Raw genomic sequence first — 56,088 nt, forward strand, 5'->3', positions numbered from 1 at the left:
AAGACCTTGCCAGACAAGCGCAGACAGCTACTGTTTTTGATCCCCACCGCTGAAGACAAAAAAAGGCCGCTTGCGCGGCCCTGGTTCAATCAGCCTCGATCATGCCTTCGCGGGGCGATAGGCCAGACAGATCTTGTTGCCGTCAGGGTCGCGCAGATAGGCCAGATACATGGAATCGCCACGCCAGCCCGGCGCGTCCTCGATAGATACACCGCCCGCTGCCAGGCCCGCCGCATGGGCCGCGTTCACCTGATCGGTGGACTGGGCCAGAAAGCCCGTGGTCGCGCCATTGCCCGAGCTGGCCGTTTCGCCGTTGATGGGCGTGGAGATGGCAAACACGCCCGTGGGGCTGCGGTAGAAGAAGCGGTTCTTGTTGGCAACGCCGGGCGCAATGCCCAGCTGGCCCAGCAGCGCGTCGTAAAAGCGCTTGCTGGACTCCAGATCATTTACACCCAGCATGATGTGGCTAAACATGGTTGTCTCCTGGAAAGGCCCTGTTTCGGGCGAAGATGGGAAATCGGCAAGCCATCGTAACGGGAGCTTGCCGCCCTCTTCTGTCACCCATTTTCAGCCCACCATGCTGCCAGACCATTTCACCCCGGTTCCCCTGGACAAGTCCTACCGCCTGCTCAATCACGGCCCCACGGTCATCGTCTCGGCCCAGCACGCGGGCGAGCGCAATGCCATGAGCGCGGCCTGGGCCTGCGCGCTCGATTTCGCGCCGCCCAAGATCAGCGTGGTGCTCGACAAGGCCACGCGCACGCGTGCGCTGGTCGAGGGCAGCGGCCTCTTTGCCGTGCAACTGCCCACCGTGCCCCAGGCCGCGCTGACGGTGGGCATAGGCACGGACAGCGCCGTCACGGAACCGCGCAAGCTCGTCAAACATGGCGTGCAGCTTTTCGACGCACCGGGCTTCGATGTACCGCTGGTGGCTGGCTGCGCCGCCTGGCTGGTCTGCAAGCTGATTCACGAGCCGCACAACCAGCAGAGCTATGACCTGTTCATCGCCGAAGTCGTGGGCGCCTGGGCCGACGAGCGCGTGTTCCGCAACGGACACTGGGAGTTCGGCTCCGCCCCCGCCGAGCTGCGCACCCTGCACTATGTGGCCGGGGGGCAGTTCTTTGCGATCGGCGAATCGGTGCTGGTGAAGTAGAAGCTTTCATGGCAGAAGCGCTTATGCATCAAGCGCTGGCAGCTATCAAAATCATGGGCACTTTGCCGTGACGGCCACTGACACCCTCAGGCGCCCTGACCCGCAGCGCCAGCGCACCCGGGTATTTGTAACCGCCTTGATTTAGACTGCATCACTGACTGACATATCAATCAACCCATGACTGCAGGTGCCGTACCGCCGCACAGGGCAGCGATCTCTGCTATCAATCACCGCGAAGTGACAGGCCATGGCGCAAGAGTTTTTCGATCCCGTGCTGTTCATCAAGGAGGATGCGCCGACTGTGGTCGATCTGTCGCAGACACCGTTCTTCTGCAATCTCCACGGCTACCCGCACTACTGCGCAGAGCCGCCCGCAGGCTTGACGGTGCTGGAGCCGGCCATCAGCAATCCCGAGGTCGCCATCGGCAACGCATACCGCGTCCTTTCGGCAACCACCACGCATCCGCAGCCCGAATACGGCAGCCAGACCCAGCTGGTGTTCCAGGCCGAACGGATCGAGTACCAGGCCCTGGCCGCAACCCCTGAAACAGCAGCGGCTTTCGGCATGACGCTGATCGAGTCGGGACAGGGCATACGCATCACCAGCCCGCAGCCGCATCTTTCGCTGGTCGACTATGAATACGGCATGTTTGCCGGGCACCGCTCGCCCTATGAGGGTACGGGCTATCGCCTGCTGGGCAAGGTCTGCACCGATCTCGAGCATCACGATTTCCCGCATGTCTTCACCTCCATCGATCCGCATCTGCCGCTGGTGATTTCGGTGGGAAAGTACTGGCCACAGCAGCAGAAAATCTGTCTCGCCGACCTCTGGCTGCCGCGCGGCAAGGCCTTGTATGTGCCGCCCCGGCCGAGCCTGCCCGGCCAGACCTGCCTGGATCTGCACGGCAACCGCAACTCGGCCCTGGCCTGCTGGCGCGGGATAGCGCGCTCCAGCGTCAGAACCCAGACCCTGCTGCAGACCGAAGGCGGCTATTTCTACTGGTTCTGGAACGAGCTGCCCACCACCCATCCCCTTCTGGACATGACAGGAGCGCTCCATGCTTGAAGTCCGACCCCGCCTGCGCACACTCGAACCCGACACCGGCAACCGCCTCTACCAGACGCTGCTGGAGTCCACCCTGGCGATCCCCTTCAAGATCGACTGGGCCAGCCAGAAATACAGCTATATCGGGCCGCAGATCGCCGATCTGCTGGGCTGGAGCCCCGAGAGCTGGGAGACCGTGAACGACTGGGCCGAACGCATTCACCCCGACGAGCGCGAGCAAACCGTCTCGCGCTGCGTGGAGCTGTGCCTGGCCGGCGTGGACCACGAGGCCGAGTACCGCGCGCTGACCAGCGACAACCGCTTTGTCTGGGTCAGGGAAGTCGTGCATGTGCTCTGCGACGAGCAAGGCCAGACCACGGCCCTGATCGGCTTCACCTTCGACATCACCGAGCAGAAGAAATCCGAGCAGCTGCGCGCCGAGCTGGAAGCCCAGAAGCTCTCCAACGCACGCCTGCAGGAGCGCCTGCGCCTGACCCACGATCTGCACGACGGCCTGGGCGCCGAGCTGGTCCACATGATTGCCTCGGTCGAGCAGGGCAGCGAAGCCCTGACCCGGCCCCAGGTGCTGTCCATGCTCAAGCTCATCCGCAACGACCTGCGCCAGAGCATAGACAACAATGCCTCGGCCCAGGTGCGCGTGCCCGCCACTCCGCAGGAATGGCTGGCACCCTTGCGCCGCCGCTTCAACGATCTTTTCGAGGCCCTGGGCATACGCTGCGACTGGCAGTTTCCGCAAAGCTGGAGCCAGCCGCCCAACGCGCTGCAATATCTGGCGCTGACCCGGCTCATCGAAGAGGCGCTGACCAACGTCATCAAGCACAGCCAGGCGCGCCATGTGCGACTGTCCCTGCGGCAACCCCAGGCGCAGGAGCTGCTGCTGGAGATCGAGGACGACGGCGTCGGCTTTGATGTGCAGGCCGTGGAGGCATCGGGTCTGGGCGTGGGCATGCGCTCCATGGCAGTGCGCATTGCACGGGTCGGTGGACTGCTGGAGATTGAGTCCTCGCCGGGGCGGACGGCTTTGACGGCGAGGGTGGTGTTGGGGGCTGAGGACTGAGCTTTTGGGGCTGTGGGGCCTGTGTAATAAGCGCTGGCAGCTATCGGGTTTAGTGCTTTGCCAAATTTGAGTTCAGAGGGCGGGTCTCGGCCCGCCTTGCCGACTTACTTTCTTGCTTGTGCAAGAAAGTAAGCAAAGAACACAGCCCGACTGTCTGCGTCCCTGCGCTTCGCTACGGGCAAACCTGCGTCACGCCATTCAGGCTGCGGTGCGGCAAAACTCGCTTTGCGCTACGCGCGCCGCTCAAACAGGTTGCCGCAAATTTGTTCACGATGCAACGCTGTCCTGCGGCAGCGTTGCCCGCAGCCCGAACCGCGTGCCGCAGGCGCAGACACACGGGTGGGAGCGGGTACGGACGGCCTGCCCGAGTTGTGACGAAACTGGCTTCAAGCCCGATTGCTGATTGCGGTAGCAGCTATTAATTTCACAAAGAAGCTATCTGGCTGTCCGCATTCGGTATCGCCCCTTTTGCCCACGCCTGCGACGGCAAGTTCTTGGGGCTGGCTGCTGCACCACAGAGTGCAGCAGCTTCGTGCTCTAACTTGCGGCCGTTTGTTTGAACGTAGCGGCTTGCCGCGAAGTGAGTTGGGCCGCACAGCCCCAAGAGCTTGACGGCGCAGGTTGCCCCGTAGCGTAGCGAAGGGGACGCGGGCGGCAGGGGCTGTGTTCTTTGCTTACTTTCTTGCACAAGCAAGAAAGTAAGGCGGCTGGCGGGCCGAGACCCGCCCTCTGTCCATCAATCGGGCATGTCGTTAAAAGAAAAAATTCAAGCCAAATCAGCCTTTCCCCAAGGCAGACCAGGCGCTAACAGCTATCAAAAAAGAAAGGCATGTGGCCCCGCAGGAACCACATGCCCCATCAGCCTCAAACCCAGGCGCACAAAGCGCCATCAGCCATCAATATTCGAGGCAGATCTTGCCGAAATGCCTGCCAGCGGCCTGATGCTCGAAGGCCGCCACCATCTGCTCCAGCGGATAACGGCTGTCGATCACGGGCTTCCAGCCGAAGTTCTCCAGCGCGCGCACCATGTCCTGCTGCTGCTCGCGGCTGCCGACAATCAGGCCCTTGAGGGTTTGCTGCTTGCGCATCATCTCCACCGTGGGCACGGCGCCCGCAAAACCGGTGAGCACGCCGATCAGCGCGATATGGCCGCCCACGGCGCAGGCGCGAATCGACTGGGGCAGAGTGCCAGGGCCGCCGACCTCGACCACGATGTCGGCACCGCGACCGCCGGTGGCGGCCAGCACGGCGTCGCCCCATTCGGGCTGCTCCTTGTAGTTGATCACCAGATCGGCCCCCAATGCCTTGAGCTGCTCGGCCTTGGCCGCGCTCGAGGTGGTGGCGATGACGGTGGCGCCCATGCTCCTGGCCATCTGCAGCGCAAAGATGGAGACGCCGCCCGTGCCCAGCACCAGCACGGTGTCGCCGGCCTTGAGATGGCCGTCCACTACCAGCGCGCGCCAGGCCGTGAGGCCGGCCGTGGTCAGCGTGGCGGCCTCGGCATGGCTCCAGCCCTTGGGGGCATGGGTAAAGCTGGTGGCGGGCAGGTTCACGAACTCGCGTGCAAAGCCGTCCACGCCGTCGCCGGGCACGAGCTGGAAGTCGGACGGCACATGGCGGCCCGACAGCCATTGCGGAAAGAAGGTCGAGACCACGGCATCGCCCGCGGCAAATTCCTTCACGCCTGCGCCCACTGCCGTGACCAGGCCTGCGCCGTCGGCCATGGGAATGCGGCCGTCGGCCGCCGCGCCGGGACGGCGCACCACGCCCAGGTCGTGGTAGTTGAGCGAGCTGGCGTGAATACGCACCTGGATCTCGCCCGCAGCAGGCGCCGCAGGTGCGGGCAGCTCGACAAGCTTCAGGTTTTCGAAACCGCCGGGCGCGGCCAGTTGCATGACTTTCATGGAGTGCTCCTCAAGAGGTGAAACAGATGCTGCGCATGGTGCCGTCAATGCGCAGCCACCACCAGTACCAACATATTTGTTGGGTAGTATTAAAAATGTAAGCAATGCATGAATGCCGACCGGCGCTACGATCTTGGCGTCCAGAACTGCAGCGAGGTGCCCATGAAACGATTGAACAGCAAGAGCGGCTGCGCCGTGGAGGTGACGCTGTCGGTCATGGGCGGCACCTGGAAGCCCATCATCCTGTTCCAGCTGCTGCATGGCAAAAAGCGCTTTGGCGAGCTGAGCCGTGCCATCCCCGGCATTACCCAGCGCATGCTGACACTGCAGCTGCGCGAGCTTGAAGAAGCCGGCATCGTCGAGCGCACGGTGTATGCCGAGGTGCCGCCGCGCGTGGACTATGCGCTGACCGAGCTGGGCCGCAGCCTGCAGCCGGTGCTGATCGCCATGCGCAACTGGGGCATCGCCTACAGCCAGAACTTTGCTCAGTCCGAGCCGGTGCATGACGCGGATCAAAACGGCGCAAGCTGCCTGCCTGAATTGAAGCAAAAACAGGCTTGAACGCTTTTCCATCAAGCGTCTAAAGCTATCAATTTCAATAAGTCGACAGCAGAAAGCCCACAGGCTGGAAAAGCCCGCGGGCTTGGGTCTGAAACCGCCGCGCTTACTTGCCGGCGGTCAGCGTGGTGTAGCTGTTGATCAGATTGCGATAGTCGGGGATATGGTTGGAGAACAGAGTCCCCAGCCCCTCGATGTCGTTGCGCCAGTCGCGGTGCAGCTCGCAGGCCGCGCCGAACCAGGTCATGAGCTGGGCGCCGGCCTGCTCCATGCGGCTCCAGGCGGCCTGCTGGGTCATGCTGTTGAAGGTGCCCGAGGCATCGGCGATGACGAATACCTCGAAGCCTTCCGCCAGCGCCGAGAGCACGGGGAAAGCCACGCAGACCTCGGTCACCACGCCGGCCACGATGAGCTGCTTCTTGCCCGTGGCCTTGACGGCCTTGACGAAGTCCTCGTTGTCCCAGGCATTGATCTGGCCGGGGCGTGCGATATAGGGGGCGGCGGGGAATTTTTCCTTGAGTTCTGGCACCAGCGGGCCGTTGGGGCCGGTCTCGAAGCTGGTGGTCAGAATCGTGGGCAGCTTGAAGTACTCTGCCATGTCGGCCAGGGCCAGCACATTGTTCTTGAACTTGTCGGGGTCGATATCGCGCACCAGGGACAGCAGGCCGGTCTGGTGATCCACCAGCAGCACGGCGGCATTGTCTTTGTCGAGGCGAACGTAAGGCTTTGGGCTCATGGGAATCTCCTTCAAGAGTGGAGGGGGTGAAAGCCGGCGGGCTTGCCCGCCGGTGGGAAAACGCGATACCAGGCAACCTGCTCAGGCGGCTGCGCCAGGGCGCTCGGCCGCCGGAATACGGCCGAACTGGCCGCTGCGGAAGTCCTCCAGCGCCTGCTGGATTTCCCCGTCGCTGTTCATGACGAAGGGGCCGTAGCCGACCACGGGCTCGTCAATCGGCTCGCCGGACAGCCATAGCAGCGTGACGTCGCTATTGGCTTCCAGATGCACGCTGTCCGCAGCGCGGTCCATGTGCACCAGTTGCCCGGCGCGCGCAATCTCCTGGCCGTTGACCAGCAGCGTGCCGTGCAACACCACCAGCGCCAGCGTGTGGCCGGCCCGGGCCTGCAGCTCGGTGGAGGCTCCGGCATTCAGCCTCACATCCCAGACATCGATGGGCGTGAAGGTTCTTGCCGGGCCACGATAGGCGGGCCCTTTGCTGCCCAGGTAGTCACCGGCAATGACACGCAGATGACCCGCGCCATCGGGCAGCGCGACCTGCGGAATGTCGGAGTTCAGCAGGGTCTGGTAGCCGGGAGCGGACATCTTGTCCCTGGCCGGCAGATTGACCCACAGCTGCACCATCTCCAGGGGGCCGCCGCTCTTGGCAAAGGCTTCGGAGTGGTATTCCTCGTGCAGGATGCCCGAGGCCGCCGTCATCCACTGCACGTCGCCGGGGCCGATGGTGCCGCCGGCACCCGTGGAGTCGCGGTGGGCCACTTCACCCTCGTAGACGATGGTCACGGTCTCGAAGCCGCGGTGCGGATGCGTGCCCACGCCGCGCCGCGCCGTGGTGGGCGTGAAGCTCTGGGGACCGGCGTGATCGAGCAGCAAGAATGGGCTCAGTGCCTTGCCGTGGTCGCCATAGCTGAACAGCGAACGCACGGGAAAGCCATTGCCCACCCAGTGGGGACGGGGGGCTTCGTAGACACCCAGAATTTTCTTGAGCATGACATTTCTCCTTGCGGCAGGCCTGCAGTCCCGGTGGTCACTGCAGGTGTTGAACATGGGATAAGTATGAATTTGGAACGATGACTTGAGTAGTCCACAATATTTAGCCTCAGAGTTCTATTTTTAAAACGATGAAGCTGCCCGATCTCAACGAGCTTTACTACTTCGCCCAGGTGGTGGAGCACGGCGGATTCGCGCCCGCAGGCCGCGCACTGGGACTGCCCAAGTCCAAGCTCAGCCGCCGCGTGGCCCTGCTCGAGGACCGCCTGGGCGCGCAGTTGCTGCTGCGTTCCACGCGCAGCTTTGCCGTGACCGAGGTGGGCAAGCGCTACTACCAGCACTGCCGCGCCATGCTGACCGAGGCCGAGGCCGCCGAAGAGTCGGTGGCGTTGGTGCATTCCGAGCCCTGCGGCAAGGTGCGCATGAGCTGCCCCGTGGCGCTGCTGGCCTCACGCGTGGGCCACATGCTGGGCGAATTCATGCGCCAGTACCCACGCGTGGAGCTGCAGGTGGACGAGACCAACCGGCGCGTTGACGTGATCGGCGAGGGGCTGGATCTGGCCCTGCGCGTGCGCCCGCCGCCGCTGCAGGACAGCGATCTGGTGCTGCGCACGCTGGCCGAGCGCCGGCAATGCCTGGTGGCCGCACCCGAGCTGCTGCAGCGCCTGGGCCCGCCCGGCGGGCCCATGGATCTGTCGGCCTGGCCCAGCCTGGATACGGGTGGCGTGCAGGAAACCCACCGCTGGGTGCTGCACGGCCCCGACGCCGTGCGCGCCGAGGTCAGGCACCAGCCAAGGCTGGTGACGCAGTCCATGCTGGCCCTGCGCGACGCGGCCGTGCTGGGTGCCGGCGTGGTGCAGCTGCCCAATATGTTTGTGCGCGAGGAACTGCGCAGCGGCACACTGGTGCAGGTGTTGCCGGGCTGGCAGCCGCGGCCTGAGATCATCCACGCCGTCTATGCCTCGCGCCGCGGGCAGCTGCCTGCCGTGCGCACGCTGCTTGACCATCTGGCCCAATCCTTCAGGACCTTGTCGGAAGACTGAGCATCAAAACCGCCTCCAGCATTTACTGGGAAAGCTCTTTCAGCTATCGAAACGACAACTGCAGCATCAGCCCAGAGCCGCCTGGATATCGTCCGCCAGCTTCTCGGGCTTGTCCTGGGGTGCATAGCGGCGTATTACCTGTCCGTCGCGGCCCACCAGGAATTTGGTGAAATTCCATTTGATGGACTTGGTGCCCAGCACGCCCGGCGCTTCGGAGGTCAGCCAGCGGTACAGCGGATGCGCACCGTCGCCATTGACCTCGATCTTGTGCATGAGCGGGAAGCTGACGCCGAAGTTCAGCTCGCAAAAGCTCGCGATCTCGTCATCCGAGCCTTTCTCCTGGGCACCGAACTGGTTGCAGGGAAAGCCCAGCACCACCAGGCCCCGGTCCGCATATTGCTCGTGCAGGGCCTGTAGCCCCTTGTACTGGGGCGTGAAGCCGCAGGCGCTGGCGGTATTCACGATCAGCAACACCTTGCCCTGGTACTGCGACAGAGGGACACTGCGCCCGTGGATGTCGGTGGCTTCAAAGTCATAAACGCTGTTTGCCATGCTGCTCTCCCGCCAATGCGAAGCCGCAAGCTTAAGGCAGTCGGCAACTTGTCTCACAGCTAGAAACAACCCTGCATAGCCGCGCCACGGAGACAATACCGGGGCTGCGACCATAGAAAAACCAATCCCCGCAAGCAGAGCGCCTGTTTTTTGGGCATTCTTCGCAGTCTTGCCTTCTTGCGGCCCTTGGCGGGCTGCCTTGCCACGTGCGTTTGTCCTTGAACGAATTGAAAGAAAAATGGGTAGCTCGGGCCACAGCTCTGTGGATGCGCGCTCGCGCCAGCACTGCCGGCCAGCGCATTGCGGCCCTGCCCTGGTGGCGTCGCTGGCCGACGCAGCGTGAATGGCTGTGGTTTGCCGCAGCCTTGCCGGTACTGTTTGTCGTCTATGCGCTGCTGCTGATTCCGTTCACGCCCAGCATCAGCGACATCCGCAAGGCCAAGCTAGAGCAGCCCGCGCAGATCCTGAGCGCCGACGGCAAGCTGCTCGGCGAGTTCAAGCGCAGCAACCGCCAGTGGGTGCCACTGGAGCAGATTTCGCCTGCCGTGGTCAAGGCCCTCGTGGCCACCGAGGACCACCGCTTCTACGAACACCACGGCATGGACTTCACGCGCACCGTGGGGTCGGTCATCCATACGCTGGGCGGCAACCCCCAGGGCGGCTCCACCATCACCCAGCAGCTGGCGCGCAATCTCTACCCCACGGAAATCGGCCGCGCCCGCAATGTGAACCGCAAGCTCAAGGAGGCGATCACGGCCTTCAAGATCGAAGCGCTCTACACCAAGGACGAGATTCTCGAGACCTATCTGAACACCGTGCCCTTTCTCTACAACGCCTATGGGATAGAGATGGCGGCGCGCACCTATTTCGACAAACCTGCGGCCAAGCTCACGGTGCTGGAAAGCGCCACGCTGGTGGGCATGCTCAAGGGCAATGCCTATTACAACCCGGTGATCAATCCCGACCGCGCGATTGCCCGGCGCAACACCGTGCTGAGCCAGATGGTCAAGCGCGGCGAGCTCAAGGACGATGAGTTCGAACGCCTCAAGAAGCGCCCCATGCGTCTGGACTTCGAGCGCCAGGAGGAGCCCACGGGCATGGCGCCGCATTTTTCCCAGCAGTTGCGCAAATGGCTGATCGCCTGGGCGGACAAGCACGACTACAACATCTATACCGACGGTCTGGTAGTGCGCACCACCCTGGATTCGCGCCTGCAAAACTGGGCGCAGCAGGCCGTGAACCGCCAGATGCAAACGCTGCAGGGCATTGCCAACAACAACTGGAGCCACCGGGACGGCTGGAGTGCCGACAATGCGCTGGTGCTGCAGCTGGTGCGCGAGACGGAGGCCTTCCGCAAGCTCGCCAGAAGCGGCAGGCCTTCCGATATCAGCGAAGAAGAGGCGCTCAAGAAGCTGCTGGCCGACAAGGCCTTCATGAGACAGCTGCGCGAGGACAAGACCCGCGTGCAGGCCGGCTTTCTGGCCATTGACCCGCGCACCTCGGCCGTGCTGGCCTGGGTGGGCAGCCGCGACTATGCCCAGGATGCTTTCGACCATGTGGCCCAGGCGCGTCGCCAGCCCGGCTCCACCTTCAAGCCCTTTGTCTATGGCGCAGCCCTGCAGCGCGGCGCCAGGCCTGACGACACGCGCAAGGACGAAGCCGTGGAAATCCAGTTGCCCGGCGGCGAGGTCTGGCGTCCCAGCGATGCCGTCGAGCCCACGGGCGTGCCCATGAAGCTCAGCGATGCGCTGGCCTATTCCAAGAACACCATCACGGCCGAGCTGGGTCAGGAAGTGGGCATGGACCGCGTCATCAAGCTGGCACGCGCTCTGGGCGTGCGCCAGAGCCCGCTGGAGCCCGTGCCTTCGCTGGCGCTGGGCTCCAGCCCCGTCACGCTGCTGGAAATGGTCAATGCCTACGGCAGCATTGCCAACTCCGGCCACTACATTCCGCCCCAGCTGGTCACCCGTATCGAGAATGCCGACGGCGAGCTGCTGGCCGAATTCACCCCGCCCAAGCCCGATCAGGTCTGGGACGAGGAAGAGAACTACGGTCTGCTGGAGATGATGCGCGCCGTGATCGACAAGGGCACGGGCCGCGCGATTCGCAAGCAATACGGCATTCGCGCCGATGTGGCCGGCAAGACTGGCACCACCCAGGGCAATGCGGACGGCTGGTTCATCCTCATGCACCCGCAGATCGTGGCCGGCGCCTGGGCCGGCTTCAACGATGCGCGCATCACGCTCAAGAGCGACCAGTGGGGCCAGGGTTCGCGCAGCGCGCTGCCCATGGTGGGCGACTTCATGTCGCGCGCCCTGCGCAGCCCGTTGCTCAATGCCAAGGCCAGATTCACCGAGCCCAACACCAGCCACTGGTGGAGCGATCTGGTGGGCCGTCTGCGCGACAAGCTGCAGCAATGGAGCGGGCCGGCAGACGAGGGCCATTCAGCGCCGACGACTCCCGCACATCCAGCACCCAACAGGAGCAATGGCAGCGAAGTCGACATCATCGAGAGCACGCCCGCAGCGCCGCCCTCGACCGCCGTCCAGCCGACGCCTGCCGACAGCAACGCCCAGCCGCCCGATCTGGACAGCAGCCCCGGGTTGGCGCCCGGCGAGATGATGCCGGCACCGGCCAGAACCCCCGCGCCTTCAAGCTGGAGCGATATAGGCACACCGCTGCCGCCAGCGGCGCCACTGAATGCACCGCAGGACAACCAGTAGCGCGGTTTTCAGCCACATGCCCCACTGGGCTGTCGAATAACTGGTCCAATTGCAGACTGATACCCGCCAGCAGGTCTCCCACCAGGAGGCCGCTGGCGGATTTGTTTTCGCCGGGCATGAAACCCACATGCCGAAAGCGCTGCGCCGACCCGAAGCCGACATGACCGCCAATACGCCAACCATCGTCACCTTTGCCATCTACCTGCTGGGCATGCTGCTCATAGGCTGGGCGGGATACAAAGCCACGTCCAACCTGTCCGACTACATTCTGGGCGGGCGCAGTCTGGGCTCGGTGGTCACGGCCCTGTCGGCCGGGGCATCGGACATGAGCGGCTGGCTGCTCATGGGCCTGCCCGGGGCGGTGTTTGCCACCGGCCTGTCGGCCTCGTGGATTGCCATCGGCCTGTGCATCGGTGCCTGGCTCAACTGGCGCTTTGTCGCGGCGCGCCTGCGCGTCTACACAGAGAAGGTGGGCAATGCGCTGACCCTTCCCGACTACTTCACCAATCGCTTCGAGGACGGCAGCAGCCTGCTGCGCATCGTCACTGCGCTGGTGATTCTGGTGTTCTTCACCGTCTACTGCGCCTCCGGCGTGGTCGCCGGCGCCCGCTTGTTCGAATCCATGTTCGGCATGGACTACCAGACCGCCCTGTGGGTGGGTGCCGTGGCCACCATGGCCTATGTGTTCATCGGCGGCTTTCTGGCTGTGAGCTGGACCGACACGATCCAGGCTTCGCTGATGATCACCGCACTGATCCTCGCGCCGCTGATGGTGATCTATGCCGACGGCGGCGTGGGTGCCAGCGCGGCCATCATAGAAACCGCTCGCAGCGGCGCCTTCGACATGTTCAAGGGCCAGGGGACGATTGCCATCATCTCCTTGCTGGCCTGGGGTCTGGGCTACTTCGGCCAGCCCCACATTCTGGTGCGCTTCATGGCAGCCGAGTCAATCAAGACCATTCCCAACGCACGCCGCATCGGCATGACCTGGATGGTGCTGTGCCTGGGCGGCGCCGTGGCCGTGGGCTTCTTCGGCATTGCGTTCTTTGCCAGCCGCCCCGATATCGCGGTGAACGTCAATGGCAACCACGAGCTGGTGTTCCTGGAAGTCGCCAAGCTGCTGTTCAACCCCTGGATCAGCGGCGTGCTGCTGGCCGCCGTGCTGGCCGCCGTGATGAGCACACTGTCCTGCCAGTTGCTGGTCTGCTCCAGCGCCCTCACCCAGGATATCTACAAGACCTTTCTGCACAGGAACGCCAGCCAGAAGCAGCTGGTCTGGTTTGGCCGCGCCATGGTGTTCGCGATTGCCGTGATTGCCATCCTCATCGCGCAGGACCCCAAGGCCAAGGTGCTGGGCATGGTCAGCAATGCCTGGGCCGGCTTCGGCGCAGCCTTCGGCCCGCTGGTGCTGATCTCGCTGCTCTGGGCCCGCATGACACGCAACGGCGCCCTGGCCGGCATGGTCGTGGGGGCGGTCACGGTGCTGGTCTGGCTGCATTGCCAGTGGTTCAAGCTCTATGAAATCGTTCCCGGGTTTGCGTTGTCTGCTATTGCTATCGTAGTAGTCAGCCTGCTGGACAAAGCGCCTTCGGCCACGATCGCAGCCAAGCACCGCGAGGTGGAAGCAGAAATCGCCGCCCACGGTGAATAAGCAGCTTGGGCTGCTGCGCCAAGGCCCTGCCCGGCCATGCCGGCAGGGCCTTTTTGTTGCCGAAACAGCCGGGACGAGGGAGCCGGAACAGCCCAGGCAGCGGCCCCGGCAACTGCACAAAAAATAGGCGCAACTTGCATTTTCAAGGCCTATCCGTCACACTTACGGGTCGAAATTTCAGGCATTACCTGAGATTCTGAAAGGTTTAGTGAATGCTCAAGGCCGCTGCAGCCAAGGTATATCAGACGGGTTTAGCGTTGATGCTGGGTGCCGCTTTTGCGCTGGCACCCCCTGCGGCTTTGGCGCGCAAAGCGCCCGAAGTCGGTGCCACCGTTCCCGGCTTTGAGACCGTGAGCCTGGCCGAACTGCCGCGCGAAGGCCGCACCACCTATGGTCGTATCCTTCAGGGCGGTCCGTTTTCCAGCGACAAGGACGGCACTGTATTCGGCAACCGTGAGCGCATACTTCCGCGCCAGGCCAGAGGCTATTACCGCGAATACACCGTGCGCACGCCAGGCGCGAAAAACCGGGGTGCGCGGCGCATAGTCTGTGGCGGCTTGCAGCCCCAGGTGCCCGATGCCTGCTTCTACACCGGCGACCACTACAACAGCTTTCAGCAAATCGTCCAATGAAGTTAAAAGACGCCCTCCAGGCCCGCCATAAAGCGGCTTTTGACCTCTTGAATTCCGCAGCGGCGGTTTGCGCAGACAGCCTACAGCGCTGTCAGTACCGACTCTGCCACCAGTTTTGATGTTTTTAGAAAGAATCACGGAGATGGACACGCCACTTCGTAAGCCCTCGGAAACACCGTTGCGCAATGTTCGCCCGAACATCGTGCAATCCATTCGCGCCTATCGCATTCCTGATCTTCAGGCGGCAGCAGAGGCGCTGGGCTCCCATTTCCTCTATGCCAATCTGGCCCATGCCCAGACCAAGGCCGATGTTTTCGAGCTGCTGTCCACCCAGTTCTACCTGCCGGCACACTTTGGCAAGAACTGGGATGCGCTGTATGACTGCATGACCGACCCGATCAACAAATCCGGCCCGCAACCCGGTTTTGTGGTGGTGCTCGACCAGATTCCGACCACTCCCAAGTTCGACAAGGAAGTGCGCGAGCAGTTGCTGGACGTGTTCCGCGATACTGCGGACTTCTGGGCAGAGCGCAAGATTCCCTTCCGCTGCTTTTACTCATTCCTGTAGGCCGGCTGCTGCGGCGCACACAACACAAAATGCCCGCCTTGAATGCGGGCATTTTTGCTTTCAGCAACCCCAGGCTCAGGCAGTGCCGCCCTGCGCGGCAGCCTTGAGCTGCATCCACTTGCCCATTGCAATCACCAGCACGGCGCCGCAGGCGGCCGCTGCGTAATGCGCCCAGGGATTGATCCGTACAAAACCTTCGAGCATATGGTCGCTGGTGATGGTTTCGCCGGCCACCCAGCCAATCAGTGCCGCGCCCAGAGTGACGATGACTGGAAAACGCTCCATCAGCTTGATCATCAGCGTGGAGCCAAAGATGACCAGCGGAATGCTGATGGCCAGGCCCAGGACCAGCAGCAGCATGTCGCCGCCCGCCGCCGCCGCCACGGCAATCACATTGTCCAGGCTCATGACCAGATCGGCGAGCAAGATGGTGCGAACAGCAGCCATCATGCCCTGCCTGGCCACGCTGCCGGAATCCTCCGCTTCATCTTCGCCCTTGAGCAGGCCCACACCGATCCACAACAGCAGCAGGCCGCCGATGACTTCCACAAACGGCAGCTGCATCAGCTTGGCCGCGACTACCGTCAGGGCAATCCGCAGCACCACGGCAGCGCCGGAGCCGAGCATGACCGCTTTTTTCTGCTGCTCGGGCGGCAGTCCGCGTGCGGCCAGGGCGATGACCACCGCGTTGTCGCCCGAGAGAATGATGTTGATCCAGACAATCTTGAACAAGCCGATCCAGAAATCGGCACCGAGCATGACATCCATGGGGAGAGTTTCCTGAGTTCTTTGTCCGTTGCCACTTGAACGGACGAACGCCCCGCGCTGCACAGCCGGGAGCTATCCATGCAGGAAAGTTTAGCCAACTGGCTCTGGCGGCCGCTGCCGGCGTATTGCTTCTGGCGTCATGGGAATTGCGGACCTGGCAAGCCACTGCAAGCGCTTCAAATTACCAGTTTTCAGTGATAGGCAAACCACTGGATCTCGGTGACAGTACGCCACAATATCAGCGGTACCCCACACAATATGGCAGAGACATTCTCCCTACCCACCGAGTCCATCCTCCCCAGCCCCTTGCTCGTGGTGGAGGATGAGCCGCTGATCCGCAACAGGCTGGAAAGCATTTTGCGCGGCCTCGGGTATGCGGATGATGCTCTCATTTTTTGCGCAACCCTGAAACAGGCACGAGCGCAGCTGGCGGAGCATCCGGTGGCCATGGCGCTGGTGGACCTGGGGCTTCCCGACGGCAGCGGCATCGACCTGATCAGCCAGCTGCGTGCCGCAGACCCCGGCATGGGCATTCTGGTCATCTCGGCCTGGAGCACCGAGGACGCCATTCTGTCGGCGCTGCGTGCCGGGGCCAACGGCTATGTGCTCAAGGAGCGCGACGACCTGGAAGTCACGCTGTCCATCCGCAGCGTGCTGCGCGGCGGCGCCCCCATCGACCCGTTCATTGCACGGCGCATCATTGCCGAGCTGCAGCCGGCCCAGCCCACGGAAGCGCACAAGGCGATGCCGCCCGAGGCCGTACTCAGCACCCGCGAACTCCAGATCCTCAAGTTGGTGGCCGATGGCATGACCAACAGGGAGATCGCAGAGTCGCTCTTTCTCTCGCGGTACACGGTGGAATGCCATGTGAAAAACATCTACCGCAAGCTGGCCGTGCCTTCCCGCACCAAGGCGGTCAGCGAGGCCCGTGCGCGCGGTTTGCTGATCTGAATGCCCGAGCGGACGGCTCTCATGCTCCGCCTGATATTTGCGCTCATCCTGGGATGGAGCTGCAGCATGGCCTGGGCACAGGAGGCCAAGCCTCAAGACCTGCGCTGCGAGCCCCGCATCGTGGCCCGCCAATCGGCCAAGGCTTTTCCCGAAGGGCCTGTGCCCGATGCAGCCCTGCTGCAGTGGGTGGATGTGCCGCCGCTGGACGATTGGAGTCAGCGCTGGCCCGGGTATGACGGCGCCGCCTGGTACCGCATCGACTGGGAAAGCCGCTGCGGGCACGACCAACCTGTGGCTCTGGCCATCATCAATATGGTGATGGCAGGCGAGGTGTTCGTGAATTCGGAGCTGATCTGGCGCGACCAGTCGCTGGTGGAGCCCCTGAGCCGCAGCTGGAACATGCCGCGCTACTGGCTGCTGCCCAAGGCACTGCTCAAGGAGCAAGGCAATAGCATCTGGGTGCGCATCCATGGAATCAGCAGCCAAACGCCGGGCCTGGGACGGCTGCGCCTGGGAGACCCCGCCGAGCTGGAGCAATGGACGGCACAGGCCACCTGGAGCCTGCGCACCATCTATGTGGTCTGCATCACGGTCAGCCTGGTGCTGTGCCTGCTGTTTGCATTTGCCTGGCTACACCATCGCTACCAGAAACTCTATGGCTGGTACGCACTCAATCTGCTGTGCTGGGCACTGATGCTGTGCTTCATCGTCATGACGGATCCCTGGCCCTTTGCCAGCACGCAGGCCTTCGCCCGAGGCAATTTGCTGATTTTCATCGCCTTTACCTACACGTTCTGCATTTTTGCGCTGCGTTTTGCCGATTTAAGCCTGAGAAAACTGGAGCGCACGCTGACCGGACTGTGCAGCCTGTGCGCCGTGTTCGCCCTGACCGTGCCCGAGGCACAGATGGCGCTGAGCCAGGCCATCTGGCTGCTGATGTTCTGTCTTTGCGCTCTGGTCTGCCTGCTGTTTCCGCTGCGTGCGCTGCAGACGCGCACGCCGGCCCACATCATTTTCAGTCTCTGCTTCGTGCTCTACCTGGCCATCGGCGTGCACGACCTGCTGCTGCTGACCAAGGCCCTGGATCACAATCTGACGCTGATTCCCTACACCACCTTGATGAGCATGCTGGTGATCGCCTGGTTGCTGGGGCGACAGATCGTCAAGAACATGCGCCACATCGAGCGCTTCAATCACGAGCTCAGCCTCACGGTCACCCAGGCCTGCGATGACCTGAGCCAGACTCTGGAGAGAGAGCACCACCTGGCTCTGAGCCACTCGCGCCTGCAGGAGCGGCTGCGCATTTCCCAGGATCTGCACGATGGGCTGGGAGGCTCTCTGGTGCGCTCCATTGCGCTGGTCGAGCAAAGCAGCTCTCCTTTGCCCAATGCCCAGGTGCTGTCCATGCTCAAGCTCATGCGTGACGACCTGCGCCAGATGATTGATACCGGCACCAGCGCCGCCATCCAGGTTCCCGAGACACCCGTGCAATGGCTTGCACCGCTGCGCCACCGCTTTGCAAGGCTGTTCGAGGAGCTGGACATACAGGTCAAATGGAGCCTGCCCACCTACTGGGCTCACGCGCCCAGCCCCATCCAGTGTCTGACGCTGACCCGTGTGCTGGAAGAGGCTTTGACCAATGTCGTCAAGCACAGCCGCGCCAGCCAGGTAGAAGTTCGGCTGGAGATTCCTGATTCCAGGGAGTTGCAGTTGCAGATCGAGGACAACGGCACAGGCTTTGACCTCGACAGCACCCAGATCAACAGCATGGGCGTGGGCATGCGCAGCATGCTGGCGCGCTTGGAGCGCCTGCAGGGCACTCTGGTCATACAGTCCCGCCCCGGTCGCACCGAGCTGCGCGCCAGCCTGCCGCTGCTCGGCAAGGTGCAACGCCACACCGAGGTACAGAGCGCCATGCAGACGGCGCAGAGCGTGCTGTAACTGCGCTAAGCTTTCTGCATGCCCCTGCTTATCGACGGAACACCGCATGAAGACGGCATCTTCACCCTTCAACTGACGTCAGGTGCACCGCACAGACTCAAAACCAGCCCCGGTCAAGGCAGTCTGAGCCTGGGTCCCGAGAAGCTGCTGAAAACCGCCGACCTGCGGCTGCCGGTCGACGCCTGCGTGCTCTGGCACTGCTTTGACCCGTTTGCCACGCCTGCCGGCTCGCCCTGGCCGCGCAGCTTCTACTACACGGGCAATGACCACGGTTTTTTCACATGGGCGCAGTTGCGCCCTATCGAAAACTTCAGCTGGTACCCGCAGCTGCAGCAAGACGTGCATATCGACGCGAGTCAGTCACAGATTCGCGAGCTGAGCATTCATCTGCAGGCCGGCCATCAAGGCCATATCCACCTGAAGCTGCCGCAGCAGGGCATGCACCTTCATCTGCAGGGCAATCTGGAGCAAATCACCGTCACAGCAGGCCTGCCTGAAAGCCTGAGTTTGAGCCCGGCCACCAGCAAGAACCCGGCCGACAAAGCCTTCCAGCTGCCCGACATGGGCAGCCTGAAACAGGTCGGTACGCTGGAGCTGCGCAACGGTGCGGGTAAGCAAGCTGTTTCGCTGCAGAATCTGCTGCAATTTTCGAAGCTGGATTCGCTTTCCCTGTGGGGGAATCACAGCGACCTGGCCCAGCTTTCTTCATGCACGCAGCTCAGGACGCTATCACTGCGTTTTATGCGCCATCTGTCGGAGCTTCCAGCGCTGCAAGTCTGGCCGCAACTGGACTCCTTCATCGCCTACAACGTTGAAGAAGCTGCCGGAAAACGCCTGCGCCAGCAGCTCAAGGAGCGCACCAAGTCACGACCCTGGGCCGACTACACATCCGTCAGCCAGCTACGCAAGCCCGAATGGTGGACCAAGGAATATGGGCGGCCATTTGCAGGCTGGGCCGCAGCCCGCGCCAGGATCGCGCATGCAGCTTACGACCTGGCCGAACAGGAGATCGGCGCGGCCAGCAGCCTTGCCCATGTACAAGCTGCACTGACGACCTTTACCGCCCGCTTCAACACGGTCAAAGGCATTGAGACCAGCGAACGTGAAGACCTGGGACTGGCCGTGCAGCAGCTGGCACAACTGCCTGCGGCGCTGGCCCTGAAGCTGACGCATGAGCAGGCCGGGCAATGGTTTGACCAGAACCGCGATTACTAGCGTTACCGAGCGGCTGCGGGATCGACCTGCGCAATGATGCCGCCTCCCAGGCAGACATCGCCGTCATAGAGCACGGCGGACTGACCAGGGGTGACAGCCCATTGCGCTTCGGGAAAGTCCAGGCGGAAGCCCGCCTCGGAAGCCTGGGAAATCAGCGCCGGGGAATCCGGCTGGCGGTAGCGGGTCTTGGAGCCGTAGGCCTTGCCCTGTGCCGGGGCATGGCCGGCCACCCAGCTGACCTGATCGGCCAGCAGCGCATGCGACAGCAGCAGCGGATGGTCATGACCCTGCACCACGCGCAGAATGTTCTTGTCCATTTCCTTGCGCGCCACAAACCAGGGCGCATGGTCGCCCGCACCACGGGCTGCACCCTTTTCCTTGACGCCGCCAATGCCCAGACCCGAACGCTGCCCCAGCGTGTAGAAGGACAGGCCCACATGCTTGCCCAGCTTGCGGTTGCGGTCGTCCAGGATCGGTCCCGGCTCCTTGCTGATGTAGCGGTTCAGGAAGTCGCGGAACGGGCGCTCGCCGATGAAGCAGATGCCCGTCGAGTCCTTCTTCCTGGCATTGGGCAGGCCGATCTCCTCGGCAATGCGGCGCACCTCGGTCTTGTGCAGCTCGCCCACGGGAAACATGGCCTTGGACAACTGGGCCTGGTTCAGCCGATGCAGAAAATAGCTCTGATCCTTGCTGTTATCCAGGCCCTTGAGCAGCTCGAACAGCTGGGTGGACGGATTCTGGCGCACACGTGCGTAGTGGCCGGTGGCTATCTTCTCGGCGCCCAGACGCATGGCGTGGTCGAGGAAGGCCTTGAACTTGATCTCCGCATTGCACAACACGTCCGGATTGGGCGTGCGACCGGCCTGGTACTCGCGCAGGAACTCGGCAAACACCCGATCCTTGTAGTCGGCGGCGAAGTTCACGTGCTCGATCTCGATGCCAATCACGTCGGCCACGGCCGCCGCATCGACGAAATCGATATTCGACGAGCAGTATTCGCTGTCGTCGTCATCCTCCCAGTTCTTCATGAAGATGCCGACGACCTCGTGGCCCTGCTGTTTGAGAAGATAGGCGGTGACGGCGGAATCCACACCGCCCGACAAACCCACCACGACACGCTGCTTGTTGCTCATAGGTATGCGATTATCCCAGCGCCCGTCAACTGCTGCGGGCGTGAGGATTTGCCATGGAACTGCGCCAGCTGCGCTACTTTGTACGAATTGTTGAACTGGGCTCCATGAGCCGGGCAGCGCTGGATCTGGACATGGTGCAGTCGGCTCTGAGCCAGCAGATCAGCCGCCTGGAGTCCGAACTCTCGACCCGGCTGCTGCAGCGCACACCGCGCGGCGTCATCCCTACCGAAGCCGGCCAGGCCTTTTTCCACCAGGCCCAGCTCACCCTGCGCCATGCCCAGCAGGCCATTCACGCGGCCCAGCAGGCGCGGCTGTCGGGCGCCGTCAGCATGGGCCTGTCGCCCACGATTGCGAATGTGCTGGGCCTGCCGCTGATGCGCGCCATGCGCGAGCGCTACCCCGAAGTGCGTCTGCACATCGTGTCTGCGCTGTCAGGACATCTGACCAGTCTTCTCAACGCCCGACAGCTGGACCTTGCCATTCTCTTTGATACACAGAATGCACGGCGCTGGAGCGTGATGCCGCTGCTCGAGGAGCAGCTGTTTCTGATCCAGTCTCGCCAGCAGCCTGTGGCGCCGCAAATCCAGCATGCCGCACCCATCAGCCTGGAGCTGCTGCAGCAAGTGCCGCTGATCCTGCCCTCGGGCAGCCACGGCCTGCGCAGCTCCATCATGGCCTCGTTCACCAGTGCCGGTTTCCAGTCGCAGATGGCCATGGAAATCGACTCGCTGTCCCTGCTGATGGAAGCGGTCGCAGCCGGCATGGGGGCCACGGTCCAGCCCTGGTCGGCCATGGGCATGTACCGCGATGCGGCCGAGCGTTTCCAGTGGTCACAGATCGCCGATGACTCGGTGCGGCGCAAGGCCGCGCTGTGCAGCCTGTCGGACGACGAGCTCTCGCCCGCTGCCCTGGCCGCACGCGTGGTGCTGATGGACTGCGCGCGGCAGCTGGTGCATTCCGGAGTCTGGCGGGGAGCATCGCTGACGGACTGAGTCCTCATCTTCCGGGCAGGGGATGAATGCGAAGCTGGCCGGCCATAGGCGATGCCGGGACATCAAGGCTCAGGCCTTACGTAATTTCCACAGCAACTTTGTTGCCATGTGAAGCTCATACCTCATGGCAAACCTAGATCTTCATTACAACATTGCTGTTGCGCCCCCTGGGCCGCATCTCGACATCCAACTTGCACCACGCCGACGGCGCCAGCCTACAGCGGGTGCGAGTGCGCTTTTTTAATATGAGCCTTGCCTCGTGCTGGATGTGAAGTGCGCTTCAGGACAGCCAGCCAAAACCAAGGTTCATTTATGACATCTCTAGATATTCAGCTGCTGCTGACCGCACTGGTCAGCGTGTTGGTGCTGGTCGCCTTGATTGTTTCGCGCATCAAGCTGCATCCGCTGCTGGCCCTGCTCATCGTCTCGGTCGGCGTCGGCTTTGCCACCGGCATGGATCCGGAAACCATCGTCAAGCAACTGACCAACGGCGCGGGCAAAACGCTGGGCGCCGTAGGCGTCGTGATCGCGCTGGGCGCCATGCTGGGCAAGATCCTGGCCGATGCCGGCATCACCGAGCAGATCGCCGAAGCCATTCTCAGGCACTCCTCCGATCGCATGATCCCCTGGGCCATGACCCTGGTGGCCTTCATCGTCGGCATCCCGATGTTCTTCGAAGTCGGCCTGGTGGTCATGCTGCCGCTGATCTTCAGCGTGGCGCGCAAGCTGGAGGGCCAGGCACGCTTCAAGGGCTCGGCCTATGTCTACGTCGGCGTGCCCGTGATCTCGGCACTGGCGGCCATGCACGGCATGGTTCCGCCCCACCCCGGCCCCCTGACCGCCATCGCCACCCTCAAGACCACGGTCGGCCCGACCATGCTGTACGGCTTTCTGGCCGCCATACCGGCCATGGTTCTCGGCGGCCCGCTCTATGGCGCCTTCATCGCCCCGCGCATGAGCACCAAGCCCGACCAGGCCTTGCTCGACCAGTTCACCATCACCGAGAAAGCCGCTGCCGGCCCGCAGCCCAGCATCGCCCTGGGCGTGCTGGCGGCCCTGCTGCCCGCCATTCTGATGCTGATCCATGCCGTCGCCGAAATGCTGCTGCCCAAGGACGCGGCAGCCATGCATGTGGCCAGCTTTCTGGGCAATCCCCTGATCGCCATGCTGCTGGGCGTGCTGTTCGCCATCGTGGCCCTCGTCATGGTCCGTGGCGGCGACACCGAAAAGCTGCGCGACGCGCTGGGCAAGAGCCTCAAGCCGATTGCCTCCATCATCATGATCATTGCCGGCGGCGGCGCCTTCCAGCAGATGCTGACCAGCGCCAAGGTCGGTGATGCCATCGTCCATCTGACCCAGCAGTTCGCCTTCCCGCCGCTGATCCTGGGCTGGCTGATCGCCATGCTGCTGTCCGTCTCCACCGGCAGCGCCACCGTGGGCATCGTGGGCGCTGCCGGCCTGCTCGCGCCGCTGGCGGGGGCCGACCCCAGCCTGAACCTGCCCCTGTTGGCCCTGTCCATCGGCTGCGGCTCGCTGTTCTTCAACTATGCCAACCACGCCGGCTTCTGGATGGTCAAGGAGTCCTTCGGCATGACCATGGGCGAAGCCACCAAGACCATCTCGGTCGTGCAGTCCATCGTGGCCGTGGTGGGCCTGGTCATGGTGCTGCTCTTCAACGCGCTCGTCACCGTGCATTGAGGCTGGCCGTCCAGGCCACACCGGGGCCGCAGCGCAGCGGCCCTGGTGCCTGTCGCCGGGCTGCAGCCTGTGGCGCATGGCCGCATCGCGCCGCCTCTCGTCTGCGGCACAACCAATCCATCACGATTGGTGATACCCCCATCCCCTCGGCCCGCTGCACGGGTGAGGCGGTGCTCACTACAGTGGCGTTCAACTCCAATCTGACCCTGTCAACCGCGCTCCGGCAGCGGAAATGACAGAGGACATCCACCCACGTTGAACCGCTGCAGGCATCGCCCCGTGGCAGCCCATCATGAAAACTGAAGCCTTTGACACCGATGTACTCGTCATCGGTGGTGGCAATGCCGCCCTCTGCGCCGCGCTGATGGCGCGCGAAGCCGGCAGCCGCGTGCTGCTGCTTGAATCCGCTCCGCGCGCCTGGCGCGGCGGCAACTCCGGCCACACCCGCAATCTGCGCTGCATGCACGACGCTCCCCAGGACGTGCTGGTCGAGGCCTATCCCGAAGAAGAGTACTGGCAGGACTTGCTCAAGGTCACGGGCGGCATCACCAACGAGCATCTGGCGCGCATGGTGATCCGGGCCTCCTCGACCTGCCGCAGCTGGATGCGCAGGCATGGGGTGCACTTCCAGCCGCCGCTGTCGGGCGCGCTGCATGTGGCGCGCACCAATGCCTTCTTCATGGGCGGCGGCAAGGCGCTGGTGAATGCCTATTTCCGCAGCGCCGAAAAGCTGGGCGTGGAAATCCGCTACGAGTCGCCCGTGGACAAGCTCGAAATCGAGAACGGCCGGTTCCAGGCTGCCTGGGTCAAGACCAAGGATGGGAGCCGGCGCATCACGGCCAAAAGCTGCGTGCTGGCGGCGGGCGGCTTCGAGTCCAACCGCGAATGGCTGCGCGAGGCCTGGGGCCAGAACGAGCGCGGCGAATGGCCGGCAGACAACTTCATCATCCGCGGCACGGCCTTCAACCAGGGCGTGCTGCTCAAGCACATGCTGCAAGAGCAGCACGCCGACGGCCTGGGCGATCCCACGCAGGCGCACATGGTGGCCATCGATGCCCGCGCTCCGCTGTACGACGGCGGCATCTGCACACGTATCGACTGCGTCTCGCTGGGCGTGGTGGTGAACCGCGATGCCCAGCGCTTTTATGACGAGGGCGAGGACTTCTGGCCCAAGCGCTACGCGATCTGGGGCCGTCTGGTGGCCCAGCAGCCCGGCCAGATCGCCTACTCCATCATCGACAGCAAGGCCATAGGCCGCTTCATGCCGCCGGTGTTCCCCGGCGTGAAGGCCGACTCCCTGCCCGAGCTGGCACAGAAGCTGGGTCTGGACATGGACACCTTCATGGCCACGCTCGATGCCTACAACAGCAGCTGCAAGGTCGGCCATTTCGACCATACCGCGCTGGACGACTGCCACACCGAAGGCCTGGCTCCGGCCAAGACACACTGGGCTCGCCCGCTCGATACCGGCCCCTACTACGGCTATGCGCTGCGCCCCGGCGTGACCTTCACCTATCTGGGCCTGAAGGTGGACGACACATCCGCCGTGCGCTTCAAGGACCAGCCCAGCCAGAACCTGTTCGTGGCCGGCGAAATGATGGCCGGCAATGTGCTGGGCAAGGGCTACACCGCCGGTGTGGGCATGTCGATCGGCACGGCCTTTGGCCGCATTGCCGGGCGCAATGCCGCGCTGGCTGCCGCTGGCAAAGCCGCTATCCGTGGCGCAGTGAAAGACTGAAATGAAACACCCCCTGAGCGGCTTCGCCGCTTCCCCCTCTCTCTTTGGGAGGGGGACAACGCCCTCGCTGCGGGGCGGCCCTTGCTCGGCGTCTCTGACTTGGACCACGCCAGTTTCAAGTGATGCGAATCACGCCCAACGTCATTGATACTGACATGCAAACCCTGAAATCCCTGCAAGAACTGGGCAAGGAAGCCCGGACCCTGGCCACCGGCAAGGTCATCCCTATCCTCCCTGCCCCAACGGAAACCGCTGCCGAAAGCGAAGTGGCGCGTGTGATGCAGATCTGCAATGCCTGCCGCTATTGCGAAGGTTTCTGCGCCGTGTTCCCGGCCATGACGCGCCGTCTGGAGTTCGGCAAGGCCGACGTGCATTACCTGGCCAATCTCTGCCACAACTGCGGCGCCTGCCTGCACGCCTGCCAATACGCACCGCCGCACGAATTCGGCATCAACATTCCCAAGGCCATGGCCGAAGTGCGCGGCCAGACCTATGCCGACTATGCCTGGCCGCCCGCCATGGGCAAGCTGTACCAGAAGAACGGCCTGACCCTGTCCCTGGCGCTGGTCGCCGGTCTCTTCCTGTTCCTGGCGCTGGCCGTCGCCGCGCAAGGCGGCATTGGCCAGCTGTGGAATGGCAATCTGGACAACAACTTCTACAACCTGTTCCCGCACAACCTGCTGGTCGGCATCTTTGCGCCGGTGTTCCTGTTCGTGGTGTTCGCGCTGTTCATGGGCGTGCGCCGCTTCTGGAAGGATGTGAAGCCCGCCACCAGCCATGTGGATGTCAGCGTCCCGGCCGCTGCCGAAGCCACGCAGGACGTGCTGCGCCTGAAATACCTGGACGGCGGCCATGGCGACGGCTGCCACAACGAGGACGACGAGTACACGCTCAAGCGCCGCCGCTTCCACCACCTGACCTTCTACGGCTTCATGCTGTGCTTTGCGGCCACGGGCCTGGCCACGGTCTATCACTATGTCTTCGATCTGCCTGCTCCCTACGAGCTGCCCAGCCTGCCCAAGATTCTGGGCGCCCTGGGAGGCGTGAGCCTGATGACCGGCACGGCCGGCCTCTGGATGCTGAACCGCGCCCGCCATCCGCTGCATGGCGATGTCAAGCAAAAGCCCATGGACCTCGGCTTCATCGCCCTGCTGTTCCTGGTGGCCGCCAGCGGCCTGGCGCTATGGCTGGGCCGCGCCACGCCGGCGCTGGCACTGCTGCTGTGCCTGCATCTGGGCGCCGTGATCGCGCTGTTTGCCACCCTGCCCTACGGCAAGTTTGCCCACGGCGTGTTCCGCACGGCTGCGCTGCTGCGCCACAACACCGAAAAGCGCGAACCCAGCCCCATCGGCCTGGGCGCTGATTGAGCAAAGTCCCATGACAGGCACGCCAGCCGTGCCTGCTTTCAAAAAAATCAGCCGGAATACCGGCATTCCTTTCCGACCAAGGAGACATCCCATGATGAACAAACGCCATTTCCTGCGCGCCACGGCCGTGGCCGCCTGCCTGCTGAGCCTGGGCTCGGCGGCACAGGCCGCCCCCGACTGGCTGCCCAACAAGCCCGTGACCCTGGTCGTGGGCTTTGCTGCAGGCGGCGCCGCCGATGCGGCGGCGCGCATGATTGCCAAGAAGCTGGGCGAGAACATCGGCCAGACCGTGGTGGTGGACAACAAGGGCGGCGCGGGCGGCAATATCGCCCACCAGTTCGTGGCCAAGGCACCGACCGACGGCTCGGTGCTGCTGTTCGGCTCCATCGGCCCGCTGACGATTGCGCCCCACATCATGAAGGTGGGCTACAACCCCTTCAGCGATCTGGCGCCCATCTCGGGCGGCGTGAACTTCCCCAATGTGCTGGTGGTCCACAAGGGCGCCGGCGTGAAGAACCTGGCCGAGTTCGTGGCCAAGGCCAAGAAGAGCCCCGGCAGCGTGGACTATGCATCCACCGGCGCGGGCTCGGCCTCGCACCTGGCGGGCGAGCTGTTCAACCAGCGCGCCGGCGTGGAGATGGTTCACGTGCCCTACAAGGGCGGCGCACCGGCCCTGCAGGACCTGCTGGGCGAACGCGTCACCTCCTACTTTGCCGCGCCCCCGACGGCCCTGCCGCATGTCGAGACCGGCAAGCTGATTCCGCTGGCCACCACGGGCCTGACGCGCCCCGCCTACATGCCCAATATTCCCACCGTGGCCGAAGCCGGCTATCCGGGCTTCGAGGCGCTGAACTGGTATGCCTTCGTCGCCCCCGGCAAGACCCCCACGCCCGTGCTGGAGCGCTGGAACCAGGAGATCGTCAAGGTGCTCAAGGACCCCGGCGTGGCCGAGGCGCTCAAGGTCCACGGCCTGACGCCCCAGCCCACGACGCGGGCCGAGTTCGCGGCCTTCATGAAGAAGGAATACGAGCAATGGGGCAAGGTGGTCAAGGAACGCAAGATCACCCAGAACTGAGGCTCAAAGCCACGCGCGCCGATAGCGCAACGCAAGGATCTTCAGCGATCCAGGTCAGGGACGGCGAGCCAGGGCCTCGCCGGCCACACCTCGCCGGCCGCACCTCGCCGGCCGCACCTCGCCGGCCGCACCTCGCCGGTCGCACCGCCCCGCAGCGAAGCCATCGTCCCCTCCCGCGAAGCGAGAGAGGGCGCCGTGCAACGGGCGCCGTGCAACGGGCGCCGTGCCACGGGGGAAGCCGCGCAGCGGCTCAGGGGGTGATGGGCTTTTTCTGCACGGGCGCCGCAAAGCCCACGCACAGACGGTTCCAGACATTGATGCAGCCGATGGCGTAGCTGAGCTCCACGATTTCGCGCTCGCTGAAGTAGGGGCGCAGGGCCTCGAAATCCTGCTGCCCGGGATGGGCCTGGCTCAGCTGGGTGCAGCGCTCGGCCCAGTTCAGCGCGGCGCGCTCGCGCATCTCGAACCAATCCACCTCGCGCCAGACCACCACGCTGTTGATGCGCTGCAGGTCCTCGCCGCGCGACAGCAGCTCGCGCACATGCATGTCCACGCAGAAAGCACAGCCGTTGATCTGCGAGACGCGCAGATAGACCAGCTCCAGCAGCTGCACACCGAGGCTGGAGCGCGCGATCTGGGCATTGAGGCCGGCCTGTGCCTTGTAGAGCTCGGGGGCCAGCGCACGGAAGTCCAGGCGCGGCGTGGGGATGGCAATAGGGTTGGCGGCGATGTCGGCCATGTGAATACTCCTTGAGGCATTGCAGGCCCGCCCCTGCGGCCGGCCCATACCTCTTAGACGCGGCAGCGGTGCAGTTTGTGACAGGCATCGTGATCCATCGCCGGACCATCAATAAACATAGCTTCCATCGCTCACCAATAAACAAATTCAGCAACAAAACCATCTAAATCTGTTTATTTACTTGCGGTAGCAGCTATTGTTTTTTAGCTTTCTCCGACGGACATCACCCATCAGGCCGCAGGCAATCAGGCAGCCGGCACCAGCACGCGGGTCAGCTTGTCCGGATTGCGCAGCGTGTAGATGCGCCGGATCAGTCCGTCCTCGACCAGCAGCGTCTGCACCGACTCCACCTGGCCGTCCACACAGCGCACCAGACCCGGCAGGCCGTTGACCCTCGCCAGATGCAGGGTCTGCTCCTGCCCGTCGCGGCGCAGACGCCGGGCCGTGGCGAAGTACAGCAGCGCCAGGCGGCGCCCGGTCTCCAGCACGCGGCCAAAGGATGCCACCTTGCCGCCGCCGTCGCTGATCAGCGCGGCATCGGGAGCGAAGAGCGCCTGGATCTGCGCCAGATCGCCGCCCCGCGCAGCCTGGGCAAAGCGGCGCAGCAGCTCGGCATGGGCCTGTGCGGGCGCCTCGAAGCGCGGCCGTCCGGCCTTCACATGGGCTCGCGCGCGATGCACCAGCTGGCGGCAGGCAGCCTCGCTTCGGCCCAGCGCCTGGGCCACTTCGGCATAGTCGGCATCGAAGACCTCACGCAGCAAAAAGGCCGCGCGCTCCTCGGGCGTCAGCTGCTCCAGCACGAACAGCAGCGCCGTGGAGACATCATGGGCCTGCTCCAGCAGCTCCTCGGCCGAGGGAGCGGCCTCGGTCCAGGGCTGGACCAGCGGCTCGGGCAGCCAGAAACCCGCATAGTGCTCGCGCTCCACGCGCAGGCGCCGCAGCCGGTCTATGGCCAGCCGCGTGGCCGTGGTCACCAGCCAGGCCTCGGGCTGGGCAATGGCGGCGCGCTCGCTGTCCTGCCAGCGCAGCCAGACATCCTGTACCAGATCCTCGGCCTCGGCCCGCTGGCCCAGCATGCGATAGGCCAGCCCGAACAGGCGCGGGCGATGGCGCTCGAAATCCTGCAGTCCCGCATCGGCGGGCGGCGCAGTGTGGGAAGTGGTGCTCACGTGAGGTCTCCTGCAAATAGGCCGGGCCAGCCACGCAGTGTGACAGGCACCAAGCCCTAGACGCAGAACGCACATCTTTTGTGACAACGCTGCCAAAAACTGGCGCACTCCGAGTCAGGGACGGCAAGCAAGGGCCGCCCCGCAGCAAGGCCGTCGTCCCCCTCCGGGGGAAGCGGCGCAGCCGCTCAGGGGGGACCTCAATAAGCCACCGCGCACCCGTCCTTGCGCGGATCGGAGCCCGCGATGTAGTGTTCGCCGTCGCGCAGCACCAGCTGGGCGCCGCCAAAGGCGAACACGCCATGGCCGGCCTCGACGCTGACCTCATGGCCGCGTGCGCGCAGCTGCTCAACCACGGCGGCATCGAAGGACGGCTCCACGGCCACGCCCTTGCCGCCGGTCACGCGCCAGCGCGGTGCATCGGCCGCAGCCTGCGGGTTCTGGCCGTAGCGCAGCACGCGCAGCGCCATCTGCAGATGGCCCTGGCTCTGCATCGGGCCGCCCATGACGCCGAACGCCATTTGCGGCGTGCCGTCGGCATGCATGGCAAAGGCCGGAATGATGGTGTGCGAGGGGCGCTTGCGCGGGCCGACCTGATTGGCATGACCGGCCTCGGTGGTAAAGCCGTGGCCGCGATTCTGCAGGCTGATGCCCGTGCCCGGCACGACCACACCCGAGCCGAAGCCCATGTAGTTGGACTGGATGAAGGAGACCATCATGCCGCTGACATCGGCCGCCGCCAGGTAGACCGTGCCGCCGGGACGGGGCGCGCCGCAGCCCGGGGCACCGGCGCGCGTCGGGTCTATGAGACTGGCGCGTTCGCGCAGGTACTCGCGGTCCAGCAGTTGGGCTGGGGTAACGCGCATATGGTCCAGGTCGGCGTTGTACTGGTGCAGGTCGGCAAAGGCCAGCTTCATGGCCTCGATCTGCAGATGCACGCTGTCCACGCCGTCCAGCGGCTGCGATCCGATCGGATCGCCACCCGCACCCAGCTCGTCGAGCATGCCCAGCGCCATCAGCGCCGCAATGCCCTGGCCGTTGGGCGGAATCTCGTGGATCACCGAATCGCCGAACTTCTGCGACACCGTTCCCACCCAGTCGGCCTGGTGCGCGGCCAGGTCTTCCTCGCTCATCACGCCGCCGCAGGCCCGCGAATGCTCGACCATCTTTCTGGCCAGCGCACCGCGGTAGAAGGACTCGCCCATGGTCTCGGCGATCTCCTCCAGCGTGCGCGCATGGGCTTCGCTCCTGAACACCTCACCGGCCCGGGGAGCGCGGCCGCCAGGCAGAAAGCACTCGGCAAAGCCGGGCTGGTCGCCCAGCTTCTTGCCGCCCAGCTCCCACAACGTGGCAATGGTGGGCGAGACTGCGAAACCGTTGCGCGCGTAGTCGATGGCGGGCCGGGCCACCTGGGCGAAGGGCAGCTTGCCGAAACGCTTGGACAGCGCCACCCAGGCCGATACGGCACCGGGCACGGTCACGGCATTCCAGCCCTTCTCGGGTATGCCGCCGAGCTGGGCAAAGTAGTCGGGCGTCCAGCCCGCAGGCGAACGGCCCGAGGCGTTGAGGCCGTGCAGCTCCTTGCCGTCCCAGACGATGGCAAAGCCGTCACTGCCGATGCCGCAGCCCGTGGGCTCGACCACGGTCAGCGTCATCGCCGCAGCCAGCGCCGCATCCACGGCGTTGCCGCCGGCCTGCAGCATGGAGAGGCCGGCCTGCGCGGCCAGCGGCTGCGAGGTGCTGACCACATTGCGCCCCAGCACCGGCGAGCGGTGCGAGGCATAGGGAAGCGTCCAGTCCTTGACGAGGTTGGTCATATCTAAGTCCGATCAGTGATTCATGGGCGCCGCGCTTAACGCTTCAAGCTGACGCGCCCCAAGCCAGGGGCGTCGAGCAAGGGCCGCCTCACGGCGGGGGCGCCTAGCCGAGGATGCCGTCCCCCCGGCGCACAGGGGGTTGCATATGTCATTCCAAAGTAATGTGGTTGTCCCTGATGACCTTGGCCCAGCGCGCGCTGTCGGCCTGCACCATGGCGGCGAACTGTCCTGGCGTCTGCGGCCTGGCGGGCTCCACGCCCTGCTTGGCCAGACTGGCGATCACCTCGGGATTCTGGATGGCGCGGTTGAAGGCCTGGTTGATCCTGCCGACCAGCTCGGGCTTCATGCCGGCCGGGCCGTAGACACCGAACCAGGTGACCGAGGAATAGCCTGGCAGGCCCGATTCGGCCACCGTGGGCAGATTCGGAGCCAGTGTGCTGCGCCTGTCACCGGTCACGGCCAGGGCACGCAGGCGGCCGCTGGCCACATGGGGCATGCCCGTGGGAATGGAGTCGAACAGCAGATGCACCTGTCCTGCCACCAGATCGGTGATCGATTGCGCCGTGCCCTTGTAGGGCACATGGGCGATCTGTATTCCGGCCTGCGCAGCAAAGGCTGCGGTGTTCAGGTGCACGATGGTGCCATTGCCGCTGGTGGCGTAGTTGAGCTTGCCGGGATTGGCCCTGGCATAGGCAATCAGCTCCTGCACGCTCTTGACCGGCAGCGAGGGCGTGACCAGCAGCACGCTGGCCGCGTCCGCCGTATGCGCGATGGGACTGAAGTCCTTGTCCGCCTTGTAGGCCAGCCTGGGCATCAGATGCGGCGAAATCGCATGCGTGCTGCTGGTGGTGAACAGCAGCGTGTAGCCGTCGGCCGCCGCCTTGGCGGCCTCGGCCGTGCCTATGGTCCCGCCGGCGCCGGGCCGGTTGTCGATGACCAGTTGCTGGCCCAGCTCCTGCGACACACGCTGCGCGATCACGCGTGCCACCAGATCGGTCGCGCCGCTGGCCGGAAACGGCACGATCACGCGCACCGGTCGGCTGGGCCAGGCGGCCTCGCCCTGGGCCAGGGCCGGCAAGGCCAGCAGGCCACCGGCCAGCGCCGCTGCGGCATGGAGCCACTGGCGGCGCGTCGTTGAAACAGTAAACCGTGCCCGCATGGCAACTCCCGGTGAAATGGCAGCTTGTTCGAAAAGGGGCGCCGCTGCCCGGCAACCATCCAACGGTACATCTTAGAAAGCCGAGGCATTTGCCGCTATCGGCAAATTTGCAAGCCATCATTGCCAAAACAGCAAACCGAGCACAATGGCGGTTTGCTTTCACCGACTGCCATGCCCGAGTCCCGCCACTTGCTGCTCCAGGACACCGCGCTGCGCTACTTCCACGAAGTCGCGCAATGCGGCTCGCTGACCGAGGCTTCGGCAAGGCTGCATGTGGCGGCCTCGGCCATCAGCCGCCAGATTGCGGCATTGGAGGCACGCCTGGGCACGCCGCTGTTCGAGCGCCATCCGCGCGGCATGGTGCTCAACGCTGCCGGCGAGATCCTGGCCGATCATGCGCGCCGTGCAGGGCTGGACGCGGAGCGCGCACTGGACGAGATCAAGGCCTTGCAGGGCCTGCGCAGCGGCAAAGTGCGCATCGCCAGCTCCGACGCCTTCGCCAGCGAATTCCTGCCGCGCCTGTGCGCGGCCTTCCAGCGCGAGCACAGCGGCATCGTCTTCGAAGTGACGGTGCTTCCCACGCACGAGGTTTCCGGTGCCGTGCGCACCGGCATGGCCGACATAGGCCTGTGTTTCAGCCGGGCCCCCGAGCCCGGCATCGCCGTCGCCTGCCGCGTGGCCGCGCCCGTGCTGGCGCTGGTGGCATCCAGCCATGAACTGGCACATGAGCGCAGCGTGTCACTGACCAGGCTGGTGCGCTACCCGCTGGCACTGACGCCACCCAGCACCGCCGTGCGCCAGTTGCTGGATGCCGCCTGCAGCCGCCAGGGACTGATGCTGGCGCCGGCCCTGGAGAGCAATCATGGCAAGACGCTGCTGAACTTTGCGGCCCAGGGTGCGGCGGTTGCCGTGGCCAGCGAAATCGCCGCCCGCGACATGGTGGCCACAGGAGCGCTCGTGGCCGTACCGCTCAGCGATCGCGGCATGGATCTGCGCGATATCGAGGTGCAGACCCTGGCCGGCCGCACGCTGCCGCATGCGGCGCAGTCCTTTCTGGAGCTTTTGCAGTTGCGCCTGCCCGCCGCCTGGTGATACGGCGGCCGCTCGCGACGACTCAATCCGCCTTGGGGCGCAGCACCAGCCAGAGCGACAGCGCAATCAGCCCGCCACCCATGGCATGAGCGACGGTCAAGGACTCATCGAGCAGGGCCCAGCCCCAGAGCACGGCAAACACGGGCACGATAAAGGTCACGGTCAGCGCCTTTTGCGGGCCTTCATCGGCAATCAGCCGGAAATAAAGCACATAGGCCAGAGCCGTGCTCAGCAAGCCCAGCAGCGCCACATTGCCCCATGCCAGCAGCGGAGCGGCCTCCAGCCTGGCCAGCATGCCGGGCTCCAGCGCCATGTCGATGAGCAGCGCCGGCGTCAGCACCATCAGCGCGCCCAGTTGGCTGATGAAAACGGCAGCACGCGTGTCCATGGACGCATTGGCCCCCGCCAGCCTGAGCGTCAGATAGCTGGAAAACGCATAGCAGACCGTGGCCACAAAACAGGCCGCCATACCACCCAGCACGGCTGTGCTGAGATCCAGTGGCCCGGCCTGGGCCAGCACCGCCACGCCGCCAATCCCCAGCAGCACAGCAGCCACACGCGCGGGCGTGATCGCCTCGGCAAACACCAGCGCCCCCACCACGGTGGCCACCAGCGGCGTGGTGGCATTGAAGATGGCGCTATAGCCCGATGGCAGCACCTGGGCCGCCAGCGCGTACATGAGAAAGGGGATGCCGGAATTGATGACGCCCAGCCCCAGCAAGGGCCACAGATGACGCCCGATCCTGGGCCGGTAGCCCATGGCAAACAGCGCCGCGCCAAGGCCCAGCGCCGAAAACAGGCCGCGCCCGACGGCCGTGGGCACGGCCCCCAGATGGGGCACGGCCACGCGCATGAATAAAAAACTGCCGCCCCAGAGGGCGGCCAGTGTCATAAGTCGGATCAGGCTGGCTACAGACATACAGGGCATTGTGCACAGCCCCGGCCTTCACGCCTGTCACAACTGCCGCATGCGAATATCAGTGAATCTGCACCAGCACATCGTCCAGCGTGGCACCGGCCTCTGCGGGCACCGGGCGCGTGAGCTGCGGCACCTTGTAGATGCTGGCATCGGCATGGATCAGGCCTATGTCATAGCGCTGGCCGGCCAGATAATCGCCCACCGATTCCAGCACGATGGGGCTGCGGTGCAGATGCTCGGTGGCCCGCAGTTCGTCGAGCGAGAGCCAGACGCTGCGCACGATGCCGTCGTCCAGATGGCGCTGGGCATGGTGCATGCCCAGATCGCCCGTGAAGGCAAAGCGCAGATAGGTGATGTCCGAGCCCGTGCGCGTGCGCACAAAGCGGTTCATGTAGATGCCGACCAGGGCCGTGGGCGTGAAACTGTAGGCTGTCTCTTCCATGACTTCGCGCACACAGGCATCGACAGGGCTTTCGGAAGGGTCGAGATGACCGGCCGGCGTGTTCAGACGCAGTCCATCCGCCGTTTGTTCTTCCACCAGCAAAAAACGGCCATCGCGTTCGATGATGGCCGAGACAGTCACATTGGGTTTCCAGCGATTGGGCATGGCCGGCATTATCCTTGCCCCGAACCGACGATGTGTCAGATAAATCCCACCATATAGAGCGCTCCTTCGCCGTAACTGGCCAAATGTTGCTGCTGCGCAGCATTTGTCACGGATTCGACCACATAGCCTTGACGCTCCCAGTAAAGCCGTGATCCCTGCACCGAAACCAGTGCCGTGCGCTGCACGCCGCGCGCTCTGGCCTGCACCTTCAGGGCCTGCACCATGCGCCGCGCCAGGCCCTGGCCGGCTGCAGCCTCGGACACGGCCATATCGTGCAGATAGAGCACGCTGGCGTCGTCATATTCGGCAAAGTCGCCGTTGAGCGGCGTGATGGCTCCGGGGCGCGACCAGTACGCTGCCAGATAGGCCACCAGCTCGCCCTCCTGCTCTGCCGCCCAGGAACAATGCCCGGCCGTGCGCAAACGGCGCACAAACACCTCGCGCGGCTCGGCAAAGTCCGCGCCATAGCAATGCTCCTGTATGCGCATCACGGCATCCACATCGTCCGCGCCCAGCGCGCGCAGCAGGATTGGCATCGATCCGGACATCAAAAACTCTCAAATCAATAGCTGTCAACGATTGCCAGTCAATGGCTGACGGCCAATTTCAATCAAAATCCGGCACATAGCTTAGCAAGCCGTTCATCCCACAGCAGTCTGTAGGCGCTATCGCAATGGTAATGATTCTCAATTGGAAACTCGGCGCCATCCTCCCTACCATTCATTCATCGTTCAGGGAGAAACAGATGACACGCTTGATCAAGACATTGCGCCAGAACCAGCTCACGCTGACCAAGACGGCCAGCTATTACGTGATCCACATCACCGTGGCAGCCTGCGTTGCCTATGCCGTGACCGGCAATCTGATTGCCTCGCTGACGCTGAGCCTGCTGGAGCCCACGGTCCAGGCCTTTGCCTTCTTCTTCCATGAAAAAATCTGGGAGCGTCGCCTGAAGAAACGCGAGCAGCAAGCGCTTGCCGGACAGGCGCTGAGCGCCTGAGAGCCGCCTATGAACGCCGACCACCCCACCACTTTTGCGCAATGGCTGCTGCGCTCCCTGGCCACGCTGGGCGACTGCAACGGCCATCTTCGCGGCCTGTAGAAATCATGTGCACAAGCCTTTTGATAAACCATGGATGGACATTGAATATCCCAGGCTCTTTGTGAATTTCTGATCACTCACGCCAGAAAATCATCCGAGCCTGGCTCTCCAGGATCAGAAAATCCTGTGGACAAGTCATGCGAAACATGCCAATTCGGACTCGCATCCATGGGTTTGCGGCTATTTGCCAAACCGGGCCCAAGGCCAACAATGGCCGGGAATCCAAGGAGTTCCCATGCAGCTTGCAGACCGCCAGACATCCGCAGACCTCTCCCGCCACGACGAACAATGGCTGAGCGCCCACTGGATGCCGTTCACCGGCAACCGCAACTTCAAGGCCAGGCCCCGCATCATCACCGGCGCACAGGGCGCCTACTACAGCGATGCCGACGGCCGGCGCATTTTCGATGGCCTCTCGGGGCTGTGGTGCTCGGGTCTGGGCCATGGCCGCCGCGAGATCGCCGAGGCCATTGGACAGGCCGCGCTGCAGCTCGATTACGCTCCCGCCTTCCAGTTCGGCCACCCGGCTTCGTTCGCGCTGGCCAACCGCATCGTGGCACTGATGCCCCAGGGGCTTGGGCATGTGTTCTTCACTGGCTCGGGCTCGGAAGCCGCCGACACCTCGCTGAAGATGGCGCGCGCCTACTGGCGCGCCAGGGGCCTGGGCAGCAAGACCCGACTGATCGGACGCGAGAAGGGCTATCACGGCGTGAACTTCGGCGGCATCTCGGTCGGCGGCATGGGGGGCAACCGCAAGATGTTCGGCCAAGGGATCGAAGCCGACCATCTGCCGCACACCCAGCCGCCACCGGGTTCGTTCTTCAAGGGCCAGCCCCAGACCGACGGACGCGCCCTGGCAGACCGGCTGCTCGATCTGATCGCCCTGCATGACGCCAGCAATATCGCCGCCGTGATCGTGGAGCCCATGTCGGGCTCGGGCGGGGTGGTGATTCCGCCCGCCGGCTATCTCCAGCGTTTGCGCGAGATCTGCACCCAGCACGACATCCTGCTGATCTTCGACGAGGTCATCACGGGCTTTGGCCGCCTCGGAGCAATGACGGCGGCCGAGGCCTTTGGCGTGACGCCGGACATCATGAATATCGCCAAGCAGGTCAGCAACGGCGCCCAGCCGCTGGGAGCCTGCGTGGTCTCGCCCGCCATCTATGAGCAGTTCATGGCGGCCGGAGGTCCGCAGTACATGCTGGAATTTGCCCACGGCTATACCTATTCGGCCCATCCCGTGGCCTGCGCGGCAGGCATTGCGGCACTGGATCTGCTGGAGCGGGAAGACGGCCCAGGCCGCGTGCGCTCGCTGGCCCCCTTCTTCGAGCAGGCCGTGCACAGCCTCAAGGGCGCCAGGCATGTGCAGGACATCCGCAATATCGGCCTGGCGGCGGGCATCACGATCGCCCCCCTGCCCGGCGAGCCCGCCAGACGCCCTTACGAGATCGCCATGAAATGCTGGGAGGCCGGCTTCTATGTGCGCTACGGCGGCGACACGATTCAGCTGGCACCGCCGTTCATCAGCGAGCAGGCCGAGATCGAGCGGCTGATCAACGCACTCGGCGATGCGCTGCAGGCCACCGACTGAACTATTAAATCAATAGCTTCAATCGCTTATCCCAAAAGCGATTGAAGCTTTTTTTACCTATTTTCAGGAAAGCTGTGCCGCCAGGGCTTCGAATTCGCCGACCGGCACTTCCTCCGCGCGGCGCTGCAGATCGAACTCGCCGGTAAAGCCCTTGGCTTCCAGCCACTTGCCCAGCGTGTTGCGCAAGATCTTGCGGCGCTGGCTGAAAGCGACCTGCACCATCTCTTCCAGCAGCTTGGGATCAAGATCCGCAGGCTGCTCGCGCGGAATCATGCGCACCACGGCACTGTCCACCTTGGGAGGCGGATTGAAGCTGCCCGGCGGCACGAACAGCACATCCTCCATGGCGTAGCGCCACTGCAGCATCACCGACAGGCGGCCGTAGGCCGAGGTACCGGCGTCGGCCACCATGCGGTCGATGACTTCCTTTTGCAGCATGAAGTGCTGGTCCTGCACCACATCCACCTGCTCCAGCAGATGAAAAAGAATGGGGCTGGAGATGTTGTAGGGCAGGTTGCCGACGACGCGCAGCTTGGCCACGCCCAGACGTGCAGCCAATGCACGGAAGTCCACCTTGAGCACATCGGACTCGACCACATCGAGATCGTCGCGCAGCCGCAGACGGGCCGCCAGGTCGCGGTCCAGCTCGATCACGGTGAGCTTGCCCAGGCGCTCAACCAGGGGCTGGGACAGTGCCATCAGGCCGGGGCCAATCTCGACCATGGGTTCGCCCGCCTTGGGGTCAATGGCCTGGACAATGTTGTCGATGATGGCGCCGTCGGTCAGGAAGTTCTGGCCAAAGCGCTTGCGGGGAATATGTTTCATGAATGCGAAAGCGGTGCCAGGGCACCGCTTGGAATGGGGGGGGAGCTCCGATGCCCGGTGCGCAATGATGACATTACCGGGCACTCAAGCGGATTGAATGGGCTTATTGGGGTGGTTCGCGGTATTCCACAAAGGCCTTACCACGCAGCTCCTTGAGCCAGGTTTCGTAGTCCTGCTCGGCCTTGCGCTCGCGCACCACATTGCGCACCATTTCGCGCTGTTCGCGTTCGGTGAGCTTTTCCTGGCGGCGCTCGATCAGCTGAATCAGGTGCACGCCGAAACGCGACACCACGGGGTTGCTGATCTGGCCGGGCTGGAGGCTGTCGAGCACGCGCTCGAACTCGGGCACGAACTGGCCGGGCGAGGACCAGCCCAGATCACCGCCATTGCGGGCGCTGCCGTCCTTGGAGAACTCCTGCGCCAGTTGCTGGAAGGTGGCCTGACCGGCTTCCACGCGGCGCTTGTAGTCCTCCAGGCGCTTGGCCGCCTGCGCTTCGGTCATGCCCTCGCCCACGGTCAGCAGGATATGGCGGGCGTGATTCTGCGTGATGTACACGGGCGCACCGGACTGGGACTTCTCCAGCACCTTGAGCACGTGGAAACCGGCCCCCGAACGGAACGGGCCGACGATGGCGCCGACCGCGGCATTGCCCACCTGCTGGACGAACAGTTCGGGGTAGTCGCTCATGGCGCGCATGCCCATCGCGCCGCCGCCCTGGCCATTGGGCACATCCGAGAACTCGCGCACGGCAGCGATGAAGTCGGGGTTCTTGCGCGCCGCTTCCGCGGCCTGCTTGGCCCTGGCCTCGCGCTCCTCCACCACGGCCGGGCTGGCGTTTTCAGGCACGGTGATCAGGATATGGCCGAGATTGGCCGCGGCACCCGCAGCTGCCTCGCCGGGGCGCTTTTGCTCCTTGAGATAGCGGTCGATGTCGGCTTCCGTGACCTTGACGCGGCCGTCCACGTCACGCTCGCGCACGCGCTGCATCAGCATCTGGCTACGGATTTCCGCACGGAACTGCGCTTCGGAAATGCCTTCTGCTTTCAGGCGCGACACCAGGCCGGCCCTGTCGGTACTGTTCTGGCGAGCCACATTGGCCACGGCCTGGTCCACGGCCAGGTTGTCGACATTGATGCCCGTGTCCCTGGCTTCCTGCAACTGCACTCGCTCGACAATCAGGCGCTCCAGCACCTGTCGGGCCAGCTCGCTCTGGGACGGAAGCTGGCCGCCCTGCTCGGTCACGTTCTGCGCCACGCGCGCCATGCGCGCACGCACCTCGTTGTTGGTGATGGGCTCGGAATTGACCACGGCCACGATGTAGTCGGCCGAGCGAACCCCCTGCGCGGCTGCCGGAGCCTGGCGTCCCGAGGGCTGTGCCGTGGCTTCCAGTGCGCGCGAGACGGAGGAGTCATTGCCGGCCTTGGCCTTGCTGCCGGGGCTCTTCAGACCCTGGGCCTGCACACCAGCGGCCATTACAGCCAGTGCCACGGCAACAGCACATGCATTGGATGTCTTGGAGAAAAAACGCATGAAAAAAGCCTTGATTAATCGTAATTGGTAAAGCGGCTGGGCGGAGTCACCGCCTCACGCAAATATTGGTAGCGCGGCACATTCTGCTTGAGACTGGAGGTGGGGTCGGCACCAAAGCTCAGGCGCGAGAAGCCCACGAACTCCATCTGGAACAGCAGACGCAGATTGGACTGGATGACCGAGCTTTGCAGACGCTCCAGCACCACTCGGCCAATCCAGCAGCAACCGTCGTATTCGAAGCCGACCACGGTATCCACCAGCTTGTTGTCCTTGATGGAGTAGTTGAGGCGGCCCACGGCATACCAGCGGCCGCCGCCCTGGCCGCGACCGGCGCCCAGATCCTTGCCCTTGTCACCCCAAAGGTCGTTGATGGGCCATTGCCAGCCCACATCCACCAGCTCGCTGGACGGCTTCTTGGTAACCGTATCCAGCTGCGTGCGGTAGCCGATGTTGAAGGTACGATAGTTGCCCGGGCTGTAACGCGCGGTGGCCGTGGTACGGACCGTGCGGTTCAAGTCCTTGTTGTACTGGGTCGTGCCTTCCAGAGACCACTTGTCGGTCCAGTTGAAGGCCGCGCCCAGCAAGATGTCGGAAAGCTTGCTGGTGGCGGCCACCTCTCCGGGCAGCAGCACGCGCTGGTCTGACAGGCGCACGCGCTGGGCCACGGCGAACTTGAGCTTCTCGGCACCGCTTTCGGGGTCGATGAAGCGCGAAGTCGCGCCCAGGGTCACCAGATGATTGTCGGCAATGCGGTCCTGACCGACATAGTCGTTCTCGGAAAAAATACTCGCGAAGTTGAAGTCGCTGCGCCCCGTGTCATAGAGCGGCAGCATGCTCTGGTCGCGATAGGGCGTATAAGTATAGAAGGCCCGGGGCTCGAAGGTCTGCAGCAGGTTCTTGCCGAACCACGAGGTGTCGCGCTCGAAGATCAGGCCGCTGTCCAGGCTGAAGGTGGGCAGAGTGCGGTTGGCGCTCTTGCTGCCGTTGCTCATCAGCTGATCGGTCTGATACATGGCCGTATGCAGCATCAGCTTGGGCGTGATGAAGGCACCGGGCGACAGGAATGGCCGGCTCAGCTGCGCCTGCACATAGCTGCGCTGGCCGTTGTTGCCCACCTGACCCGTGATGGGGCGAATCAGCTCGAAACGCGTGGTGTCTGCCACCACGGAGAAGTCCAGCCCATGCGGCAGATCCAGCGGCGTATAGCGGTACTGCAGCTGCGGCACCATGCTGTAGGGCGGCGCAATCGGCGAGGTTACATCCTGCTGCACCTGATAGCGCAGCACATTGAGGCTCAGCACCCCATCGCCCTTAGCCCAGCTCAGATTGGCCGTGCTGGGCAGCAGGCGCTGGCGCAGCGTCACGGGAGACAGACGGAAGTCACGCCAGTAGTCACCGTCGCTGACGCGGTTCAGATTGAGGTTCAGCCCCAAACCTCCAATCGGCGTGTCGAAGTTCGTACGGTGCTGCCAGGAATAGCCCCAGCGATCCCGGCTGCGCAGATTGTCGCCCGGCATGTAGCTGGCATAGGTCTCGCCTGAGTAGCTGGGCTCCAGATAGCGGAACTGTCCCGTCAGGTTCACGCCGCGCTTGGTCATCAGCGTGGGCGTGATGGTCATATCGCGGTTGGGGGCGATATTCCAGTAATAAGGCTGCGAATACTCGATACCGCCGAGCTTGTCCATGCCTATCATGGGCGGCAGCAGGCCCGATTTGCGCTTGTCCGAGAGCGGAAAGCTCATGCGCGGCACGGGCAGGACGGTCACGCCCTTGAACTTCAGGGACGCGCCCTCGGCCACGCCCACCTCTTCGGCCATGTCCAGATGAATGGTCTTGGCTTCCAGCACCCAGGCCGGCTCCCAGCTGGCCTCGTCATCGCGCTGGCAGGTGGTGTAGGTGGCGTCATGGACCACCGAACGGTTCTTGTCGATGAAATCCACGCGCGACGACTCGCCATGGCCGCCGGTGGCCAGAAAGCGATAGTTGGCATTGTCGAACTGGCCCTTGAAGGCATCCATCTGCAGGTCCAGCGCCGTGCCCTCGTAGACATTGCCGGCCTGGTTGATATGAACCGAGCCCACGGCGTTGATCCTGTCATCCGGAACCGCGTAGTCCAGCTTGTCCGCACGGATCATGGTGTCGCCACGGCGCAGCTCGGCCTCGCCATGGACCGAGGCCTTGATATCGGGCTGGCCGGAGAGGCTGTCACCCTTGATATAGATGGGCTGCTGGTCGCGCACCTCCTGCGGGTAGCTTTCCTGCAGCGCGCTGCTGGACTTGAGTTCCAGGGCGGGCAGCTCGCCCGCGACGCGGGAAGAGGACGATCCGCTCGTTTCGGCAGACTGGGCATGGGCCTGCATGCCAGCGCCCGCCCATGCCAGTGCCACAGCCCATGCCAGAGGACGAATCACCGGCCGGGCGGTTCCCGCCCGCATCGGACGGGCAGAGCGGACAGGTAGGAAATCTCGCGGATGGGATGGGGATTGCACGATGATCTTGAACGTCAAAAGCGCGCGTGCCCGGGCACACGTCAACAGAAAACCGAGAGCCTAGCACCACTGTCCACAGATGCGGCGGCATCGGTTTGTAAAATCCGATTATCCATGACCGCTCCTATCACCCCCACAGTTGGCGTTGCCTGGGCAGATTCTGCCCGCCACGCCGCATTCGACGCCTGGCTGGCACCGCTGGCTGAAAAGCACCAGCTGCTTCCCGCAACCCTGCGCCCCGCTTCGGCCGATGCCAGCTTTCGCCGCTATCTGCGCCTGGATCGCAGCGATGGCAGCAGCCTGATCGTCATGGACGCGCCGCCCGACAAGGAAGATTGCGCGCCTTTTGCCAAGGTTCAGGGCCTGATGAACCAGGCCGGCCTGTGCGTGCCGCAGATTCTGGACTGGGACGCCGGCCATGGCTTCATGCTGCTGAGCGACCTGGGCGGCCAGACCGTCATCGAGGCTCTGAACCCCGAAAAACCCCAGGATGCCGAAGCCTGGTACCGCTCCGCCGTCGAGGTGCTGCTGGACTGGCAGCTGGCCTCCAAGGCCGGCAATACCGGAGCCTTGCCGCTCTATGACGAAACCCTGCTGCGCCGCGAGCTGCAGCTGTTTCCCGACTGGTATATCGCCAAGCACCGTCAGTTCACGCTGGACGACAAGCAGCAGGCCCTGCTCGGCAAGACCTTCGATCAGATCGTCGCCCACAATCTGCAGGCTCCCTGCGTCTATGTGCACCGTGACTTCATGATGCGCAACCTGATGCAGCCTGTGGCCAGTGGAGCCCCCCTGGGCGTGCTGGATTTTCAGGATGCCGTCTATGGCCCCATCACCTATGACATCGCCAGCCTGCTGCGCGATGCCTTCATCAGCTGGGAAGAGGACTTCATCATCGACATCACCATCCGTTACTGGGAAAAGGCCCGCAAGGCCGGTCTGGTGGGCGCCAACAGCGCCAGCGGCTGGGGCGACGACTTCGGCGAGTTCTACCGTGGGGTTGAATGGATGGGTCTGCAGCGCCACCTCAAGGTTGCGGGTATCTTTGCGCGCCTGACGCTGCGCGACGGCAAGCCCAAGTATCTGGCCGATGCACCTCGTTTCATCCACTACATACGCTCCACCTGCAACCGCTACCGCGCGCTGGGCCCGTTCCTCAAATTGATCGACGAGATCGAGGGCATCCAGACGCAGGTCGGTTACGCCTACGGGCGGATGTGAAACACCCCCTGAGCCGCTTTGCGGCATCCCCCTCTCTCGCCTTGCTTCGCAATGCGGGAGGGGGACGACGCCCTCGCTGCGGGGCGGCCCTTGCCTGGCGTCCCTGAGGTGATTCAGCGCCAGTTTTGCGAGCCACGGACTCTGCGTGGCACCATGAATCACGAACTCCGAATTTTTCCCTATGCCGCGCTATCACTGCCCTATCCCTTTGCATCTTGGCGACGAGCTGGACCTGCCTGCAGGTGCCGCCCGCCATGTGCAGGTGCTGCGCCACCAGCCCGGCGACATCATCACCCTGTTTGAGGGCCAGACCGGCAACGGTTTTACCGGCGGCGAGTTCCAGGCCACCATCACCCGCATGGGCCGCAGCGATGTAGGCGTGCGCGTGGACAGCCACAGCCCCGCCGAGCGCGAAGCCGCACGTGCCGTGCATCTGGTGGTGGGGATGCCCGCCAACGAGCGCATGGACTGGCTGGTGGAAAAAGCCACCGAGCTGGGCGTTGCCAGCATCCAGCCCGTGATGGCGGCGCGCAGCGTGCTCAAGCTCAAGGGCGACCGCGCCGACAAGAAGATCGAGCGCTGGCAGTCGATTGCCGTCTCGGCCTGCGAGCAATGCGGCCGCAACCAGGTACCCGTGATTCATGCCCCACTGTCGCTGGCCGACTGGCTGCGCAGCAAGCAGGCGCCTGCGGCCGATACAGCGCGTCTGGTTCTGTCGCTGCGCGAGGGCAATCAGCCGCTGCGCATCGCTGCGGGCAATGCGCATGCCGTCTGGGTGCTGCACGGCCCTGAAGGCGGACTGACCGCACAAGAAGAAGACTGGGCGCTGGAGCAGGGCTGGAAACCTGCCAGCCTCGGCTCCCGCGTGCTGCGCGCCGAAACGGCATCTGTTGCCACCCTGTCCCTGCTGGCCCTGGAGTAAATCAATGAGCAGCTGTCACCTCTCTCTGGCCAAGCCCGAGTTTTATACGCAGAATTTTCGCGTGGAGACCCCCGAGTCTCTGCCCGAGGCCGTGCTGACCCCAAGGCGCATGGGTCTCATCATCGTCAATGCAGCCGCAGAATCCTCTGCAGCACTGCTGGGCCGAACGTTTACAGATCCCGAAGAAGGAGCGCCTGCACTGCCTGTGGAGCGGGTGCTGGTGCCCGCCAGCTTCGGTCTGGTGCCGCACTGGGTGAAGTCGGCGTCTGACGGCCGCCTGCGCGCGCTCAAGCTGGTGAATGCAAAGATAGACAATCTGACCACGGGAACGGCGTTCCGCGATGCCTGGCTGGCAGGCCAGCGCTGCATCGTGCCGCTGCAGTCCTTTCAGGTCGACGACCTGCGCCCCGGCAAGCCCCTGCCCACACGCATCACCCGTGTGGACAACCAGCCCATGGGCGCCGCCGGTGTCTGGGCACGCTGGGTGGGCGAGGACGGCGAGGTCATCGTCAGCTATGCCCTCATCACCATCAATGCCAATGCCCATGCGCTGATGAACCGCTACGGCCAGCCCGGCAACGACAAGGCCATGCCGGCCATCCTCAACGAAGGCGCATACGATGCCTGGCTCAATGCCAAGGTCAACAAGGCCAAGGAGTTTCTGCGCCCCTACCCGGCGGAAAAACTGCGTGCCAACCCAGTGGAAAAAGGCCGCAAGCAGCCGCCGCAGCAGTGGTAATCAGGGGGCTGGAAACTGCTGTTCCAGCCACTGCTCCAACCGCGCAAACACGGGGGCTGCCAGCTCGGGGCTCTCGTTGAAGATCTCGTGATAGGCCGCCTCAAAGCACTGGGCCTGCACCAGATCTCCCGGAGCCTGGGTGGCAAAGGCCGCGCTGCCGGCCGGGTTGACCAGCTTGTCCTCGCCCGCCCACAGCAGCAGCGTGGGAACGCACCAGGCCGTCGCCTTGGACAGCACATGGCGACCGGCCTCGGCCATATAGCGCGCCAGCCGGGCGCTGATGCGCCGGTGCTGCAGTGCATCGGCGTCATAGGCCAGCGCAACTTCGGGATCATGCGAGAGATGCGCGGACTGCACCCCATTGGCCACGCGCAAATTGGGCAGCAGCCTGGGCAGGCTCGCCACCAGCGCCTTCTGCATTCCCGACAGATGCAGGGCCAGCGCCGGAGAGGACAGCACCAGTCCGTCCACATGACGCAGGCCGGACGCGACAAAATCCGCCGCCACCAGTCCGCCCAGACTGTGCCCCAGCAGCACCAGGGGCTGATGCTTGGGCATGGCTGCACGGGTAGCGTCCAGCACCACTGCCAGATCGTCGAGCAGGCGCATATCGCTGGTCAGGCCGCCCTGCGGCCCGCCCGACAGGCCGTGGCCGTACTGGTCATAGGCCCGCACCGCAAAGCCGAGCGCGTTGAGCCGCTGCGCCAGTGCGGCATAGCGCCCGCTATGCTCGCCCAGGCCATGCACCAGCAGCACCTGGGCACGGGGCTTGACGCCCGGCGCCAGCGGCCAGTCGCGCAGCGCAAGCTGGGTGGCGTCCGATGCGGCCATATGCAGCAGCCGGGGCGGATGGGTACTGGAATCGGTGGGCGTCATGCACGATCTCATCAGGCTGGCAAGAGCTTGCAGGATGCAGCCGCCGCCTGCGCACGTCAACCGTGGCAGTCCCCGGTCCGGCCACGGCGACCGGTCATGGTGTTATCAAGGAAGAGAGCGCCGGAAGCTTTGGTGACCATCGCCAGCGGCTGTGCTCTCGATACCTGCATCAGGCCTGCGCTGCCTCGGTCTGATGACGGGCCATGGCGGTAATCACCTCCGCCACCGAAGCCGTGAGCTTCTTGGCATAGGGCACATGGAGGAACTCGTTGGGGCCGTGGGCATTGCTCTTGGGGCCCAGCACGCCGCAGACCATCATCTGCGCCTTGGGAAAGCCCTTGCTCAGCATATTCATCAGCGGAATCGTGCCGCCCTGGCCGATATAGCCGCAACCGGCGCCGAAGTGCGCCCGGCTGGCGGCATTGAGCGCCTTCTCGAACCAGCCGTCCATGCCCGGCGCATTCCAGCCACTGGAGCTGGACAGGCCTTCCCAGGTCACCCGGGCCTCATAGGGCGCATTGTCCTCCAGCAGGGCCTTCATCTCCCGCACGCAGGCTGCGGCATCGACCAGCGGCGGCAGGCGCAGGCTGAGCTTGAAGGCCGTGTAGGGACGCAGCACATTGCCGGCATTTTGCAGATTGGGCATGCCCTCCACACCGGTCACGCTCAGCGTGGGCTCCCAGGTGCGGCGCACCAGGGCCTGGACCGGATCGGTGGTCGTGGGCAGGGACACACGGGCCGAGCCGCCGCAGTCGTAATGCGCCCAGGGAAAGCGCGCATAGGCATCTTCGCCGAGGATCTCCGCCGTGGCGCGGATCTGCGCCATGCGCTCGGCCGGCACCTCGCAGTGAAAGCTCTGCGGCAGCACGCGGCCGTTCCTGCTGTCCTCGAGACGATCCAGCACCTGGCGCATGATGCGAAAGGACGAGGGCACCACGCCCGAGGCATCGCCCGAGTGCACGCCCTCGGTGAGGATCTGCACCTTGAGCGTGCCGCTGGCCATGCCGCGCAGGCTGGTGGTCAGCCACAGCTGGTCGTAGTTGCCGGCACCGCTGTCGAGACAGATCACCAGGCCTACATCGCCCAGGCGCGGGCGCAAGGCATCCACATAGGGCAGCAGATCGGCCGAGCCGCTTTCCTCGCAGGTCTCGATGATGGCCACTATGCGCGGATGGGGCACGTTCTGGCGCTTGAGCTCCTGAATCGCCGCCACGCTGGCATAGACCGCATAGCCGTCATCGGCTCCACCACGGCCATAGAGCTTGCCGTCCTCGTACTTGGGCGTCCAGGGACCCAGATCGTTGCGCCAGCCTTCGAACTCGGGCTGCTTGTCGAGGTGACCGTACATCAGCACCGTGGGGCTGGTCGAGGCCTTCTCGGCCGTGCCTTCCACCTCGAAGAAGATGAGCGGCGTGCGACCCGGCTGCTGAATCACTTCCAGCTTCAGCCCGGCCACTTTCTGCGCTTCCACCCAGGCCGCAGCGTTGCGCAGCACCGTGGCGATATGGCCTTGCTGCTCCCAATCGGGCGCAAACATGGGCGACTTGGCGGGGATGGTGATGTAGTTCGTCAGCTCCGGGACGATGCTCTGGTCCCACTGCTGGGTGATGTGCTGCAGCGCATCCTGGGGCTGCAGCAGATGGGCGGGAGTACGTGCGTTCATGGTCGGCTCCTTCTGTGACGGGGCGACGAGCCATGGCAGGCCCGCGCCATGTCCATGATTGTGCGCCATTGCCGGTGGCTGCACCGCAGGCATTGGCATGGCAGTGCCGGCGCCCACCTCCCCCATTGGGCTGCCAGCCTGGTCGGCCGGCACTCTGCCGTTTCTGGGTCGTTCACGCTGACGATGATCAGCGCACTGGCCAGCGCATGTGCCTGGTCGACAGCCAAGGCCGCCGCGCCGACTCACTCCCGTTGGGTCATCACTTCCTATTTAATAGCTCATTGCGCTTATCAGCCAACAAATTCAATATCAATCAATATTGAATTCATTGCATATAAAGCGCTATAAGCTACTTTTTCAATAGCAAATCATGCATGTTCGAAGTGAAACACCGCCGTCGTTGCGAGCAGATTGGGCAGGCTGCGCACCACCTGGCCGTTCTGCAGACCGAAGGAGTCGCGAATGCGCAAGCGGTTCTTGGTGGCCAGCACTTCAAAGTCCTTGTAGGTGCCCACACGGATATTCGGCGTGTCATACCACTGATAGGGCAGACGGCGCGTGACCGGCATACGCCCGCGCAGCACGGACAGACGGTTTTGCCAATGTGCGAAATTGGGGAAGGCGACCACGCCCTGCTTGCCGATGCGGGCCGTCTCCCGCAGCATCACCTCGGCATTGCGCAGATGCTGCAGCGTGTCGATCTGCAGCACCATATCAAAGCTGTTGTCGCCGAAGATGGCCAGGCCGTCCTCCAGATTGAGCTGCAGCACGTTCACGCCGCGGCGCGTACAGGCCAGCACATTGGCGTCGTCCAGCTCCACGCCATAGCCCGTGCAGCCGCGCTCGCGCACCAGGTGCTCCAGCAACGCGCCGTCGCCACAACCCAGGTCCAGCACGCGTGCGCCCTGCGGCACCAGCTCGGCAATGGCTCTCATGGTGGTCAACTCGGTCATGCGGCGCCTCCTGCGCGTTCGGTGGTCTTCAGTTCTTTGGCAATGCCCTCGAAATAGGAGCGCATCACGCTCATATAGCGCGGGTCGTCGAGCAAAAACGCATCATGACCATGGGGTGCGTCGATCTCGGCATAGCTGACGTCGCGGTTGTTCTCCAGCAGCGACTTGACGATCTCGCGGCTGCGCGCCGGCGCAAAGCGCCAGTCCGTCGTGAAGCTCACCAGCAGGAAGCGGGCCTTGGCCACGGCCAGTGCCCGGGTCAGATCGCCGTCATGGGAGCGCGCCGGATCGAAATAGTCCAGGGCGCGCGTGATGAGCAGATAGGTGTTGGCATCGAAGTAGCCGCTGAACTTCTCGCCCTGGTAGCGCAGATAGCTCTCGATCTGGAACTCCACATCCTGGGTGCTGTACAGGTAATCGCGCCGATCCGACGCTGGGCCGCCCCGAGTCGGATCAGTCCCCTCAGGGGGCAGCGAACCACGTGCAGCGGGGAGCGTGGGGGCCCTGAGACTGCGACCGAACTTCTGGTTCATCACGTCATCGCTCAGATACGTGATGTGGCCGACCATGCGCGCGATGCGCAGGCCGCGCGCGGGCACCACGCCATGCTCGTAGAAATGGCCGCCGTTGAAATCCGGGTCGGTGACGATGGCGCGGCGCGCCACCTCGTTGAAGGCAATGTTCTCGGCGTTCAGATTGGGCGCGCTGGCCACCACCACGGCATTGCGCATGCGCTCGGGATAGCGCAGCGACCAGGACAGGGCCTGCATGCCGCCCAGGCTGCCGCCCAGCAAGGCGGCCAGCGTCTGAATCCCCAGCCGGTCCAGCAGACGCGCCTGCGCATCCACCCAGTCTTCCACCGTCACCACGGGGAAATCCGCGCCATAAGGCTTGCCCGTGGCCGGGTTGGTGTGCATGGGGCCGGTAGAGCCGAAGCAGGAGCCCAGATTGTTGATGCCGATGACAAAGAATTTATCGGTATCGACAGGCTTGCCCGGGCCGATCATGTTGTCCCACCAGCCTTCGCTCTTGGGCTGGCCCTCATAGCTGCCGGCTACATGGTGAGAGGCATTGAGCGCATGACAGACCACGATGGCATTGCTCTTGTCGGCATTGAGCTGGCCATAGGTCTCGAAGGCAAGGTCGTAATCGGCGATGGAACCACCGCTTTGCAAGGGCAGGGGTTCATCAAAATGCATGAACTGAGGTGTCGCGATGAAGGACATATGAAAAAACCCGGCATCGCTAAAAACGAGGCCGGGTCGGTGTACTGTCACTTCGCGGACGGGTCTTTAGCTGGATTTATAAAGCGCCCGCAAGCTTTGGCAAATCGGCGCGTGAAAAGTGCAGTGTACTGCATTCGCTGCGCCTGCCCGAGGGCTGCGGATGTCACAACACCGCATCCACTATCGGGCAAGCGCAGAAAGCTACATTTCCTGTAGCGTCATACCTTGGTCAGGAGCGCGGCAATACCCAGTACCAGGAAGATCACCGCGCACACCCGGTGAATCGTCTTGATGGGCAGCTTCTTGGTGATCTTCTCGCCAAACCACACCACCGGCGCATTGGCCAGCATCATGCCCAGCGTGGTGCCAGCCACCACCCAGTAGTAGGCCAGCGGGTACTTGGCGGCCAGGCCCACCGTGGCCAGCTGGGTCTTGTCACCCATCTCGGCCAGGAAGAACAGCAGCAGCGTGGTGCCAAAAACACCCCAGCGCCCTGCACCACTGCCGGTATCGTCATCGTCGAGCTTGTCGGGAATCAGCATCCAGCCTGCCATGAGGATGAATGAAATCCCCAGGATCCAGCGCAGCACATCGGGGCCGAGCACCGTGGTGATCCAGTTGCCCACGGCGCCGGCCAGGGCATGGTTGACCAGGGTCGCCACAAAAATGCCCGCAACAATGGGCAGGGGCTTGCGGAACTTGGCCGCCAGCACCAATGAGAGGAGTTGGGTTTTATCCCCCATCTCGGCCAGGGCGACGATGGAGGTGGATATGAGGAAAGCTTCCATGATGGGGAAAGACGGCCGGAGTTGGCACAACGCATTGACCACGCACCGACTCCGGCCTATCTCTTCATAGGTTCTCTCGGTACGTAATCAATGGTCTCGACCGGTCGCACCACGCATTGCACGCTGTGCCGCATGCGCCATAGGCCACGAGGACCCAAGTCTGTTGACGCATGCATCCGGCAGCTGGCTGCCGAACGGCCTACTCCCCAAAGAAAGTAAGCCATCATTCTATCTGTTTAACCCTGTAAGACAACTGCTTATTTGAATATTCAAAATTTTGTATTTCAGGGTAACTCCCATCGAGACAATGTTGTTACCAACACGAAATTTGATCTTTTCGTAATACAACGGCTTCTCTTGTGACTCATAATGTATGAGTCTTCGTCTGGAAAGCAATTTCCGGATCGGAGCAAGTGCGTTAGCGTCTCTAATGTTGTCATCCAAGGCTGACTCCCTAGGGCTCCATCGCGTTTTCAAGTTTTTTCAGGAGTCCAGCATGGGCAACAAGCTTTACGTAGGCAATCTGCCTTACACTTTCCGCGACCAAGATCTGCAAGACAGCTTCAGCGAATTCGGCACTGTGAACAGCGCCAAGGTGATGATGGAGCGCGACACCGGCCGCTCCAAGGGCTTCGGCTTTGTGGAAATGGGCAGCGATGCCGAGGCACAAGCTGCTATCCAGGGCCTGCATGGCCAAAACCGTGGCGGCCGTGATCTGGTCGTGAACGAAGCACGTCCCATGGAACCCCGTCCTCCCCGCTCCGGCGGCTTTGGCGGTGGCTTCGGTGGTGGCCGTGAAGGCGGCGGCGGCTTCGGCGGTGGCCGTGGTGACGGCGGCGGCTTCGGCGGCGGCCGTGGCGATGGCGGCGGCTATGGCCGTCGCAATAGCTACTAATCAGTTATTGCCAATAACAAAAAAAGGATCTTCGGATCCTTTTTTTGTTGCTAAACGTTAGCAACGCGGTTTTCGAGCATTTATTTTTTTCCTTGTTCTCCGTCATAATTCCTTTCTCGGGAATTTCCCGTTCACAAGCGAATAGGTTTCCAGGATTTTTGGCATGTTTTCCCATGAATATGCGACGGCCATCCTGGATTCGATCGCGCCATTGAAGCATTGAGGAGCTAGGAGTTATTAATGGGCAATAAGCTGTATGTCGGCAACCTTCCCTATGGTGTGCGCGACAACGATCTGGAGCAGGCGTTCGGCCAGTTTGGAGCTGTCGCAAGTGCGCGCGTCATGATGGAAAGAGACACCGGCCGCTCCAAAGGCTTTGGTTTTGTGGAAATGGCCAGTGAAGCGGAAGCACAGGCTGCCATTCAAGGCATGAATGGCCAACCCCTGGGTGGCCGCAGCCTCGTCGTGAATGAAGCGCGCCCCATGGAACCCCGTCCTCCTCGCACCGGCGGTTATGGCGGTGGTTTCCGCAGTGAAGGTGGCTTTGGCGGCGGTAATCGCGATGGCGGTTATGGTGGCGGCCGTAATGAAGGCGGCGGCTATGGCCGCGGCGACGGTGGCGGCCGCGGTGAGGGCGGCTTCCGCAGCCCCTATGGCTCTGGTCCGCGTCACGGTGGTCGTGGCGGCTACGGTGGTGGCAATAACCACGGCGAATAAGCCTCGTTCACCTCTGTAAATAAAGGCACGTCATCGTGCCTTTATTTATTTGCCAGGGCATTCAAATGCATAGTCATTTTCTCAATGCCTCTGCCCTCTCCCATTCAATCCTTTTGGAGATGCCTGGGCTTTCTGGTTTTCCCCAGGGTCAATCTATCCCATAGATAAGCGGGCAATACCCGCATTACGCCGCCGACAACTCGCATCTGCCAAGGAATAATTGCATATCGGGCTTTGCGGTCGATGACGCGAACGGCACGCCTTGCGAATTCTTCAGGCGTCAGCAGAAAAGGCATGGAATACGGGTTATGCCGAGTCAACGGGGTGTCAACGTAGCCCGGCAATAAGCTGGTCACCGCGACGCCGGTTTTCTGCAATTCCACGCGCAGACTTTCGCAATAGGCAATAGCAGCCGCCTTACTCGCCGAATATGCGGCATGGCCCGGTAATCCGCGAATACCGGCCACACTGCAAATACCCACCAGACGACCGCTGCCGCGCTTCACCATGGGCTCAATAAATGGCTGAAAGCTTGCAGCCAGCCCCATGGCGTTGCTGGCCAGCACTTGCTGCATGACCTCGAGATCCTCGCGCAAGGAAGTGTCCACTCCCCAGCTGATGCCCGCGTTGGCGATCACGACATCGGGCAGGCCCTGGCGCTCCAGGCAGGCCTTCGCGGCACCGCAGATGCTGTCGATGTCCGTGACATCCGCGCCATAGACGACGTAGCGGGATGCGTCCATGTGCCTGGATTGCGCCCATTGCTCCATGACTGCGGTGCGCCTTGCCACCAGGGCGATCGACCAGCCCAGCTGGTAGTAGTGCCAGGCCAGGGCCTGGCCTATGCCGCTGGAAGCACCAGTGATGTAGACGAGTCCGGCTCCATGTCCTGACATGACTTATGGCTTCTGGCTGGGCTGGATGACGCCCTTGACCCGCCCCTGCATCTGCAGAATCTGATCAAGATGCCCGTACTGCATGCTGTCACCGGTAAATTTGTCGCTGCCACGGGTCATGACTACCGGCTTGTTGGTGCTGGCGCGCTCTTCGTTGGGCCAGAGCTGCAGAAACTCGCTCTCCAGCTTCATGCCCGGCAAGGCCTTCTGGGTCGCAGTGGCAGGCACGGGCTCGCGCGTGATGACGGCCTGCCCGAACATCTGGATTTCCGAGCCGTCGCCATTGCTCAGGGCGCGGTTGGAACTGCCAATAGTCTTGCGCCCGTCCGGTGTAAAGCTCAGCATGCGCGCATCCTGGATTTCCAGCGTATCGGTATCGGGGAAATGTTCACCCGTCGTGCCATTCAGACGGCTTTTGAGACGCCCCGAGGCCTCGAAGTTCTTGATGACAAAGTCCTTGAGGAAATAGTCCGGATCGTGCCGTACGGCTCTCTCCGTGCCACTGGAAAGCGGCTTGGGGGCATTGCGCACCAGCCACCAGGTTCCCAATGCCAGCAGGCCCATGATGAGCACGGGCAGGTACATCGAGGCCTTATCGCCGACACGGCGCCATTGCCCGCTCATGTGCCATACCCCGCAAGCAGCGCGGCATAAGCGCCATTGGCGGCCAGCAGCAGATCGCAGAACTGCCGCACCGCGCCCTCCCCGCCATGCCTGGCACTGACCCAGTCCGCCACATGCAGAGCCTCGTCATGCGCATTGGCCGGGGCGCAGGCAAAGTGGCTGCGACGCATGACGGGCAGGTCGGGCCAGTCGTCCCCCATGGCGCCCGCCTGCTCCCAGTGCAGCCCCAGTTCCGCCAGGATGGACTCGGCAGCAGGCACCTTGTCCTCGGTGCCAAAGCGCGCATGCTCAATGCCCAGCTGCTTCAGGCGCAAACGCAGCGGAGCGGAGTCTCGCCCTGTCACCACGGCCGGCGTGATGCCGGCCTTTTGCAGCATTTTCAGGCCATGGCCATCCAGCGTGTGGAAGCGCTTGAGGACTTCACCCTCGCCCGAGAAGTAAAGACCGCCATCGGTCAGAACGCCGTCCACATCGAAGAAGACCACGCGAATTCCCTGGGCCTTGAGCAACAACTGTGGATCCCATTGCTGGCTGGGTGTCAGAGCAGGTCGGTTCATCAGATCACCTTGGCGCGCATCAGGTCGCGGATATGCACCACACCCTGCAGGTGCTGGCTGTCATCGGTCACCAGCACAGCGGTAATGCCATGCTCTTCCATCATGCGGGCCGCGGCCACCGCCAGCAAGTCAGGCTTGATCGTCAGAGGCCTGGGGTGCATGACATCGCTGGCCACACGGCTGCGCAGATCCACGCCGGCTTCCACGCAGCGGCGCAAGTCTCCGTCGGTGAAAATGCCCACCAGCTCACCGCCGGCGTTGACCACGGCGGAGCAGCCCAGGCCCTTGGCGCTCATCTCGCGCATCAGCTCCACACTGCTCACATCCTGGACCACCTGGGGCACATCGGCACCACGGCGCATCACGTCGCGCACATGGGTCAGCAGGCGCCGCCCCAGCGCTCCTCCGGGATGCGAGCGCGCAAAATCCTCGGCGCCAAAGCCACGGGCGTCGAGCAAGGCCACTGCCAGCGCATCTCCCATGGCCAGCTGGGCGGTCGTACTCGCAGTGGGCGCCAGATTCAGAGGACAGGCTTCCTTGTCGACGCGTGTATCCAGCACCCAGTCTGCATGCTTGGCCAGTGTCGAGCTCAGCCCGCCGGTCACGGCCACCAGCGGCACGCCCATGCGCTTGATGGCGGGCAACACGCCGGTCAGCTCGTCGGTCTCACCGCTATTGGACAAGGCCAGCACCAGATCATCCTGCGTCAGCATGCCCAGGTCGCCGTGACTGGCCTCAGCAGGATGCACGAAAAAGGCGGGAGTCCCGGTGGACGCCAGAGTCGCGGCCACCTTGCGGCCCACATGCCCGCTTTTGCCCATGCCCATGACCACCACCCGGCCCGGCAGCTGCAAAATGCGCTGCACCACGGCCGTGAACGCGCCATTGAGGCGTTCGGACATGGAACGCAGGGCGGCGGCCTCGATATCCAGGGCCGCGCGGGCCAGGTTCAAGGCTCGCGGTGCGTCGATCAGACGCGAATTGGCAGCATCAGAATTCATGCCCGGATTTTAGCCAGCCCCTGCCTGCCGGGCAGCGGGCAACATCCCTTTTGCCCGCATTTCAGGCCTGAGCCCATACACTGGCGAGCATTCAAAGAACTCTGGCCAGCCATGCAAACCTCCACCAGCGTCAACGACTATCTGCGCGACCATATCCGCACCGTGCCGGACTGGCCTGCACCGGGCGTGCAGTTCCGCGACATCACGCCCCTGCTGCAGGACCCCAAGGTCTTTCGCGTCATGACCGACGCCTTTGTGCACCGTTACATGGATCCCAAGCTTCGTCCCGATGTGGTCGCAGGCCTGGATGCCCGCGGATTCATTCTGGGTGCCGTGATCGCACACGAGCTCAATATCGGCTTTGTACCCATCCGCAAAAAAGGCAAGCTGCCCTTCACCACGGTCGAAGAAACCTATGAGCTCGAATACGGTAGCGCCACCGTGGAACTGCATACGGATGCC

52 protein-coding genes (1 of these 52 running past the window's edge) are annotated in these 56,088 nt (G+C 63.7%); 26 read left to right on the forward strand and 26 right to left on the reverse strand.

Annotated features, from left to right (window positions below; translation table 11 throughout):
- Positions 1–99: 99 nt before the first annotated feature.
- A complete protein-coding gene (locus FSY59_RS09100) occupies positions 100–474 on the reverse strand; it encodes a VOC family protein (RefSeq protein WP_003060301.1) in 375 nt (124 codons plus the stop codon).
- A gap of 103 nt (positions 475–577) precedes the next feature.
- Here FSY59_RS09100 and FSY59_RS09105 point away from each other — a divergent pair, with 103 nt between their 5' ends.
- The 3 genes from FSY59_RS09105 to FSY59_RS09115 all read left to right on the forward strand — a co-directional run bounded on the left by FSY59_RS09105 (position 578) and on the right by FSY59_RS09115 (position 3,276).
- Positions 578–1,153, forward strand: a complete 576-nt coding sequence (locus tag FSY59_RS09105) for a flavin reductase family protein (protein ID WP_003060299.1) — start codon at positions 578–580, stop codon at positions 1,151–1,153.
- Between the two features lie 247 nt (positions 1,154–1,400).
- On the forward strand, positions 1,401–2,219 hold the full coding sequence (locus FSY59_RS09110; protein WP_043375791.1) for a hypothetical protein: 819 nt from the start codon (positions 1,401–1,403) through the stop codon (positions 2,217–2,219).
- Positions 2,212–3,276, forward strand: coding sequence for a PAS domain-containing protein (locus FSY59_RS09115; RefSeq protein ID WP_148728842.1), 1,065 nt, complete (start codon positions 2,212–2,214; stop codon positions 3,274–3,276). Before FSY59_RS09110 ends, FSY59_RS09115 begins: the two co-directional genes overlap by 8 nt.
- 896 nt (positions 3,277–4,172) lie before the next feature.
- Here FSY59_RS09115 and FSY59_RS09120 read toward each other — a convergent pair.
- Entirely contained in the window at positions 4,173–5,180 is a 1,008-nt protein-coding gene (locus tag FSY59_RS09120) for an NAD(P)-dependent alcohol dehydrogenase (RefSeq protein WP_003060294.1), read from the reverse strand.
- A gap of 162 nt (positions 5,181–5,342) precedes the next feature.
- On the opposite strand from FSY59_RS09120, the gene FSY59_RS09125 reads away from it, so the two are divergent.
- Positions 5,343–5,741: a helix-turn-helix domain-containing protein gene (locus FSY59_RS09125; protein WP_034399467.1), complete on the forward strand. Its 399-nt coding sequence runs from the start codon at positions 5,343–5,345 to the stop codon at positions 5,739–5,741.
- Positions 5,742–5,844: 103 nt separating this feature from the next.
- On the opposite strand, the gene ycaC is transcribed toward FSY59_RS09125, so the two are convergent.
- Both ycaC and FSY59_RS09135 read right to left on the reverse strand, forming a co-directional pair.
- The gene (gene ycaC, locus FSY59_RS09130) at positions 5,845–6,474 is read right to left on the reverse strand and encodes an isochorismate family cysteine hydrolase YcaC (protein WP_148728843.1); all 630 of its coding nucleotides are present in this window, start codon (positions 6,472–6,474) and stop codon (positions 5,845–5,847) included.
- A gap of 81 nt (positions 6,475–6,555) precedes the next feature.
- Positions 6,556–7,464 (reverse strand): pirin family protein, encoded by a 909-nt coding sequence (locus tag FSY59_RS09135; RefSeq protein ID WP_148728844.1) that lies wholly within the window; start codon positions 7,462–7,464, stop codon positions 6,556–6,558.
- A 131-nt stretch (positions 7,465–7,595) separates the two neighbouring features.
- On the opposite strand from FSY59_RS09135, the gene FSY59_RS09140 reads away from it, so the two are divergent.
- Positions 7,596–8,507 (forward strand): LysR family transcriptional regulator, encoded by a 912-nt coding sequence (locus FSY59_RS09140; protein WP_148728845.1) that lies wholly within the window; start codon positions 7,596–7,598, stop codon positions 8,505–8,507.
- Between the two features lie 66 nt (positions 8,508–8,573).
- Here the strand turns inward: FSY59_RS09140 and FSY59_RS09145 are convergent, their stop codons facing one another.
- Positions 8,574–9,059 carry a glutathione peroxidase gene (locus FSY59_RS09145; RefSeq protein ID WP_003060284.1) on the reverse strand — a complete coding sequence of 162 codons (486 nt, stop codon included), beginning with the start codon at positions 9,057–9,059 and terminating at the stop codon, positions 8,574–8,576.
- Between the two features lie 266 nt (positions 9,060–9,325).
- Here FSY59_RS09145 and FSY59_RS09150 point away from each other — a divergent pair, with 266 nt between their 5' ends.
- From FSY59_RS09150 to FSY59_RS09165, 4 genes are all read left to right on the forward strand, one after another.
- Positions 9,326–11,782, forward strand: a complete 2,457-nt coding sequence (locus tag FSY59_RS09150; protein ID WP_148729020.1) for a penicillin-binding protein 1A — start codon at positions 9,326–9,328, stop codon at positions 11,780–11,782.
- A gap of 127 nt (positions 11,783–11,909) precedes the next feature.
- On the forward strand, positions 11,910–13,433 hold the full coding sequence (gene putP / locus FSY59_RS09155) for a sodium/proline symporter PutP (protein ID WP_148728846.1): 1,524 nt from the start codon (positions 11,910–11,912) through the stop codon (positions 13,431–13,433).
- Between the two features lie 212 nt (positions 13,434–13,645).
- A complete protein-coding gene (locus FSY59_RS09160) occupies positions 13,646–14,065 on the forward strand; it encodes a ribonuclease domain-containing protein (RefSeq protein WP_003072352.1) in 420 nt (139 codons plus the stop codon).
- A gap of 142 nt (positions 14,066–14,207) precedes the next feature.
- Positions 14,208–14,633, forward strand: coding sequence for a barstar family protein (locus FSY59_RS09165; protein ID WP_003072350.1), 426 nt, complete (start codon positions 14,208–14,210; stop codon positions 14,631–14,633).
- 75 nt (positions 14,634–14,708) lie between these two features.
- Here the strand turns inward: FSY59_RS09165 and FSY59_RS09170 are convergent, their stop codons facing one another.
- Positions 14,709–15,401, reverse strand: a complete 693-nt coding sequence (locus tag FSY59_RS09170) for a TerC family protein (RefSeq protein WP_148728847.1) — start codon at positions 15,399–15,401, stop codon at positions 14,709–14,711.
- A gap of 258 nt (positions 15,402–15,659) precedes the next feature.
- On the opposite strand from FSY59_RS09170, the gene FSY59_RS09175 reads away from it, so the two are divergent.
- Genes FSY59_RS09175 through FSY59_RS09185 form a run of 3 tightly spaced genes read left to right on the forward strand, consistent with a single transcriptional unit; the run spans position 15,660 to position 19,508 of the window.
- The gene (locus FSY59_RS09175) at positions 15,660–16,352 is read left to right on the forward strand and encodes a response regulator transcription factor (protein WP_003060270.1); all 693 of its coding nucleotides are present in this window, start codon (positions 15,660–15,662) and stop codon (positions 16,350–16,352) included.
- Positions 16,353–18,293, forward strand: coding sequence for an ATP-binding protein (locus FSY59_RS09180; RefSeq protein WP_148728848.1), 1,941 nt, complete (start codon positions 16,353–16,355; stop codon positions 18,291–18,293).
- A gap of 18 nt (positions 18,294–18,311) precedes the next feature.
- The gene (locus FSY59_RS09185) at positions 18,312–19,508 is read left to right on the forward strand and encodes a transcriptional regulator (protein WP_148728849.1); all 1,197 of its coding nucleotides are present in this window, start codon (positions 18,312–18,314) and stop codon (positions 19,506–19,508) included.
- Between the two features lie 2 nt (positions 19,509–19,510).
- Here the strand turns inward: FSY59_RS09185 and mnmA are convergent, their stop codons facing one another.
- Complete coding sequence (mnmA, locus tag FSY59_RS09190; protein ID WP_003060261.1) at positions 19,511–20,641, reverse strand: tRNA 2-thiouridine(34) synthase MnmA; 1,131 nt, start codon at positions 20,639–20,641, stop codon at positions 19,511–19,513.
- A gap of 53 nt (positions 20,642–20,694) precedes the next feature.
- Here mnmA and FSY59_RS09195 point away from each other — a divergent pair, with 53 nt between their 5' ends.
- The 5 genes from FSY59_RS09195 (at position 20,695) to FSY59_RS09215 (ending at position 27,511) form a co-directional block, all read left to right on the forward strand.
- On the forward strand, positions 20,695–21,633 hold the full coding sequence (locus FSY59_RS09195; protein WP_003060259.1) for a LysR substrate-binding domain-containing protein: 939 nt from the start codon (positions 20,695–20,697) through the stop codon (positions 21,631–21,633).
- Positions 21,634–21,945: 312 nt separating this feature from the next.
- A complete protein-coding gene (locus FSY59_RS09200) occupies positions 21,946–23,331 on the forward strand; it encodes a GntP family permease (protein ID WP_003060256.1) in 1,386 nt (461 codons plus the stop codon).
- A gap of 292 nt (positions 23,332–23,623) precedes the next feature.
- The gene (gene tcuA / locus FSY59_RS09205) at positions 23,624–25,069 is read left to right on the forward strand and encodes an FAD-dependent tricarballylate dehydrogenase TcuA (RefSeq protein ID WP_148728850.1); all 1,446 of its coding nucleotides are present in this window, start codon (positions 23,624–23,626) and stop codon (positions 25,067–25,069) included.
- A 155-nt stretch (positions 25,070–25,224) separates the two neighbouring features.
- Complete coding sequence (tcuB, locus tag FSY59_RS09210) at positions 25,225–26,436, forward strand: tricarballylate utilization 4Fe-4S protein TcuB (RefSeq protein ID WP_050873318.1); 1,212 nt, start codon at positions 25,225–25,227, stop codon at positions 26,434–26,436.
- Positions 26,437–26,527: 91 nt separating this feature from the next.
- Positions 26,528–27,511 carry a tripartite tricarboxylate transporter substrate binding protein gene (locus FSY59_RS09215; RefSeq protein WP_080990250.1) on the forward strand — a complete coding sequence of 328 codons (984 nt, stop codon included), beginning with the start codon at positions 26,528–26,530 and terminating at the stop codon, positions 27,509–27,511.
- 250 nt (positions 27,512–27,761) lie between these two features.
- On the opposite strand, the gene FSY59_RS09220 is transcribed toward FSY59_RS09215, so the two are convergent.
- From FSY59_RS09220 to FSY59_RS09235, 4 genes are all read right to left on the reverse strand, one after another.
- The gene (locus tag FSY59_RS09220) at positions 27,762–28,250 is read right to left on the reverse strand and encodes a carboxymuconolactone decarboxylase family protein (protein ID WP_050873196.1); all 489 of its coding nucleotides are present in this window, start codon (positions 28,248–28,250) and stop codon (positions 27,762–27,764) included.
- Between the two features lie 245 nt (positions 28,251–28,495).
- Positions 28,496–29,419, reverse strand: a complete 924-nt coding sequence (locus FSY59_RS09225) for an RNA polymerase sigma-70 factor (RefSeq protein ID WP_050873194.1) — start codon at positions 29,417–29,419, stop codon at positions 28,496–28,498.
- Positions 29,420–29,616: 197 nt separating this feature from the next.
- Entirely contained in the window at positions 29,617–31,233 is a 1,617-nt protein-coding gene (locus FSY59_RS09230; protein WP_050873192.1) for a gamma-glutamyltransferase family protein, read from the reverse strand.
- 148 nt (positions 31,234–31,381) lie between these two features.
- Positions 31,382–32,392 (reverse strand): tripartite tricarboxylate transporter substrate binding protein, encoded by a 1,011-nt coding sequence (locus FSY59_RS09235; protein WP_019042673.1) that lies wholly within the window; start codon positions 32,390–32,392, stop codon positions 31,382–31,384.
- A 171-nt stretch (positions 32,393–32,563) separates the two neighbouring features.
- Here FSY59_RS09235 and FSY59_RS09240 point away from each other — a divergent pair, with 171 nt between their 5' ends.
- Positions 32,564–33,484, forward strand: a complete 921-nt coding sequence (locus FSY59_RS09240) for a LysR family transcriptional regulator (RefSeq protein ID WP_148728851.1) — start codon at positions 32,564–32,566, stop codon at positions 33,482–33,484.
- A 22-nt stretch (positions 33,485–33,506) separates the two neighbouring features.
- On the opposite strand, the gene FSY59_RS09245 is transcribed toward FSY59_RS09240, so the two are convergent.
- The 3 genes from FSY59_RS09245 to FSY59_RS09255 are packed head-to-tail and all read right to left on the reverse strand — an operon-like array spanning position 33,507 to position 35,558.
- Entirely contained in the window at positions 33,507–34,403 is an 897-nt protein-coding gene (locus FSY59_RS09245) for a DMT family transporter (RefSeq protein ID WP_148728852.1), read from the reverse strand.
- Between the two features lie 58 nt (positions 34,404–34,461).
- Entirely contained in the window at positions 34,462–35,019 is a 558-nt protein-coding gene (locus FSY59_RS09250) for an NUDIX hydrolase (protein ID WP_050873187.1), read from the reverse strand.
- Positions 35,020–35,045: 26 nt separating this feature from the next.
- Positions 35,046–35,558, reverse strand: coding sequence for a GNAT family N-acetyltransferase (locus FSY59_RS09255; RefSeq protein WP_003060226.1), 513 nt, complete (start codon positions 35,556–35,558; stop codon positions 35,046–35,048).
- A 197-nt stretch (positions 35,559–35,755) separates the two neighbouring features.
- On the opposite strand from FSY59_RS09255, the gene FSY59_RS09260 reads away from it, so the two are divergent.
- On the forward strand, positions 35,756–36,010 hold the full coding sequence (locus tag FSY59_RS09260) for a DUF2061 domain-containing protein (protein WP_019042669.1): 255 nt from the start codon (positions 35,756–35,758) through the stop codon (positions 36,008–36,010).
- A 337-nt stretch (positions 36,011–36,347) separates the two neighbouring features.
- Positions 36,348–37,703 (forward strand): aspartate aminotransferase family protein, encoded by a 1,356-nt coding sequence (locus FSY59_RS09265; RefSeq protein ID WP_003060219.1) that lies wholly within the window; start codon positions 36,348–36,350, stop codon positions 37,701–37,703.
- 63 nt (positions 37,704–37,766) lie between these two features.
- On the opposite strand, the gene rsmA is transcribed toward FSY59_RS09265, so the two are convergent.
- The 3 genes from rsmA to FSY59_RS09280 all read right to left on the reverse strand — a co-directional run bounded on the left by rsmA (position 37,767) and on the right by FSY59_RS09280 (position 42,494).
- Entirely contained in the window at positions 37,767–38,528 is a 762-nt protein-coding gene (rsmA, locus tag FSY59_RS09270; RefSeq protein ID WP_003060217.1) for a 16S rRNA (adenine(1518)-N(6)/adenine(1519)-N(6))-dimethyltransferase RsmA, read from the reverse strand.
- Between the two features lie 103 nt (positions 38,529–38,631).
- Positions 38,632–40,059: a peptidylprolyl isomerase gene (locus tag FSY59_RS09275; protein WP_043375821.1), complete on the reverse strand. Its 1,428-nt coding sequence runs from the start codon at positions 40,057–40,059 to the stop codon at positions 38,632–38,634.
- 14 nt (positions 40,060–40,073) lie between these two features.
- On the reverse strand, positions 40,074–42,494 hold the full coding sequence (locus tag FSY59_RS09280) for an LPS-assembly protein LptD (protein ID WP_187427903.1): 2,421 nt from the start codon (positions 42,492–42,494) through the stop codon (positions 40,074–40,076).
- Between the two features lie 168 nt (positions 42,495–42,662).
- Here FSY59_RS09280 and FSY59_RS09285 point away from each other — a divergent pair, with 168 nt between their 5' ends.
- From FSY59_RS09285 to FSY59_RS09295, 3 genes are all read left to right on the forward strand, one after another.
- The gene (locus FSY59_RS09285; protein WP_043375822.1) at positions 42,663–43,769 is read left to right on the forward strand and encodes an aminoglycoside phosphotransferase family protein; all 1,107 of its coding nucleotides are present in this window, start codon (positions 42,663–42,665) and stop codon (positions 43,767–43,769) included.
- Between the two features lie 181 nt (positions 43,770–43,950).
- Positions 43,951–44,691, forward strand: a complete 741-nt coding sequence (locus FSY59_RS09290) for a 16S rRNA (uracil(1498)-N(3))-methyltransferase (RefSeq protein ID WP_148728854.1) — start codon at positions 43,951–43,953, stop codon at positions 44,689–44,691.
- 4 nt (positions 44,692–44,695) lie between these two features.
- Positions 44,696–45,430: an SOS response-associated peptidase gene (locus FSY59_RS09295; RefSeq protein ID WP_148728855.1), complete on the forward strand. Its 735-nt coding sequence runs from the start codon at positions 44,696–44,698 to the stop codon at positions 45,428–45,430.
- Here FSY59_RS09295 and FSY59_RS09300 read toward each other — a convergent pair whose 3' ends face one another.
- The 5 genes from FSY59_RS09300 to FSY59_RS09320 all read right to left on the reverse strand — a co-directional run bounded on the left by FSY59_RS09300 (position 45,431) and on the right by FSY59_RS09320 (position 50,936).
- A complete protein-coding gene (locus FSY59_RS09300; RefSeq protein WP_148728856.1) occupies positions 45,431–46,306 on the reverse strand; it encodes an alpha/beta hydrolase in 876 nt (291 codons plus the stop codon).
- Positions 46,307–46,475: 169 nt separating this feature from the next.
- Positions 46,476–47,969 (reverse strand): M20 family metallopeptidase, encoded by a 1,494-nt coding sequence (locus FSY59_RS09305; protein WP_148728857.1) that lies wholly within the window; start codon positions 47,967–47,969, stop codon positions 46,476–46,478.
- 368 nt (positions 47,970–48,337) lie between these two features.
- Entirely contained in the window at positions 48,338–48,922 is a 585-nt protein-coding gene (metW, locus tag FSY59_RS09310) for a methionine biosynthesis protein MetW (RefSeq protein ID WP_003060201.1), read from the reverse strand.
- A complete protein-coding gene (locus FSY59_RS09315) occupies positions 48,919–50,148 on the reverse strand; it encodes a homoserine O-acetyltransferase (protein WP_148728858.1) in 1,230 nt (409 codons plus the stop codon). Before FSY59_RS09315 ends, metW begins: the two co-directional genes overlap by 4 nt.
- 218 nt (positions 50,149–50,366) lie before the next feature.
- A complete protein-coding gene (locus FSY59_RS09320) occupies positions 50,367–50,936 on the reverse strand; it encodes a TMEM165/GDT1 family protein (protein WP_003060195.1) in 570 nt (189 codons plus the stop codon).
- A gap of 496 nt (positions 50,937–51,432) precedes the next feature.
- Between FSY59_RS09320 and FSY59_RS09325 the strand changes: the two genes are divergently transcribed.
- Both FSY59_RS09325 and FSY59_RS09330 read left to right on the forward strand, forming a co-directional pair.
- A complete protein-coding gene (locus tag FSY59_RS09325) occupies positions 51,433–51,831 on the forward strand; it encodes an RNA-binding protein (protein WP_003060193.1) in 399 nt (132 codons plus the stop codon).
- A 240-nt stretch (positions 51,832–52,071) separates the two neighbouring features.
- Complete coding sequence (locus FSY59_RS09330; protein WP_003060192.1) at positions 52,072–52,548, forward strand: RNA-binding protein; 477 nt, start codon at positions 52,072–52,074, stop codon at positions 52,546–52,548.
- A gap of 104 nt (positions 52,549–52,652) precedes the next feature.
- Here FSY59_RS09330 and FSY59_RS09335 read toward each other — a convergent pair whose 3' ends face one another.
- Genes FSY59_RS09335 through FSY59_RS09350 form a run of 4 tightly spaced genes read right to left on the reverse strand, consistent with a single transcriptional unit; the run spans position 52,653 to position 55,626 of the window.
- Positions 52,653–53,444 (reverse strand): SDR family oxidoreductase, encoded by a 792-nt coding sequence (locus FSY59_RS09335; RefSeq protein ID WP_050873180.1) that lies wholly within the window; start codon positions 53,442–53,444, stop codon positions 52,653–52,655.
- A gap of 3 nt (positions 53,445–53,447) precedes the next feature.
- Positions 53,448–54,068: an LPS export ABC transporter periplasmic protein LptC gene (gene lptC, locus FSY59_RS09340; protein ID WP_003060187.1), complete on the reverse strand. Its 621-nt coding sequence runs from the start codon at positions 54,066–54,068 to the stop codon at positions 53,448–53,450.
- Positions 54,065–54,625: an HAD family hydrolase gene (locus FSY59_RS09345; protein WP_003060185.1), complete on the reverse strand. Its 561-nt coding sequence runs from the start codon at positions 54,623–54,625 to the stop codon at positions 54,065–54,067. Before FSY59_RS09345 ends, lptC begins: the two co-directional genes overlap by 4 nt.
- On the reverse strand, positions 54,625–55,626 hold the full coding sequence (locus FSY59_RS09350; protein ID WP_003060182.1) for an SIS domain-containing protein: 1,002 nt from the start codon (positions 55,624–55,626) through the stop codon (positions 54,625–54,627). The genes FSY59_RS09345 and FSY59_RS09350 overlap by 1 nt, the downstream gene beginning before the upstream one ends.
- Positions 55,627–55,737: 111 nt before the next feature.
- Between FSY59_RS09350 and FSY59_RS09355 the strand changes: the two genes are divergently transcribed.
- Positions 55,738–56,088 carry the 5' portion of an adenine phosphoribosyltransferase gene (locus FSY59_RS09355; RefSeq protein WP_003060181.1) on the forward strand. Its footprint extends 207 nt past the window's final position, so 351 of the gene's 558 nt are visible here — the first part of the coding sequence; the start codon lies at positions 55,738–55,740; its stop codon lies off the right edge, out of view.

The organism is Comamonas sp. Z3, from assembly GCF_008121565.1.
GTDB classification, from domain to species: Bacteria; Pseudomonadota; Gammaproteobacteria; order Burkholderiales; family Burkholderiaceae_C; genus Comamonas; species Comamonas brasiliensis.

Coding starts and splice junctions, on each gene's coding strand:
- FSY59_RS09330 (WP_003060192.1), top strand. CDS start 52,072: ATGGGCAATAAGCTGTATGTCGGCAACCTTCCCTATGGTGTGCGCGAC.
- FSY59_RS09290 (WP_148728854.1), top strand. CDS start 43,951: ATGCCGCGCTATCACTGCCCTATCCCTTTGCATCTTGGCGACGAGCTG.
- FSY59_RS09230 (WP_050873192.1), bottom strand. CDS start 31,233: ATGACCAACCTCGTCAAGGACTGGACGCTTCCCTATGCCTCGCACCGC.
- FSY59_RS09250 (WP_050873187.1), bottom strand. CDS start 35,019: ATGCCGGCCATGCCCAATCGCTGGAAACCCAATGTGACTGTCTCGGCC.
- FSY59_RS09320 (WP_003060195.1), bottom strand. CDS start 50,936: ATGGAAGCTTTCCTCATATCCACCTCCATCGTCGCCCTGGCCGAGATG.
- FSY59_RS09175 (WP_003060270.1), top strand. CDS start 15,660: ATGGCAGAGACATTCTCCCTACCCACCGAGTCCATCCTCCCCAGCCCC.
- lptC (WP_003060187.1), bottom strand. CDS start 54,068: ATGAGCGGGCAATGGCGCCGTGTCGGCGATAAGGCCTCGATGTACCTG.
- FSY59_RS09140 (WP_148728845.1), top strand. CDS start 7,596: ATGAAGCTGCCCGATCTCAACGAGCTTTACTACTTCGCCCAGGTGGTG.
- FSY59_RS09265 (WP_003060219.1), top strand. CDS start 36,348: ATGCAGCTTGCAGACCGCCAGACATCCGCAGACCTCTCCCGCCACGAC.
- FSY59_RS09350 (WP_003060182.1), bottom strand. CDS start 55,626: ATGAATTCTGATGCTGCCAATTCGCGTCTGATCGACGCACCGCGAGCC.
- FSY59_RS09305 (WP_148728857.1), bottom strand. CDS start 47,969: ATGAACGCACGTACTCCCGCCCATCTGCTGCAGCCCCAGGATGCGCTG.
- tcuB (WP_050873318.1), top strand. CDS start 25,225: ATGCAAACCCTGAAATCCCTGCAAGAACTGGGCAAGGAAGCCCGGACC.
- FSY59_RS09345 (WP_003060185.1), bottom strand. CDS start 54,625: ATGAACCGACCTGCTCTGACACCCAGCCAGCAATGGGATCCACAGTTG.
- FSY59_RS09255 (WP_003060226.1), bottom strand. CDS start 35,558: ATGTCCGGATCGATGCCAATCCTGCTGCGCGCGCTGGGCGCGGACGAT.
- FSY59_RS09295 (WP_148728855.1), top strand. CDS start 44,696: ATGAGCAGCTGTCACCTCTCTCTGGCCAAGCCCGAGTTTTATACGCAG.
- metW (WP_003060201.1), bottom strand. CDS start 48,922: ATGACCGAGTTGACCACCATGAGAGCCATTGCCGAGCTGGTGCCGCAG.
- FSY59_RS09195 (WP_003060259.1), top strand. CDS start 20,695: ATGGAACTGCGCCAGCTGCGCTACTTTGTACGAATTGTTGAACTGGGC.
- FSY59_RS09125 (WP_034399467.1), top strand. CDS start 5,343: ATGAAACGATTGAACAGCAAGAGCGGCTGCGCCGTGGAGGTGACGCTG.
- FSY59_RS09110 (WP_043375791.1), top strand. CDS start 1,401: ATGGCGCAAGAGTTTTTCGATCCCGTGCTGTTCATCAAGGAGGATGCG.
- FSY59_RS09215 (WP_080990250.1), top strand. CDS start 26,528: ATGATGAACAAACGCCATTTCCTGCGCGCCACGGCCGTGGCCGCCTGC.
- FSY59_RS09135 (WP_148728844.1), bottom strand. CDS start 7,464: ATGCTCAAGAAAATTCTGGGTGTCTACGAAGCCCCCCGTCCCCACTGG.
- putP (WP_148728846.1), top strand. CDS start 11,910: ATGCCGAAAGCGCTGCGCCGACCCGAAGCCGACATGACCGCCAATACG.
- FSY59_RS09200 (WP_003060256.1), top strand. CDS start 21,946: ATGACATCTCTAGATATTCAGCTGCTGCTGACCGCACTGGTCAGCGTG.
- FSY59_RS09325 (WP_003060193.1), top strand. CDS start 51,433: ATGGGCAACAAGCTTTACGTAGGCAATCTGCCTTACACTTTCCGCGAC.
- FSY59_RS09185 (WP_148728849.1), top strand. CDS start 18,312: ATGCCCCTGCTTATCGACGGAACACCGCATGAAGACGGCATCTTCACC.
- FSY59_RS09145 (WP_003060284.1), bottom strand. CDS start 9,059: ATGGCAAACAGCGTTTATGACTTTGAAGCCACCGACATCCACGGGCGC.
- FSY59_RS09165 (WP_003072350.1), top strand. CDS start 14,208: ATGGACACGCCACTTCGTAAGCCCTCGGAAACACCGTTGCGCAATGTT.
- FSY59_RS09300 (WP_148728856.1), bottom strand. CDS start 46,306: ATGACGCCCACCGATTCCAGTACCCATCCGCCCCGGCTGCTGCATATG.
- FSY59_RS09315 (WP_148728858.1), bottom strand. CDS start 50,148: ATGTCCTTCATCGCGACACCTCAGTTCATGCATTTTGATGAACCCCTG.
- FSY59_RS09115 (WP_148728842.1), top strand. CDS start 2,212: ATGCTTGAAGTCCGACCCCGCCTGCGCACACTCGAACCCGACACCGGC.
- FSY59_RS09180 (WP_148728848.1), top strand. CDS start 16,353: ATGCCCGAGCGGACGGCTCTCATGCTCCGCCTGATATTTGCGCTCATC.
- FSY59_RS09100 (WP_003060301.1), bottom strand. CDS start 474: ATGTTTAGCCACATCATGCTGGGTGTAAATGATCTGGAGTCCAGCAAG.
- FSY59_RS09220 (WP_050873196.1), bottom strand. CDS start 28,250: ATGGCCGACATCGCCGCCAACCCTATTGCCATCCCCACGCCGCGCCTG.
- mnmA (WP_003060261.1), bottom strand. CDS start 20,641: ATGAGCAACAAGCAGCGTGTCGTGGTGGGTTTGTCGGGCGGTGTGGAT.
- FSY59_RS09280 (WP_187427903.1), bottom strand. CDS start 42,494: ATGCGGGCGGGAACCGCCCGGCCGGTGATTCGTCCTCTGGCATGGGCT.
- FSY59_RS09160 (WP_003072352.1), top strand. CDS start 13,646: ATGCTCAAGGCCGCTGCAGCCAAGGTATATCAGACGGGTTTAGCGTTG.
- FSY59_RS09260 (WP_019042669.1), top strand. CDS start 35,756: ATGACACGCTTGATCAAGACATTGCGCCAGAACCAGCTCACGCTGACC.
- FSY59_RS09120 (WP_003060294.1), bottom strand. CDS start 5,180: ATGAAAGTCATGCAACTGGCCGCGCCCGGCGGTTTCGAAAACCTGAAG.
- FSY59_RS09170 (WP_148728847.1), bottom strand. CDS start 15,401: ATGGATGTCATGCTCGGTGCCGATTTCTGGATCGGCTTGTTCAAGATT.
- FSY59_RS09105 (WP_003060299.1), top strand. CDS start 578: ATGCTGCCAGACCATTTCACCCCGGTTCCCCTGGACAAGTCCTACCGC.
- FSY59_RS09275 (WP_043375821.1), bottom strand. CDS start 40,059: ATGCGTTTTTTCTCCAAGACATCCAATGCATGTGCTGTTGCCGTGGCA.
- FSY59_RS09235 (WP_019042673.1), bottom strand. CDS start 32,392: ATGCGGGCACGGTTTACTGTTTCAACGACGCGCCGCCAGTGGCTCCAT.
- rsmA (WP_003060217.1), bottom strand. CDS start 38,528: ATGAAACATATTCCCCGCAAGCGCTTTGGCCAGAACTTCCTGACCGAC.
- FSY59_RS09285 (WP_043375822.1), top strand. CDS start 42,663: ATGACCGCTCCTATCACCCCCACAGTTGGCGTTGCCTGGGCAGATTCT.
- FSY59_RS09150 (WP_148729020.1), top strand. CDS start 9,326: ATGCGCGCTCGCGCCAGCACTGCCGGCCAGCGCATTGCGGCCCTGCCC.
- tcuA (WP_148728850.1), top strand. CDS start 23,624: ATGAAAACTGAAGCCTTTGACACCGATGTACTCGTCATCGGTGGTGGC.
- FSY59_RS09245 (WP_148728852.1), bottom strand. CDS start 34,403: ATGTCTGTAGCCAGCCTGATCCGACTTATGACACTGGCCGCCCTCTGG.
- ycaC (WP_148728843.1), bottom strand. CDS start 6,474: ATGAGCCCAAAGCCTTACGTTCGCCTCGACAAAGACAATGCCGCCGTG.
- FSY59_RS09240 (WP_148728851.1), top strand. CDS start 32,564: ATGCCCGAGTCCCGCCACTTGCTGCTCCAGGACACCGCGCTGCGCTAC.
- FSY59_RS09335 (WP_050873180.1), bottom strand. CDS start 53,444: ATGTCAGGACATGGAGCCGGACTCGTCTACATCACTGGTGCTTCCAGC.